The 57,671-nt window shown below is 37.2% G+C and carries 52 protein-coding genes; 31 read left to right on the top strand and 21 right to left on the bottom strand.

Annotation, left to right across the window (positions count from 1 at the left end; translation table 11 throughout):
• Nucleotides 1–114 precede the first annotated feature (114 nt).
• Entirely contained in the window at nt 115–456 is a 342-nt protein-coding gene (gene erpA, locus F8M47_RS11865; protein ID WP_150540288.1) for an iron-sulfur cluster insertion protein ErpA, read from the bottom strand.
• Between the two features lie 222 nt (nt 457–678).
• Here erpA and F8M47_RS11860 point away from each other — a divergent pair, with 222 nt between their 5' ends.
• From F8M47_RS11860 to F8M47_RS11790, 15 genes are all read left to right on the top strand, one after another.
• On the top strand, nt 679–3,549 hold the full coding sequence (locus F8M47_RS11860; protein ID WP_150540287.1) for a CDP-glycerol glycerophosphotransferase family protein: 2,871 nt from the start codon (nt 679–681) through the stop codon (nt 3,547–3,549).
• Nucleotides 3,550–3,612: 63 nt separating this feature from the next.
• Nucleotides 3,613–4,404 carry an ABC transporter permease gene (locus tag F8M47_RS11855; RefSeq protein WP_150540286.1) on the top strand — a complete coding sequence of 264 codons (792 nt, stop codon included), beginning with the start codon at nt 3,613–3,615 and terminating at the stop codon, nt 4,402–4,404.
• Between the two features lie 2 nt (nt 4,405–4,406).
• Nucleotides 4,407–5,138: an ABC transporter ATP-binding protein gene (locus F8M47_RS11850; protein WP_150540285.1), complete on the top strand. Its 732-nt coding sequence runs from the start codon at nt 4,407–4,409 to the stop codon at nt 5,136–5,138.
• A 10-nt stretch (nt 5,139–5,148) separates the two neighbouring features.
• Nucleotides 5,149–6,219 (top strand): glycosyltransferase family 2 protein, encoded by a 1,071-nt coding sequence (locus F8M47_RS11845; RefSeq protein WP_150540284.1) that lies wholly within the window; start codon nt 5,149–5,151, stop codon nt 6,217–6,219.
• A 1-nt stretch (nt 6,220) separates the two neighbouring features.
• Nucleotides 6,221–7,369, top strand: coding sequence for a UDP-galactopyranose mutase (gene glf / locus F8M47_RS11840; protein WP_150540283.1), 1,149 nt, complete (start codon nt 6,221–6,223; stop codon nt 7,367–7,369).
• A gap of 62 nt (nt 7,370–7,431) precedes the next feature.
• A complete protein-coding gene (locus F8M47_RS11835) occupies nt 7,432–8,352 on the top strand; it encodes a glycosyltransferase family 2 protein (RefSeq protein ID WP_150540282.1) in 921 nt (306 codons plus the stop codon).
• 4 nt (nt 8,353–8,356) lie between these two features.
• The gene (locus F8M47_RS11830) at nt 8,357–9,130 is read left to right on the top strand and encodes a DUF4422 domain-containing protein (RefSeq protein ID WP_150540281.1); all 774 of its coding nucleotides are present in this window, start codon (nt 8,357–8,359) and stop codon (nt 9,128–9,130) included.
• A gap of 5 nt (nt 9,131–9,135) precedes the next feature.
• Complete coding sequence (wbaP, locus tag F8M47_RS11825) at nt 9,136–10,554, top strand: undecaprenyl-phosphate galactose phosphotransferase WbaP (protein WP_150540280.1); 1,419 nt, start codon at nt 9,136–9,138, stop codon at nt 10,552–10,554.
• A gap of 80 nt (nt 10,555–10,634) precedes the next feature.
• Nucleotides 10,635–11,708 carry a dTDP-glucose 4,6-dehydratase gene (gene rfbB, locus F8M47_RS11820; protein WP_150540279.1) on the top strand — a complete coding sequence of 358 codons (1,074 nt, stop codon included), beginning with the start codon at nt 10,635–10,637 and terminating at the stop codon, nt 11,706–11,708.
• Nucleotides 11,705–12,577 carry a glucose-1-phosphate thymidylyltransferase RfbA gene (rfbA, locus tag F8M47_RS11815; protein ID WP_150540278.1) on the top strand — a complete coding sequence of 291 codons (873 nt, stop codon included), beginning with the start codon at nt 11,705–11,707 and terminating at the stop codon, nt 12,575–12,577. Before rfbB ends, rfbA begins: the two co-directional genes overlap by 4 nt.
• A gap of 192 nt (nt 12,578–12,769) precedes the next feature.
• Nucleotides 12,770–12,985, top strand: coding sequence for a 30S ribosomal protein S21 (gene rpsU, locus F8M47_RS11810; protein WP_005598703.1), 216 nt, complete (start codon nt 12,770–12,772; stop codon nt 12,983–12,985).
• A gap of 166 nt (nt 12,986–13,151) precedes the next feature.
• Complete coding sequence (gene dnaG, locus F8M47_RS11805; RefSeq protein ID WP_150540277.1) at nt 13,152–14,894, top strand: DNA primase; 1,743 nt, start codon at nt 13,152–13,154, stop codon at nt 14,892–14,894.
• Between the two features lie 104 nt (nt 14,895–14,998).
• A complete protein-coding gene (gene rpoD / locus F8M47_RS11800; protein WP_150540276.1) occupies nt 14,999–16,852 on the top strand; it encodes an RNA polymerase sigma factor RpoD in 1,854 nt (617 codons plus the stop codon).
• Between the two features lie 127 nt (nt 16,853–16,979).
• The gene (locus tag F8M47_RS11795; RefSeq protein ID WP_150540275.1) at nt 16,980–17,303 is read left to right on the top strand and encodes a zinc ribbon domain-containing protein YjdM; all 324 of its coding nucleotides are present in this window, start codon (nt 16,980–16,982) and stop codon (nt 17,301–17,303) included.
• 212 nt (nt 17,304–17,515) lie between these two features.
• Complete coding sequence (locus F8M47_RS11790; protein ID WP_150540274.1) at nt 17,516–18,916, top strand: cytochrome-c peroxidase; 1,401 nt, start codon at nt 17,516–17,518, stop codon at nt 18,914–18,916.
• Between the two features lie 416 nt (nt 18,917–19,332).
• On the opposite strand, the gene yggU is transcribed toward F8M47_RS11790, so the two are convergent.
• The 8 genes from yggU to yceD all read right to left on the bottom strand — a co-directional run bounded on the left by yggU (nt 19,333) and on the right by yceD (nt 24,204).
• Nucleotides 19,333–19,638, bottom strand: a complete 306-nt coding sequence (gene yggU, locus F8M47_RS11785) for a DUF167 family protein YggU (RefSeq protein ID WP_150540273.1) — start codon at nt 19,636–19,638, stop codon at nt 19,333–19,335.
• On the bottom strand, nt 19,638–20,171 hold the full coding sequence (locus F8M47_RS11780; RefSeq protein WP_150540272.1) for a YggT family protein: 534 nt from the start codon (nt 20,169–20,171) through the stop codon (nt 19,638–19,640). The genes yggU and F8M47_RS11780 overlap by 1 nt, the downstream gene beginning before the upstream one ends.
• 117 nt (nt 20,172–20,288) lie before the next feature.
• Entirely contained in the window at nt 20,289–20,630 is a 342-nt protein-coding gene (locus F8M47_RS11775; RefSeq protein WP_150540271.1) for a YggL family protein, read from the bottom strand.
• A 56-nt stretch (nt 20,631–20,686) separates the two neighbouring features.
• On the bottom strand, nt 20,687–21,439 hold the full coding sequence (gene trmB, locus F8M47_RS11770; RefSeq protein WP_150540270.1) for a tRNA (guanosine(46)-N7)-methyltransferase TrmB: 753 nt from the start codon (nt 21,437–21,439) through the stop codon (nt 20,687–20,689).
• Between the two features lie 32 nt (nt 21,440–21,471).
• Nucleotides 21,472–22,422: a beta-ketoacyl-ACP synthase III gene (locus F8M47_RS11765; RefSeq protein WP_150540269.1), complete on the bottom strand. Its 951-nt coding sequence runs from the start codon at nt 22,420–22,422 to the stop codon at nt 21,472–21,474.
• Nucleotides 22,423–22,432: 10 nt separating this feature from the next.
• Nucleotides 22,433–23,467: a phosphate acyltransferase PlsX gene (gene plsX, locus F8M47_RS11760; protein WP_150540268.1), complete on the bottom strand. Its 1,035-nt coding sequence runs from the start codon at nt 23,465–23,467 to the stop codon at nt 22,433–22,435.
• A gap of 24 nt (nt 23,468–23,491) precedes the next feature.
• Nucleotides 23,492–23,662: a 50S ribosomal protein L32 gene (gene rpmF, locus F8M47_RS11755; RefSeq protein ID WP_005598552.1), complete on the bottom strand. Its 171-nt coding sequence runs from the start codon at nt 23,660–23,662 to the stop codon at nt 23,492–23,494.
• 17 nt (nt 23,663–23,679) lie between these two features.
• Nucleotides 23,680–24,204, bottom strand: coding sequence for a 23S rRNA accumulation protein YceD (gene yceD, locus F8M47_RS11750; protein ID WP_150540267.1), 525 nt, complete (start codon nt 24,202–24,204; stop codon nt 23,680–23,682).
• A 227-nt stretch (nt 24,205–24,431) separates the two neighbouring features.
• Between yceD and F8M47_RS11745 the strand changes: the two genes are divergently transcribed.
• From F8M47_RS11745 to F8M47_RS11700, 10 genes are all read left to right on the top strand, one after another.
• Complete coding sequence (locus F8M47_RS11745) at nt 24,432–25,223, top strand: cytochrome C assembly family protein (protein ID WP_150540266.1); 792 nt, start codon at nt 24,432–24,434, stop codon at nt 25,221–25,223.
• Between the two features lie 95 nt (nt 25,224–25,318).
• Complete coding sequence (locus F8M47_RS11740) at nt 25,319–26,596, top strand: HlyC/CorC family transporter (protein WP_150540265.1); 1,278 nt, start codon at nt 25,319–25,321, stop codon at nt 26,594–26,596.
• Nucleotides 26,597–27,133: 537 nt separating this feature from the next.
• Nucleotides 27,134–28,648 (top strand): sodium-dependent transporter, encoded by a 1,515-nt coding sequence (locus tag F8M47_RS11735; protein WP_150540264.1) that lies wholly within the window; start codon nt 27,134–27,136, stop codon nt 28,646–28,648.
• 8 nt (nt 28,649–28,656) lie between these two features.
• The gene (locus F8M47_RS11730) at nt 28,657–28,749 is read left to right on the top strand and encodes a methionine/alanine import family NSS transporter small subunit (RefSeq protein WP_150540263.1); all 93 of its coding nucleotides are present in this window, start codon (nt 28,657–28,659) and stop codon (nt 28,747–28,749) included.
• 285 nt (nt 28,750–29,034) lie between these two features.
• On the top strand, nt 29,035–30,012 hold the full coding sequence (manX, locus tag F8M47_RS11725) for a PTS mannose transporter subunit IIAB (protein WP_150540262.1): 978 nt from the start codon (nt 29,035–29,037) through the stop codon (nt 30,010–30,012).
• A gap of 10 nt (nt 30,013–30,022) precedes the next feature.
• Nucleotides 30,023–30,847, top strand: a complete 825-nt coding sequence (locus F8M47_RS11720; protein ID WP_150540261.1) for a PTS mannose/fructose/sorbose transporter subunit IIC — start codon at nt 30,023–30,025, stop codon at nt 30,845–30,847.
• Nucleotides 30,848–30,860: 13 nt separating this feature from the next.
• Nucleotides 30,861–31,697 (top strand): PTS mannose transporter subunit IID, encoded by an 837-nt coding sequence (locus F8M47_RS11715; protein WP_150540260.1) that lies wholly within the window; start codon nt 30,861–30,863, stop codon nt 31,695–31,697.
• A gap of 126 nt (nt 31,698–31,823) precedes the next feature.
• Nucleotides 31,824–32,282: a DUF986 family protein gene (locus F8M47_RS11710; protein ID WP_150540259.1), complete on the top strand. Its 459-nt coding sequence runs from the start codon at nt 31,824–31,826 to the stop codon at nt 32,280–32,282.
• Nucleotides 32,279–33,484: a mannose-6-phosphate isomerase, class I gene (manA, locus tag F8M47_RS11705; RefSeq protein WP_150540258.1), complete on the top strand. Its 1,206-nt coding sequence runs from the start codon at nt 32,279–32,281 to the stop codon at nt 33,482–33,484. The genes F8M47_RS11710 and manA overlap by 4 nt, the downstream gene beginning before the upstream one ends.
• Nucleotides 33,485–33,537: 53 nt before the next feature.
• Entirely contained in the window at nt 33,538–34,047 is a 510-nt protein-coding gene (locus F8M47_RS11700) for a hypothetical protein (protein ID WP_150540257.1), read from the top strand.
• A gap of 91 nt (nt 34,048–34,138) precedes the next feature.
• Here F8M47_RS11700 and F8M47_RS11695 read toward each other — a convergent pair whose 3' ends face one another.
• The 4 genes from F8M47_RS11695 to F8M47_RS11680 form a co-directional block, all read right to left on the bottom strand.
• Nucleotides 34,139–35,575 (bottom strand): HlyD family type I secretion periplasmic adaptor subunit, encoded by a 1,437-nt coding sequence (locus tag F8M47_RS11695; protein ID WP_150540256.1) that lies wholly within the window; start codon nt 35,573–35,575, stop codon nt 34,139–34,141.
• Between the two features lie 10 nt (nt 35,576–35,585).
• Nucleotides 35,586–37,709, bottom strand: coding sequence for an RTX toxin T1SS ABC transporter permease/ATPase subunit ApxIB (gene apxIB / locus F8M47_RS11690; RefSeq protein ID WP_150540255.1), 2,124 nt, complete (start codon nt 37,707–37,709; stop codon nt 35,586–35,588).
• Nucleotides 37,710–37,782: 73 nt separating this feature from the next.
• Nucleotides 37,783–40,815 (bottom strand): RTX family hemolysin, encoded by a 3,033-nt coding sequence (locus F8M47_RS11685; protein ID WP_150540254.1) that lies wholly within the window; start codon nt 40,813–40,815, stop codon nt 37,783–37,785.
• 1 nt (nt 40,816) lies between these two features.
• Nucleotides 40,817–41,341 (bottom strand): toxin-activating lysine-acyltransferase, encoded by a 525-nt coding sequence (locus tag F8M47_RS11680; protein WP_150540253.1) that lies wholly within the window; start codon nt 41,339–41,341, stop codon nt 40,817–40,819.
• A gap of 568 nt (nt 41,342–41,909) precedes the next feature.
• On the opposite strand from F8M47_RS11680, the gene F8M47_RS11675 reads away from it, so the two are divergent.
• The 4 genes from F8M47_RS11675 to F8M47_RS11660 all read left to right on the top strand — a co-directional run bounded on the left by F8M47_RS11675 (nt 41,910) and on the right by F8M47_RS11660 (nt 46,972).
• Nucleotides 41,910–42,950 carry an ABC transporter substrate-binding protein gene (locus F8M47_RS11675; protein WP_150540252.1) on the top strand — a complete coding sequence of 347 codons (1,041 nt, stop codon included), beginning with the start codon at nt 41,910–41,912 and terminating at the stop codon, nt 42,948–42,950.
• A 103-nt stretch (nt 42,951–43,053) separates the two neighbouring features.
• Entirely contained in the window at nt 43,054–45,117 is a 2,064-nt protein-coding gene (locus F8M47_RS11670; protein ID WP_150540251.1) for an ABC transporter permease, read from the top strand.
• Between the two features lie 50 nt (nt 45,118–45,167).
• Nucleotides 45,168–46,214 (top strand): ferric ABC transporter ATP-binding protein, encoded by a 1,047-nt coding sequence (gene fbpC / locus F8M47_RS11665; protein WP_150540250.1) that lies wholly within the window; start codon nt 45,168–45,170, stop codon nt 46,212–46,214.
• Between the two features lie 272 nt (nt 46,215–46,486).
• Complete coding sequence (locus F8M47_RS11660; RefSeq protein ID WP_150540249.1) at nt 46,487–46,972, top strand: hypothetical protein; 486 nt, start codon at nt 46,487–46,489, stop codon at nt 46,970–46,972.
• A 284-nt stretch (nt 46,973–47,256) separates the two neighbouring features.
• Here the strand turns inward: F8M47_RS11660 and tyrS are convergent, their stop codons facing one another.
• The 6 genes from tyrS to oxyR form a co-directional block, all read right to left on the bottom strand.
• Nucleotides 47,257–48,447: a tyrosine--tRNA ligase gene (gene tyrS, locus F8M47_RS11655; RefSeq protein WP_150540248.1), complete on the bottom strand. Its 1,191-nt coding sequence runs from the start codon at nt 48,445–48,447 to the stop codon at nt 47,257–47,259.
• A 331-nt stretch (nt 48,448–48,778) separates the two neighbouring features.
• Nucleotides 48,779–49,240, bottom strand: coding sequence for a hypothetical protein (locus tag F8M47_RS11650; RefSeq protein WP_150540247.1), 462 nt, complete (start codon nt 49,238–49,240; stop codon nt 48,779–48,781).
• A 117-nt stretch (nt 49,241–49,357) separates the two neighbouring features.
• On the bottom strand, nt 49,358–51,721 hold the full coding sequence (gene rnr / locus F8M47_RS11645; RefSeq protein ID WP_150540246.1) for a ribonuclease R: 2,364 nt from the start codon (nt 51,719–51,721) through the stop codon (nt 49,358–49,360).
• A gap of 63 nt (nt 51,722–51,784) precedes the next feature.
• Nucleotides 51,785–52,300 carry a protein disulfide oxidoreductase gene (locus F8M47_RS11640; RefSeq protein WP_150540245.1) on the bottom strand — a complete coding sequence of 172 codons (516 nt, stop codon included), beginning with the start codon at nt 52,298–52,300 and terminating at the stop codon, nt 51,785–51,787.
• Nucleotides 52,300–52,932: an HTH-type transcriptional repressor FabR gene (gene fabR, locus F8M47_RS11635; protein WP_150540244.1), complete on the bottom strand. Its 633-nt coding sequence runs from the start codon at nt 52,930–52,932 to the stop codon at nt 52,300–52,302. The genes F8M47_RS11640 and fabR overlap by 1 nt, the downstream gene beginning before the upstream one ends.
• A complete protein-coding gene (gene oxyR, locus F8M47_RS11630) occupies nt 52,925–53,818 on the bottom strand; it encodes a DNA-binding transcriptional regulator OxyR (RefSeq protein WP_150540243.1) in 894 nt (297 codons plus the stop codon). The genes fabR and oxyR overlap by 8 nt, the downstream gene beginning before the upstream one ends.
• A 124-nt stretch (nt 53,819–53,942) precedes the next feature.
• On the opposite strand from oxyR, the gene F8M47_RS11625 reads away from it, so the two are divergent.
• Complete coding sequence (locus F8M47_RS11625; RefSeq protein ID WP_150540242.1) at nt 53,943–54,680, top strand: glutathione peroxidase; 738 nt, start codon at nt 53,943–53,945, stop codon at nt 54,678–54,680.
• Between the two features lie 64 nt (nt 54,681–54,744).
• On the opposite strand, the gene fbp is transcribed toward F8M47_RS11625, so the two are convergent.
• Entirely contained in the window at nt 54,745–55,749 is a 1,005-nt protein-coding gene (gene fbp, locus F8M47_RS11620) for a class 1 fructose-bisphosphatase (RefSeq protein WP_150540241.1), read from the bottom strand.
• A 225-nt stretch (nt 55,750–55,974) separates the two neighbouring features.
• On the opposite strand from fbp, the gene mpl reads away from it, so the two are divergent.
• Nucleotides 55,975–57,339 carry a UDP-N-acetylmuramate:L-alanyl-gamma-D-glutamyl-meso-diaminopimelate ligase gene (gene mpl / locus F8M47_RS11615; protein ID WP_150540240.1) on the top strand — a complete coding sequence of 455 codons (1,365 nt, stop codon included), beginning with the start codon at nt 55,975–55,977 and terminating at the stop codon, nt 57,337–57,339.
• A gap of 242 nt (nt 57,340–57,581) precedes the next feature.
• Here mpl and F8M47_RS11610 read toward each other — a convergent pair whose 3' ends face one another.
• Nucleotides 57,582–57,662: an IS3 family transposase gene (locus F8M47_RS11610; protein ID WP_483189294.1), complete on the bottom strand. Its 81-nt coding sequence runs from the start codon at nt 57,660–57,662 to the stop codon at nt 57,582–57,584.
• Nucleotides 57,663–57,671: the final 9 nt, after the last annotated feature.

Here is a 57,671-nt window from a genome sequence, read left to right as displayed (position 1 = left end):
AAATAAAAAGAGCTGAATCTGATAGTTTTCGGATTCAGCTCTTGTTTTAAGTTTTAAGGGGTTTAGATTAGGAAAGAAAATCCCGATCAAGCGGTCATTTTTATCAAAAATTTTTCAAATGCTAAATGACGAGCCACAACCACAGGTCGAACTCGCATTTGGGTTAGTGACCACAAAACGGGAGCCATCTAAACCTTCGGTATAATCGACAGTCCCACCAATTAAGTACTGCAGACTCATTGGATCAACCACTAATCCCACATTTTGATTTTCAATGGTTAAATCACCGTCATTGATTTGATCATCAAAGGTGAAACCATACTGGAAACCACTGCAACCCCCCCCCGTAATATATACACGTAAGCGAAGATTCGGGTTGTCTTCGCCCTCAATTAAACTCTTAACTTTCTTCGCCGCTGCATCGGTAAAGATAAGAGGGACTTGAATATCGTTCATTTTTCTTCTCACACCAAACGCTAATTAAGCTTTCATTATGTACTAAGATTGCGTGTTGGGCAAGGGGTAGGCGAGAAATCTAAGAAGTGTAGATTGAATAGATTTTGTCAAAATAATAGAATTTTAGTATAATTCAAATGGGTATATGGCATTACTTTAATGCAGAGTATATAGTGAATAGAGGTAACCTATTTAAAATAAATTATTATATTGGTCAAAGTCATGAAAAATTTTAAGGGAAAACTGAAAAAAGCACTTAATGACCCTATTTGGGCATTTAAACGTTCTATATCTTTAACAAAAGAATATTATCACTCTCAAAATCTAAAATATAGAAAATATATACCGTTGAAGTATGAGGGAAAATTTAAATATACAGTTGTATCCGCTGTTTATAATGTTGAAAAATATTTAGATGAATATTTTGAAAGTTTAGTTAATCAAACATTAAATTTTGAAAAACATATTTATCTTATTTTAGTAGATGATGGTTCTAGTGATTCGTCTGCTCAAATCATCCAGAAATGGCAAGCAAAATATCCAAATAATATCACTTATTTATATAAAGAAAATGGAGGTATTTCATCGGCTAGAAATTTTGGCATGAAGCATGTTCAAACTGAATGGGTGACATTTATTGATTCCGATGATTTTGTTTCGCCGAATTATTTCCAACGAGTTGATGAAGAATTGTCTAAAGACCATTCTTTGGAAATGGTTGTTGGAAACTTATACTATTATCATGACAAAACTAAGGTGGCTTCTGATACTCATCCTCTTAAGTATCGATTTAAAGATAATGTAACAAAAATTTCTGTTACCGATATGGATAACTATATTAATTTATTTGTTACAGTTACTTTTTTTAAAACACAACACTTAAAAAATTCAGGTATTGAATTTGATTCTAAAATTAAACCACATTTTGAAGATGGTAAATATTTAGCTGATTATCTCTTATATGTATATAAAGGAAAAATTGCATATATCAAAAATGCTATTTTTTATTATCGTAAACGTGGGGACGGTAATTCAACAATTGATACAGCATGGTTGAAGAAAGAGAAATTTTTTGATCTTCTAAAATATGGATATTTAGCACTATTAAATGAGCATAAAGCAAAGCTAGGGTTTATTCCTAAAAATATTCAATGGACTGTTTTAATGGATTTATCTTGGCACATTAAAGAATTATACAATAACCCAGGAAGAATGGACTTAGCAAAGCTAAGCGAAGAAGAAAGAGAACGATATTTTTCTTTAATGAAAGAATGCTTCTCATTTATTGATAGTCAGCATATTAAAGCATTTAATATGATCGGTATATGGGAAATGCATCGCACAGGTATTTTAGGATTAAAAGGAGAAAAACCTGATTCTTATACGGCTTTTATTGAAAATATTGATATTGCTAAAAAGCAAATTCTAGTTTGCTATTTTACTGCGCAAGACATTTTAATCCAATTTAACTTAAATGGCTCTGATACGATTCCACAGTTTGTAAAATCTAAAATGAATACCGTTGGATATATGCCATTTGTTGTAGAAAAGCGTTGCTGGGTTCCTTATAAAGATGAATCTGAGATACTTTCAGTTAATATTGATAATAAATTAGCAAATTTATCGATATGGAATAAACATTATAAGCAAATCTCAATTGGTGATATTCTGAAAAAATTTCATCAACCAAGTAAAAAATATGCTTCTGATGATAGTTGGATTCTTATTGATCGAGATGTTCAAGCCGATGATAATGCGGAGCATTTATATCGTTATATAAAAGATAAACATCCAGAACAAAAATGTTATTTTGCATTAAATAGAAATTCTCATGACTGGGATAGATTATCTAGAGATAACTTTAATTTATTAGAGTTTGGTTCTGATGACTTTGAAAAACATTTAAGAAAAGCATCTAAAATTATTAGTAGTCATTTTGATTCATACATTCAAAATTATTTCCAAGATGAATACGACCATTCTAAGAAGTTTGTATTTTTACAGCATGGTGTAACTAAAGATGACATGTCAAATATATTACTTTATAAAAGAAATATGCTGTGTATGCTTACATCTACATTAGCAGAGTATGAATCTATTATCCGCGAAGGAAGTGGGTATCAAATAGGTAAAAAAGAAACTGTTTTAACAGGATTTCCTAGACATGACTTCTTATTGAAATCAAAGATTCCAGAGCATAAACAAATCCTAATTATGCCAACTTGGCGACATTACATTGTTGGAGAAGCTAAAGAAAATAGTAATACTCGAGAAATAAATCCTCTATTTATGGAGACTGACTATGCCAAATATTGGTCTAGTTTAATAAAAAGTGAGAGATTAGCTGAGTTAAGCCAGAGATATGGTTATAAAATTGTATTTGCTCCTCATAAAAATATTGAACCATATTTGCAACAATTTAATATTCCAGAATATATTAATATTTGGAGTGCAAGTGAATCAAAAATCAGCATTCAGCAATTATTTCAAAATTCTCAATTAATGATTACTGACTATTCTTCAGTTGCTTTTGAAATGGGCTTCTTAGGAAAAATGGTTTTATATTATCATTTTGATCAAGACAAGATTTTTTCAGGGAATCATATTGCTCAAAAAGGATATTTTTCTTATGAACTTGATGGATTTGGCCCTGTAGCAACTACAGAAATGGATTTATTAGATAACCTTGAGCAATTGCTTTTAAATAATGGTAAAGCAACTGAACCTTATTTATCCCGAATGGAGCAGACTTTTCCATTCAGAGATGGAAATAATTGCGAAAGAGTTTGGCAGGCAATTAAAAATCTTGATGTTTATGATGATAGTATTGATCTAGATATTTTAGAACAATATACTAACTTGGCTTACACTAACAAAGCATGGAGTTTATTTAATGAACGTTCCAATAAATTGCTAGAGTTAGGGAACCAAAGACAAAAGCAATTTGTTATTGAAAAAAAATTAAATGCTTTACATGAGCAATTGAAGGATTTAATAAATAATTGTGGTATTAATAAATCTTGCTTAAATTCTATGGATATTAATGAACAGCAAAGAAAATTATTTAGTTTATTAAATGAAGTAGTTGGTTAGGCATCTAGAATAAAAGGACTATTTTCAGTCCTTTTATTTTTAAGTATTTATAAAGTATATATTATGGTTAATGATTTAATAGGAAAGCTACGTAGATTTTATGCGTTTGATGAGTTGTTAAAACAACTTATATTTAGAGATATAAAGTTAAAATACAGAAGAAGTTATTTAGGCTATTTATGGAGTATATTAAATCCATTAATGCTTATGATTGTACAGATTATAGTATTTTCAAATGTATTTAAATTTGATACACCTAATTTCCCTTTATACTTAATTTCAGGTCAAATTATTTTTAACTTTATGGTTGAAGCGACGAATAATGCAGTATGGTCAATTAGAGGAAATGCATCTCTTATAAAGAAAACCTATGTTCCTAAATATATATTTACTATTTCTAAGGTTGGGAGCTCTTTAGTTAATTTAGTATTTTCTTTAGGGGCTTTAATATTAGTTATGGTCGTTACAGATGCTAAATTTTCTTTAAGTTTGTTATTTTTTCCTATTATATTATTGCAATTGTTTATTTTTGTATTAGGAATTAGTTTATTCTTGGCTGCATCTACCGTATTTTTCCGAGATATTCAGTATTTATGGGGAGTGTTTATTTCTATGTGGATGTACTTAACACCTCTATTTTATCCTGTAAATATTATTCCTGAGAAATATCAATCTATTTATAAAGGGGTTAACCCTATGTATTGGTATATTGAGCAATTCAGAGATATTGTGCTATATGCAAAATTTCCTTCCGTGCAAGCTATTGGTTTGGGAACAATTTTTGCTTTATTAGCACTTATTATTGGAGCTTGGTATTTTAATAAAAAACAAGATGAATTTATTTTATATATATAATTATGGAAAAAGATACGGTTATTAAAGTTAAAAATGCAACGGTTCGCTTCAATAAAGCCACGGAAGATTATAATGGCTTAAAAGAGTACTTCATAAAAATGCTTAAAGGTCAGTTGATGTTTCAAGAATTTCTTGCTCTTAAGGACGTCAATTTGGAGGTTAAGAGAGGAGAGTCTTGGGGATTAATTGGAACGAATGGCTCGGGAAAATCAACATTACTTAAACTGATCTGCGGTATTCTTAAACCTTACAAAGGAAGTGTTGAAGTTAAAGGAAATATTGCTCCATTGATTGAATTAGGTGCAGGTTTTGATGGTGAACTAACTGCCCGTGAAAATATTTATTTGAATGGTGCGTTATTAGGGCATAAGAAGGCATTCATGGATCAACATTTTGATGAAATCATTGAGTTCGCTGAATTACAGGATTTCGTAGATGTGCCATTAAAGAACTTTTCTTCAGGAATGTCAGCTCGTTTAGGGTTTGCTGTAGCAACTATTGTTAAACCTGAAATTCTTATTGTTGATGAGGTTTTGGCTGTAGGTGATGCTGCTTTTCAGGAAAAATGTAAGAAAAGAATGGAGCAGATGTTATCTGGAGGTACAACTCTTTTATTTGTGTCTCATTCTATTCATCAAGTTAGAGAACTTTGCCAAAAAGTAATTTGGATTGATAAAGGTGTTGTCAAAGCTAGTGGTAATGCAGATGAAGTCATCCCATTATATGCTAAGTAAGGAAATATAAATGTCAAAACCTATTTTAGTTAGTATTGTTATTGTTGCATACAATGTTGTTGAATATTTGTCCCAAGCAATTGAATCAGTTATTTCACAATGGGACGAATATTGTGAACTAATCATTGTTAATGATGGTGCTACAGATGGGGCTTATTCTTTATTAGAAGAATATAAGGCTAAAATTGCTTCGGATAGATTTGTTGTTATTCACAAAGCAAATGGAGGGGTTTCCGATGCAAGAAATGTGGGAGTGTCATTTGCAAGGGGAGAATATATAGCATTTCTAGATGGAGATGATTTTTTGGTCCCTGAACGTTTGAAATTAATAAAAAATGTATTATTAGAAAATAAGCCTGATTGCTTGGTTGTTAACTTTAATTATTATACTGACCAAAATATAGAATTTAATCCTATTCAGAGCGTATTTCCAGAGAGAAAACTTCTCAAAAATTCATCTGATAGAAGTGATTTTTTAGTATCTGTATATAGAGATGCACAGCTTTATCCTTGGAAATATATACTTAATAAAGATATTTTAATTAAATATCAATATCCTGTTGGAAAAACCTATGAGGATGTTGCATGTTTACCTCTTCAATTGCTAGAGTGTGAGTCTTTATATTATTTGCCATTAGATTTCATACAATATCGTCAACGCTCAGGAAGTATAATGAGAGTGAAAAGTGAGAGAAATATTCTTAGCTTATCATCTTCTTTATTGGGTGTAACAGATGAAATTTTAAAGAAATATAATAATAAAGTTCCAAAATCTTTATCTATTGAACATTCCGTTTTTAATCTGTATATATTTACTTGGGCATGTGGTGATTCATTGTCAAATAAAGATTTGAATATTAGAGAATTATATGATGAATATAAAAATAATTTTAATTACTCTAATTTAGAACCTTTTTCAGTATTAAAAAATGCAATGAATAGAGATAAGAAAAATTGGCGTAAATTTTTTATGTTCTATAATATTCCAGGATCTTTTTATCTTGCACATTACTTACGTCATAATTTTAACAAAACGTATAAGATTTTAAATAAAATTCGTGAATTAGTGTATAAAACATAATATGAAATTTCTCCTAGTTGGCGCTGGCTTTTCGAATGCAGTTATTGCGCGTGAGCTTGCAGAGCAAGGTTATCAAGTAACCGTGATTGATCAGCGTGGCCATGTGGCGGGAAACTGTCACTCGGAGCGTGATGCTGATACCAATGTAATGGTGCACGTTTATGGCCCACATATTTTCCATACCGATAATGAGCGTGTATGGAATTATGTGAATCAGTTTGGTGAATGGATGCCATTTGTTAATCGTGTAAAAACAATTAGCCAAGGTGCGGTTTATTCGTTGCCAATTAACTTGCATACGATTAACCAATTCTTTGGTAAAACTTGTTCACCAAGTGAAGCTAAGGCGTTGATTGAAAGCCAAGCGGATATGTCAATTACCGATCCGCAAACCTTTGAAGAGCAAGCAATGCGTTTTGTAGGGAGTGATTTATATAAAGTATTCTTTTATGGTTACACCAAAAAGCAATGGGGCGTAGAGCCAAAAGAGTTGCCTGCAAGTATTTTAAAACGTTTACCTGTACGTTTTAATTATGACGATAACTACTTTGCGCATAAATTCCAAGGCATGCCGAAAGAGGGTTATAGTGTGATTGTGGAAAATATCCTTAATCATCAGAATATAGCGGTCAAATTAAATACAAAATTTGCAAAAGAGATGACGGCAGAATTTGATCATATTTTTTGGTCTGGGCCGCTTGATGCTTATTTTGATTTTGAACTTGGTCGTTTAGGTTATCGTACATTGGATTTTGAAGCATTTCGTGCTGAAGGAGATTTCCAAGGTAATGCGGTTATCAATTACGGTGATGAAGAAGTGCCATACACGCGCATTTCAGAACATAAACATTTTGCACCTTGGGAAAATCACGAAAAAACGATCTGTTATCGTGAATTTAGTCGTTTATGTGAAGCGGATGATATTCCTTACTATCCGATTCGCCTAGTTAAAGATAAAGCGCTTTTACAACAATACGTTGAAAAAGCAAATAACGAAACGAATGTGACTTTCGTTGGGCGCTTGGGAACATATCGTTATTTAGATATGGATGTGACCATTAAAGAAGCTTTAGACGCAGCGGATGAAATTAAACAAGCATTAGCAAATAGTCAGAATTTGAAGCCATTTTATGTCAATATGGATGTGTAAAATGCTTTAAAAAATAGACCGCTTGTAATAATCATTATAAGCGGTTTTTATTAGAGGTTGGGATGTCAGGAAAAAACATTTGTGCCGTTGTAGTTACCTACAACCGAAAAGAGTTACTGTTGGAGTGTTTACAAGCGCTTCAAAATCAAAGTTATCCGCTTACTCATATTGTTGTGGTAAATAATGCCAGTACAGATGGGACAGTGGATTTTTTGCGTGCTAAAGGTTGGTTAGATAGTGACTCATTTACTTTATTAACCCTTGAGGGAAATCAAGGCGGTGCAGGTGGTTTCTATGCAGGAATTGAGTTTGCTTATCAGCGTAATTTTGATTATATCTGGTTAATGGATGATGATGGGCGACCTGCGGAAAATTGTTTAGCTGAATTAATCCCGTATGCTAATGACAATAATTATATTGGTCCTTTAGTTTTAAATAATAAAAATCCAGCAGAACTTACTTTTACTTTACGTTTACCAAAGAGTAAAACAGTATTAACTAATTTATCTGATGTAGACAATGTAGTAAGAGATAATATTATTCCTGATATTGTTATGCCATTTAATGGTATCTTATTTTCAAAAAAGATGGTGGAAAAAATGGGATTACCTAAATCTGATTATTTTATTTGGGGTGATGATATGGAATATACTTGGCGAGCAAATAAATCAGGGTTCAAAATATTTACTGTAACATCTTCTAAATTTTACCATCCAAAAGAGGTCACTTTAGGTACTCCAATGTTCTTTAACTTATTAAAGTTTAATAATACGGAATCTAAATTAAAGCTATATTGTATGTGTCGCAATAATATCCGTAATCTTCTTGATTATAAAGGGACATTAATTGCCACACTATTTTGTATTAAAGTGTGTTGGTTCTTTTTATTTACCAAGCCGAATATGCAAAAATTAAAAATTGGCATAAGAGGTATTTGGCATGGTTTAACTAAGAATTTTTCTCACCATAGAGAATACTTATAAATATATGAGCAAGCTTAAGATCCTAATTGCTACGCACAAGCAGTATGAATTTCCAACGGAGAGTTATTATGTGCCAATCCATGTTGGAAAAATATTTAATAAACAGCCATTAGCTATCCAAGGTGATGATTCTGGCGATAATATTTCACTGAAAAATGGCTCATTTTGTGAATTAACCGCGTTATATTGGGCTTGGAAAAATAATGCTTTTCCAGATAGTGATTATATTGGGTTAGTGCATTATCGGCGCTATTTTAGTGGTAAGCAGTTGAGTCTTAAAGGTAAGGGGATTGCATCAGAATCTGAATTGCTTACTTACCTACAACAATATGATGTTATTGTTGCTAAGAAAAGAAATTATTATATTGAGACGATTTACGAACATTATAAAAATGCTCACTATGTTAAGGATTTAGATTTAGCAAAACAGATTATTCAGCAAGATTTTCCTGAGTATATCACTGCTTTTGAACAGGTAATTTCAGGAAAGACACTGCATTTATTTAATATGTTTGTGTTAAATAGAAAACTTTTTTCTGAATATTGTGAATGGTTGTTTTCCATATTATTTAAGTTAGAAAAATATATTGATATTACAAACTATGATAATTATCAGAAGCGTGTTTTTGGATTTATTGCAGAGCGCTTATTTAATGTTTGGGTCATTCATCATCATTTGCATATAAAAGAAATTAATGTGGTTTCACTAGAAGGTGAAAACTTATTTAAAAAAGCATTTGGTTTATTAAAAAGAAAATTTTTGAAGAATAGAAGGTAATTAACATGAAGAAGCAGATGTTATGTAAATACATTCTCGCATTTACTGATTTTTTGCTCTTTTCGCTTTCTTTTCTGCTTTCCGTAGAATTGTTACAGCTGTGGACTGGTGATTTAGATAAATACTTTCCTTATGAGCAAATAGAAGATCGAGTAGTTATCCATTTTTTTCTGGCTGTAGTTTGTGTTACTTGGTTGGGCGTCAGACTAAGGCATTATACATACCGTAAACCCTTTTGGTTTGAATTAAAGGAAGTTGTAAGGACATTAGCAATTCTCGCTGTGATTGAATTGGCTACAATTGCTTTTTCTAAACTTTATTTTTCACGCTATTTATGGGTATTAACTTGGTCGATTGCATTGGTATTAGTGCCATTAGGGCGTATTCTTGTTAAGAATTATTTAATCAAAACTAAGCTATATTTAAAAGACACAATTATTATTGGTGGCGGAAAAAATGCGATAGATGCTTATTATGCATTAATGAGTGAGCCTTATTTAGGATTTAAAGTGAAATATTTTATTGCACTTGCCGCAGATCCTGAACTCGAAAAATTAGGCGTTCCAATCATTAATGAAACTCGCCAAAGCTTATGGGCGTTGGTCACTAAAAAATCAGATCAATTTATTATTGCACTTGAAGATAATGAAAATGATCAGCGTGATAATTGGCTCAGATATTTATCTAAGCAATGTTATCGTTCGGTATCGGTTATCCCTACTTTGCGAGGATTGCCATTATATAGTACCGATATGTCATTCTTATTTAGCTATGAAGTGATTTTGTTGAGGGTAAATAATAATTTAGCTAAACTTTCTTCTCGAGTTTTAAAGCGAGTGATGGATATTGTGGGTTCGCTTTTATTAATTATTTTTACTTCACCTATTTTAATTTGGCTTTATTTTACGATTAAAAAAGATGGTGGTAATGCCATTTATGGGCATTTAAGAATTGGTCAAAATGGTAAATCATTTAAATGTTTAAAATTTCGTTCTATGGTGGTGAATTCAGAGCAAGTATTAAATGATTTACTTGCTTGTAATGATACGGCAAAAGCTGAGTGGGAAAAGGATTTTAAACTTAAAAATGACCCTCGTGTGACCAAGATAGGTGCATTTATTCGTCAAACGAGTTTAGATGAATTGCCACAATTATTTAATGTTTTAGTAGGGCAAATGAGCTTAGTGGGGCCTCGTCCTGTTGTCGCAGATGAACTAGCTTACTATAAAGAGAATTTAGATTATTATCTGATGGCAAAACCTGGTATGACGGGCTTATGGCAAGTAAGCGGTCGTAATGATGTTGATTATGCTACTCGAGTTTATTTTGACTCTTGGTATGTTAAAAATTGGTCATTGTGGAACGATATTGCGATTCTTTTTAAAACCATTACGGCAGTGCGTAAGCGCGCTGGTGCATATTAAAACTTAAAGCAGAAAGATTTTCTTTCTGCTTTTTTGTTGCTCATATAGAATAGAATATATCTTTAATCGGCGATGTATTTATGAAAACGATCTTTGTTACGGGCGGTGCAGGCTTTATTGGCTCTGCGGTGATTCGCCATATTATTAATCATACCCAAGATATTGTAGTAAACCTAGATAAGCTGACTTACGCAGGCAATCTTGCTTCATTAGAGAGTGTGAGCGATAGTCCACGTTATCATTTTGAGCAAGTCGATATTTGCGATAGCGGTCGAATTTCACAACTTTTTTGCAAATATCAGCCTGATGCGGTTATGCATTTGGCGGCAGAAAGTCATGTGGATCGTTCGATTGATGGACCTTCTGCATTTATCCAAACCAATGTAGTTGGGACTTATACTTTGTTGGAAGCAGCACGTAATTACTGGGTGAAGTTATCTTTAGATAAGCAACAAAAATTCCGTTTTCATCATATTTCAACCGATGAAGTTTATGGCGATTTAAATGACACTGCAGCATTATTCACAGAACAGACCGCTTATGCACCAAGTAGCCCTTATTCAGCCTCGAAAGCTGCTAGTGATCATTTAGTAAGAGCTTGGTTGCGTACTTATGGTTTACCAACGATCGTCACAAATTGTTCGAATAATTACGGACCTTACCATTTTCCTGAAAAATTAATTCCGTTAATGATTTTAAATGCGCTGGAAGGAAAGCCGTTACCTGTGTATGGCGATGGGTTACAAATTCGAGATTGGCTATTTGTTGAAGATCATGCACGAGCGCTGTATTGCGTGCTATCTGAAGGCAAAGTCGGTGAAACTTATAATATTGGCGGTCATAATGAGAAAAGCAATATTGACGTTGTGCGTGCAATTTGCCAGCTGTTAGAAGAACTCGTGCCAGAAAAGCCAAAAGCGATCGAAAAATATGAAGATTTAATCACTTATGTTACAGATAGGCCTGGACACGATGCCCGTTATGCGATCGATGCAAGCAAAATTGCAGATGAATTAGGCTGGAAACCGATTGAAACATTTGAATCTGGGTTGCGTAAGACGGTGCAATGGTATTTAACTCATCGAGATTGGTGGCAGGCAATTTTAAACGGGAGCTATAACCGACAGCGGTTAGGCTTGCAGGAGAAAGTATGAAAGGGATTATTTTAGCAGGTGGATCAGGAACCCGTTTATACCCGATTACACGAGGGGTCTCAAAGCAATTACTACCAGTTTATAATAAACCGATGATCTATTATCCCTTGTCTGTATTAATGCTGGCTGGGATCAGAGATATTTTGGTAATTACGACCCCAGAGGATAATGAGAGTTTTAAGCGTTTATTAGGTAATGGCTCTGAGTTTGGCATTCACCTTTCTTATGCGATTCAGCCGAGCCCAGATGGCTTAGCACAAGCATTTTTAATTGCCGAAGAATTTATTGGCACCGACAATGTTTGCCTGATTTTAGGCGATAATATTTTTTATGGTCAGGGCTTTACTCCTACATTACGCAAAGTCGCTCAGCGTAAGCACGGTGCAACGATTTTTGGCTATCAAGTCAAAGATCCCGATCGATTTGGTGTGGTGGAATTTGATCAAAATTACAATGTGTTATCAATTGAAGAAAAGCCTGCTTTTCCTAAATCAGATTGGGCTGTAACGGGCTTATATTTTTACGATAATCGGGTGGTGGACTTTGCCAAAAAAGTGCAACCTTCAGCGCGTGGTGAGTTAGAAATTACTTCAATTAATCAAATGTACTTAGCAGAAGGATCATTAAATATTCAATTACTTGGGCGTGGTTTTGCTTGGTTAGATACAGGCACGCATGACAGCTTACATGAAGCGGCCTCTTTTGTGAAAACGATAGAGCACGTGCAAAATTTACAAGTAGCGTGTTTGGAAGAAATAGCTTGGCGCAATCATTGGTTGAGTTCTGAACAAGTTGAAGCGTTAGCAAAACCAATGTCGAAAAATGAATATGGACAATATTTATTAAGATTAATACAAGCGAGCAAGTGATTTTTAAGATCGTTTTCGGATCCTAAATATATTAAAGTTCAAAAAATAGTACATTTTGAGTTACTTTCTAAGTGAAATTACCCTTTACTTTAAGGGTGGGTTGCGGTAAAATGCGCTACCTTTTCTAGTTCTATGTCGCCAAAAATTGATGTGCGACTTTATTTAAACATATATTTCCTGAGGTGATGGCATATGCCAGTAATTAAAGTTCGTGAAAATGAATCATTTGACGTTGCATTACGTCGTTTCAAACGCTCTTGCGAAAAAGCAGGTTTATTAGCAGAAGTTCGCGCTCGTGAATTCTACGAAAAACCAACTACAATTCGTAAACGTGAAAAAGCATCTTTAGCTAAACGTCACGCTAAACGTAATGCACGTGAAAACGCACGCAACACTCGTTTATACTAATTAGCAATTCGCTACTTAGCTTAATTAACTAAAACCGTGAAACCTTTAGGAATCACGGTTTTAGTGTTTCTAGTGAACCCTCAATATCAATAAGCGGTCGAATTTGCATAAGTTTTTGTAAAATTCGACCTAAATTTAACCGCTTGCGACTAAACAAGGAGAATCAATGAAAGGCAGTATCCCTCGTTCATTTATTGATGATCTTGTTGCACGTACCGACATTGTTGAACTTATCAACAGCCGAGTTAAACTCAAAAAAGCTGGACGAGATTATCAAGCTTGTTGTCCATTTCATCATGAAAAAAGTCCTTCATTTACCGTAAGCCAATCTAAACAGTTCTACCATTGTTTTGGTTGCGGTGCTCACGGTAATGCGATCAGCTTTTTGATGGATTACGATAAATTAGAATTTCCTGAAGCGGTTGAAGAACTGGCGGCGATGCAAGGCTTGGAGGTGCCACGAGAGAATGTGATCTCCCGAGATGGCAAACTACAAGCAAGTTATAAAACCAAACGCAATTTATACGAATTGCTTGAAGCGATTAGCCAGTTTTATCAACAAAATTTAACGCACGATATTCCAAGCCAAACTTACCTGCAAAACCGAGGGCTTTCGCCCGAAATTATTGCACGTTTTGAGATCGGTTTTGCACATAATTCGATGGATTCAGTGCTACGCAAATTTGGTACAAATCGTGATGAAGTGCAAAAATTGTTTGATACGGGGATGATTACCCAAAATGATAGCGGTCGAATTTACGATAAATTTCGCAATCGCATCATGTTCCCAATTCGAGATAAGCGTGGGCGAGTGATTGCATTCGGCGGACGAGTCATGGGGGATGAACGCCCTAAATACCTAAATTCACCTGAATCTGCCACTTACCACAAGGGCAACGAATTATATGGCTTATATCAAGCGCTACAACAGAATGAAAATCCAGCCTCATTAGTGGTGGTGGAAGGCTATATGGATGTAGTGGCGTTGGCGCAATTTGGTGTAGATAATGCGGTTGCCTCACTCGGCACAGCCACAACAGGCGAACAAATTCAACAAATGTTTCGTGTGACGGAGCAAGTTATTTGTTGCTACGACGGTGACCGCGCTGGACGAGAAGCTGCATGGCGAGCCTTTGAAAATGCATTGGCTTACTTACATGACGGACGCCAACTGAAATTTATTTTCTTGCCAGACGGAGAAGATCCAGACAGTTTCGTTCGCAAGCAGGGCAAACAAGGTTTTGAGGCATATTTGCAGAATGCGATGTCATTAAGTGATTTCTTATTTGACTCATTGATTGCACAAGTTGATCTTTCGAGCAAAGAAGGTAAATCAAAATTGGCAGCACTGGCAGTGCCATTGATTAACCGCATTCCTGGTGAAATGTTGCGCGTTTATTTGCGTAATATTCTGGGGCAAAAATTAGGTATTTTAGATCCTGCTCAGCTAGAAGCAATGTTGCCAAGTCGCGCGCAATCGGCTCAAAAATCAATGACTCAAACCTTGCAAATTAAGCGAACACCAATGCGGTTGTTAATTGCACTTTTATTGCAACATCCAGAATTGGTTAAATTTGTGCCTGATATTTCGGCTTTAAAAACCCTACAAGAACCTGGCTTTGAGCTATTACTGCAGTTGGTTGATGTTTGCCAACAAAAAGTGGGAATATCGATGGGGGCGTTATTAGAGCATTGGCGTGATCAACCTGATTATCGAACTCTTGAATTGTTAGCCAATTGGGATCATTTAGTTACGCCTGAAAATATTGAAAGCACTTTTATTGAAACGCTTGATTTTCTCTATGCAAAATTAGTTGAAAAACGCATTGAGGCCTTGATCGCTAAAGATCGAACAGTCGGTTTAGATGCTACAGAAAAACAAGAATTAGTGATGTTAATCGCACAATAATTAATGGGTCATTTTTAAGAAATTTTTTGCAAAACTATCAAGAAAATCGCAATTAATGGTATAATCCAACACTATTTTTGCTCGCACACAAGACGGATACAATTATGGAACAACAATTAGAACAGCAATCTCAATTAGAACTTCTGATTGCCCAAGGGCGTGAACAAGGTTATTTAACCATTTCAGAGGTGCACGACCACTTACCAGAAGAGTTGGTTGATGCGGAGCAGATCGAAGATATTATTCAAATGATCAACGATATGGGGATCAAGGTTTTAGAAACTGCTCCAGATACTGATGAGCTCATGCTCGCCGAAAATATCGCTGATGAAGATATCGTGGAAGAAGCGACAAAAGTACTTTCAACCGTAGAATCTGAACTCGGTAGAACGACTGACCCTGTGCGTATGTATATGCGTGAAATGGGGACAGTGGAACTTCTTACCCGTGAAGGCGAAATTGATATCGCAAAACGTATCGAAGAAGGTATCAATGAAGTGCAATGTGCAGTTGCAGAATACCCAGAAGCATTAACAGAATTAATCGGCTTTTATGCACAAGTCGAAGAAGGCACAATGCGCCTTTCTGACTTAGTGACAGCATTTGTTGATCCAAACGCACAAGAAGAAGCGCCCGTGGAAGACTTAGATACTGAGCTTGACGAGGATGAGGAAGATGTTGCAGATGTTGATGATGAGAGTGAAGATGAAGAAAGCGATAGCAATGCAGACAGCGGTGACGATAACTCTATCGACCCTGAATTAGCGCGTGAGAAATTCTATGCGCTACGTGATCAGCATGAAAAAGCGTTACAAGCGATCCAAAAACATGGTCGTGGTCACAAAAAATCAAGAGACCAAATTCAAGCGCTTTCAGATATTTTCCGTGAATTCCGTTTAGTGCCGAAACAATTTGACTTACTTGTTGAATCAATGCAAAAAATGATGAAACAAGTGCGTGCGGAAGAGCGTCAAATTCAACGTTATGCAGTTGAATATGCGCAAATGAAAAAAGCAGATTTCCTAAAATTATTCCAAGGTCATGAAACTTCGGAAGAATGGATCGAAAAAGCGATCAATGCGAAAAAAGGTGCTGCCCCAAAACTCGCAAATTATGTTGAGCAAATTCGTGTCAATATTTTGAATTTACAACGTATGGAGCAAACCACGGGTTTAACCATTGCTCAAATTCGTGAAATTGGTGGACGTATTGCAAACGGTGAATTAAAAGCTCGTCGTGCGAAAAAAGAGATGGTTGAGGCAAACTTACGTTTAGTTATCTCAATTGCAAAAAAATATACCAATCGTGGCTTACAATTCCTTGATTTAATTCAGGAAGGTAATATTGGTTTGATGAAAGCGGTAGATAAATTTGAATATCGTCGTGGTTATAAATTCTCAACTTATGCTACATGGTGGATTCGTCAGGCAATTACGCGTTCAATCGCAGACCAAGCACGCACCATTCGTATTCCTGTACATATGATTGAAACGATCAACAAACTCAATCGTATTTCTCGTCAATGTTTACAAGAAATGGGACGTGAAGCAACGCCAGAAGAGTTAGCAGAGCGTATGGGAATGCCAGAAGATAAAATTCGCAAAGTATTGAAGATCGCTAAAGAGCCAATCTCAATGGAAACACCAATTGGTGATGATGACGATTCACATTTAGGTGATTTTATTCAAGACGAAAGCCTTGAATTACCATTGGATTCAGCAACTGCAGAAAGCTTGCGTATCGCAACTAATGAGGTGTTAGAAGGCTTAACACCTCGTGAAGCGAAGGTTTTACGGATGCGTTTTGGTATTGATATGAATACTGACCATACTCTGGAAGAAGTGGGTAAGCAATTTGATGTAACGCGTGAGCGTATCCGTCAGATTGAAGCAAAAGCGCTACGCAAACTTCGCCATCCAAGTCGTTCAGAAACATTACGCAGTTTCTTAGACGACTAGTAATGAAGTCAGCAATGCCCAATCCCTTTATGGACTGGGCATTTTTTATATGAAGCTATATAGCCTTACTTTTTATAGCATTTCATTATAGAATGACTACTTTTTATAACATTAAGGATTTACTTTTATGACATACCCAGTTTGCCCACAATGCAACAGTGAAAATACTTACCATGATTCAATTCAATTTGTGTGCCCTGATTGCGCCCACGAATGGACTGGTGAAGAAGTTGAAGAGCATGATGAAGATCAGTTAATCGTTAAAGATAGTAACGGTAATTTATTAGCTGATGGTGATGATGTTCTTTTAATCAAAGATTTAAAATTAAAAGGTTCGTCGGAAGTACTGAAAAAAGGTACAAAATTTAAAAATATCCGTTTAGTCAATGGTGACCACAATGTTGATTGTGGCAAAATTATGTTGAAATCGGAATTCTTGAAAAAAGCATAATGATTTAATTTCGCTTGTTTTAAACGCTCACTTCGCTGGGCGTTTTTTATTTTCTATCACAATTAACATTTAGCACTTATCAGGAGACTAGCTTTATCATTGTTTGTCCTATTATTGATATAGGTTTTATAGATTAAAACTATTGATATAACGCAAAAAGTAAAACAGTATTTTTATGAAATAATAAAATCCTCATTTAATGGAGGTTACTAATGAAAAAATATTTACTTTTAGCCCTAGCCACTGCTGGTATTGGCTATTTTTCTCTCGTGGGATATGCGTATTGGTTCGATAAAACACAAGCGCCTAAGTTACTTGCTGAAGCTAATGTACCTGAATCACATCAAGCTGTCGCAGGCGTGATGTTTGCAAATGGCTGCCAATACTGCCACACACCAAATGCAGAATTACCTGCTTATTCAAAATTGCCTATCGCAAGCCAAATGATGGCTACAGATATTGAGAAAGGGACTCGCTTTTTTCGCTTAGATCGTTTGATTGAAGGCATGAAAGACCCAAATAAACTTTCAGAAGCGGATTTAGCTAAATTGGAACAAGTTATCCGTAATGATGAAATGCCTATCGCGAAATATATCCATGTTCACTGGGGCTCTCGTCCTGATGCTGAGCAGAAAAAAGTGATTTTAGATTGGATTAGCGCACAGCGCCAAGCCCACTTCTTACCACAAGTAGCAGGTGCAGATGCAACACGCTTAGTTCAGCCGATTCCAGAACAGCTAGCTACTGATCCGCATAAAGTTGCATTAGGCGAAGGGCTTTATTTTGACGGACGTTTATCAGATGATGGCTCAATTCAGTGCCATACTTGCCACTTATTAACACAAGCTGGCGTTGATAATTTACCTGTATCAGAAGGGATCCATGGCTTAAAAGGCGGTATTAATGCACCAACGGTATTTAACGCAGTATTTAATAAATGGCAATTCTGGGATGGGCGTGCGAAAACTTTAGCGGATCAAGCAGGAGGGCCACCAACAAATCCAGTTGAGATGGGCTCAAAAACATGGGGCGAGATTTTGGCTAAGTTAAGCAAAGACGAAGAGTTTATGAAGCGTTTCCTTGCAGTTTATCCACATTTTGATCAAGCAAATGTCACCGATGCGATTGGCGAATTTGAGAAAACGCTTATCACGCCAAATAGTGCATTCGATCGTTTCTTAAAAGGGGAGCAAACGGCATTAACGGATGTGCAAAAACGTGGCTATGAGCATTTCAAAAACGCCAAATGTGATACTTGTCATACTGGTACAGCAATGGGCGGGCAATCATTTGAATATATGGGCTTATACAGAGATTATTTCAAAGATCGTGGTACGGAATTAACAGAGGCGGATCAAGGTCGTTATGCGGTAACGAAAGATCCAAGTGATATGCACCGTTTCAAAGTACCGACTTTGCGTAACGTTGCGTTAACAGCACCTTATATGCATGATGCAAGTGCGAAAGACTTAAAAGAAGCGGTTCGCCTTATGGGAATTTACCAAAGCAATAAACATTTCTCTGATACGGAGTTAAATGAAATTGTAGCGTTTTTAGAATCACTTACAGGCGAATATAAAGGTAAATTGCTCACCAATGATAAAGTGAAATAATTTCACTGATACAAGCGGTCAACTTCTGCTAAAATTTTGCAAATTGCAAAAGATTTTGGGAATTTGACCGCTTGCATATCTTTAAGCAATAGTAAGATCTATCTCTCTCTTATTTACTTTCCATAAATAATATATCGCAACAAAAAATGAGATAAATGCTGACTCAATATAACATTTTATTTCAGGAGGAAATATTTCACTTCCTGATAAATAATTCAGCATGGAACCAATAATATAAAATATTGTGTTACACAAACTAAAACGTAGAAAAAACAAATGACAATAATTCCGATAAGTCTATGTTGTTTAATATAGAGCGTAAAGTATATTTACATTGAGTATTTGGTTTTATTTATTGGCATGATTTTAATCGAAATATGATCTGCCCTCAAAAGTTGGAGAGATTATCAGGCAGATCATACGTATTTATCTAGTAGAGTTTCTATTTCTTTTGGTATTACTTTTGGCTTTGGAACAAACAATTGTTTATGTCGTTGGAGTTCACCTTTTTCTAATTGGATACTGCTTTTGGGTACTTTGAATAATTTGCTCAAATACTTTAGTAAATGTGCATTGGCAGCCCCGTCTACTGGCGGGGCAGTAATCGCAATTTTGAGTTCATTATCGTGTAAACCAACAATTTGATCTCGGCTCGCTTTGGGTTGTAAAAGAATCCGCAGGCGGATGCCACACGGATTTTCAACAGATTCGACTGCTTTCATTAAGCAATTGCCCACAGTACGCCAAATACACTATAGAAAAGGTTATTTAGCAGAATTAAGCCGAAACCTAATACCATTACAGAGAAATCGAGCATACCTGTACGAGGTAATAATTTACGGATAAAGCCTAATACTGGTTCAGTGATTTGTGCCACCATATAATCTAATGGATGATCGCCTCGGGTTACCCAACTCATTAAGGCGCGAATCAAGGTGGTGAAAAATAGAATCTGACCGAATGTTTTAATCACACCAAGTAGTCCCGCCAACACCGCCATGGCAGCGGGTACACCTAAAATAAACTTTTCGAAAGCTAATAAAAGCAATGCGATTAATAGTGCCGCAAAATTAATATTTTTGACAGTTGGAATCACTTTGCTGACGGGATTCACTAACGGTGAAGTTAAGCGCAATAGTGATTGCGACAATGGCATATAAGGATCCACTCGGCAAAATTGCAACCAAGTGCGTAAAACTAATACGAAGCTTAGAAAGCCGATAACAATTGAAAGAACAGGGGCTAAAAATTCCATCTATCTTCCTCTTCTAAAAATATTTGCTATAAATTATTCGGGCGGGATAAACCCGCCCCAATGCTAACAAGCGGTCGACTTTTGCAAGTTTTTCGCAAAATTTAGCCGTTTGTTCGATTAGTTTTGAATTGGGTAGTCCCACCAAATATCGAATAATTCGCTCACTTCAACTTGAGTTAATCCATTGCTTTCTAACCAAGTTTTTACTAATTGTTGGTGAGATTCATCACATTTGCCTAATTTTTCTAAGCAAACTAAACCTTCCCAATGTAAGTAACCACTACCTTCATAAGCTAAGCCGTTAGGTTTGATCACTTCAGCAATGAAACGATCTACGGTTAAATCAATTTGATCAATACCTGTGTTTTCCGCAAATTGGAATTTTACTAAAAAACCTAACTCTTGGAATTCTGCTAGGTGCATTTTTTTACGTTGACGTGCGTTACGTTGAATAGCCATTATATTTCTCCTTATTTAAATTGAGAATGGATAGTTAAAATCAATCATTAAACAGTTTAGGACTGCTTAATAAAGTATAAGTCCCACACACCGTGTCCGAGACGTTGACCTCGTTCTTCAAACTTGGTTAAAGGACGAAAATTAGGGCGTGGAATAAAATCATTGGTCGCTGATGTGTTATGTAATTCACTATCGAATTGACGTAACACTTCTAACATATGCTCTGCATAATTTTCCCAGTCGGTAGCAAAATGAATAAAAGCATCATTGTCTAATTTTGTTAACACACGGCGAATAAATTCGGGTTGTACAATACGACGTTTGTGATGTTTTGCTTTTTGCCATGGATCTGGGAAGTAAAGCTGTAAACCGCCAAGTGACTGATCAGCGATGGCATCACGCAAGATTTCTGTTGCATCATGGCAAATTACGCGTAAATTTTTCACGCCTTTTTCTAAGGCGTAAGCGATACAAGCGCCAACACCTGGCGTGTGAACTTCAATACCAATATAGTTACGATTTGGGTTTTGTTCCGCCATTTCTACTAGCGAGCGCCCCATGCCAAAACCAATTTCTAAGATAACTGGATTGGCATTACCAAAAATCTGTTCAAAATTAAACGGTGTATTTTGGTAGTCTAAACCGAGATTTGCCCAGTTATTGTTCATCATATCACGTTGATAATCGCTTAAACGCCCTGTGCGCAATACAAAGCTACGCACTTTGCGTAGGTAACGTCCGTCTTCAGTAAATTCAGCTTGTTCTACTGTTTTTCGTTTTTTATCTGCAAAAGTTTGTTTTTCTGACATTTGTAAAATTCTATCTTTTTCTGACCGCTTGTTTAGAAACGAACTAGTGCTGAGCCCCAAGTCCAACCGCCGCCGAATGCTTCAAGAAGTAGCAATTGACCACGCTGAATACGTCCGTCACGCACGGCTTCATCCAATGCTACAGGTACAGTTGCAGCACTATTGTTACCATATTTTTCCACAGTGAGAACCACTTGCGACATATCCATTTCTAATTTTTTCGCTGTCGCAGCAATAATACGAATATTAGCTTGATGTGGCACTAACCAATCTAAATCTGATTTTTGTAAGTTGTTTGCTTCAAGTGTTTCTTCCACCACACTAGAAAGCTGACCTACTGCCAATTTGAAGGTGGCATTACCTTGCATTTGAATAAAGCCAGATTTTTCATCACCACGTTGCTGAGCAGGCAGAGCTAACATATATTCGCTATCAGAAGACGAATGTAAGTGGGTTGAAATAATACCTTGTTGTTCGCTTGCTTCGAGAATTACAGCACCAGCGCCATCACCAAATAGCACCACCGTACTACGATCGGTTTCATCTAAAGCACGAGAATTGAGATCGGCGCCGATCACTAACGCTTTTTTTACTTTTCCTGTACGCACAAATTGATCAGCAACACTTAATGCATATACAAAGCCTGTGCAAGCAGCTGCAACATCAAAAGCAATCGCATCTTGAATATTTAATAAGCCTTGAATTTGGCAAGCAGCACTTGGGTAAGCATGAGAGTTAGTTGTTGTACCCACGATAATCAGATCAATTTCATTATGATCGATTTTCGCCATTGCTAATGCGTTTTTAGCCGCTTGTGCGCCCATGCTGGCAACGGTTTCGTCTACTGCTGCAATACGACGTTCTTTCATACCAGAGCGAGTGAAAATCCACTCATCTGTGGTATCTACCATTTTTTCTAAATCAGCATTAGTACGAATTTGAGCAGGTAAATAACTACCTGTTGCTAAAATTTTGCTGTACATATTTTATTCTCTATAAATTTTGATATAATTTGTTTAAACCTTGCGAAATTTTATCAGGAATTTGCCTTTGGATCTGCCCAATTGCATGATTAATTGCATAAAAATATGCATTCGTGCTTGCTCCACCATGGCTTTTTACCACGACAGAGGATAATCCTAGTAGCGTTGCACCGTTATGTCGATCGGGATTGATTTGTTGTAGTTTCCGATACGAACGATAAAAAATTGCACGCAATATATAGCGCTTCAGATTTTGGCAAAGATAAGATCCTTCGGAAGATTGTTTCAATAATGAAAGAATATTTTTGGCGGCACCTTCTACCGCTTTGAGGGCAATATTGCCTGTAAAGCCATCACAAACAATCACATCCGCCATATGATTCATTAACTTATCGCTTTCTAAAAAGCCAATATAATTTAAATCATGCCGTTGTTGTAAATGTTTAGCTGTGTCTCGAATTGTTTGCGAGCCTTTGTTACTTTCTATGCCAATATTCAGCAATGCTAAACGTGGATAAACTAAATCTAGCATTACTTCTGCAAAAATATTGCCCATTTCAGCGAATTGAATCAGTAAATCACTATTTGCTTCTACATTCGCCCCTAAATCTAGCATAACGCTTGATTGACCATTCATACTTGGAATGAGAGTAGCAAGTGCTGGACGTTCAATATTGGGGAGTGGTTCAATTAGTATTTTTGCAAGTCCCATTAATGCTGCAGTATTACCCCCGCTGATACATCCTTGCGTTTCGCCATTGGCAACCGCTTCTAACGCTAAACGTAGAGAGCTTCCTTTGCTTTGGCGCAATGCTTGCATAAAAGGCAGATTAGCATCAATAGCATAAGGTGTATGTACAAATCGAATACGTTTTAGCTGATCGTTAGGAAGTGCATTCAGAAAAGGATTGGCTTGGCGTTGATCGCCAAATAGTATAAAAGATAGCATCGGATTTTTTGCCAATGCTAGAGATAATGCTGGGATAGTAACACGGGGACCAAAGTCCCCGCCCATCACATCTAACGCAAGGGTTAGACGATTCAACTGATACCTCGAAACTAACCGAGATTATTTGTTGATTACTTTACGACCACGGTAGTAACCGTCAGCAGTTACATGGTGACGTAAGTGAGTTTCACCAGTTGTTTTATCTACTGAAACTGCTGCTGTTGTTAATGCATCGTGTGAACGACGCATATCACGACGTGAACGAGATTTCTTATTTTGTTGAACAGCCATTGGCTATACTCCTAGATCTAGTTTTTCTTTAAATTAGCTAATACTGCGAACGGGTTAGGTTTCTTCGCCAATTCTTCAGGCAATTCGCCAAACACCTGTTCACTCACGGACACTTCACAGTGTTCTTCACTATGCATCGGGACTAGAGGCAATTCGATGATAAATTCATCTTCAACCATATCTAGTAAATTTACTTCACCAAACTCGTTTACTTCGATAGGTTCATAAATTTCGGGCAAATTGTCCGCCTGATCCATATTAGACACTGGACTGAAACAAAATGAACAGTCGAGTGTTTGTGTAAACGGGTTACCACATCGTTGGCAATCAAATTCCACCTCAACTTTAGCTGTGCCTTTAATGACAGTAAGACGCTGTGGATCGATATATAACGAGAGAGTAACTTGTGCATCACTTAGCACGTTGCTCACAGATTCACCCAAACGGCTAAGGAGACTACTAGAAATGTAGCCTTCGTAATCCATTCGACGCTGTGCGTCTTTATATGGGTCAATGGTGAGGGGTAGTTTTACCTTTTGCATAGGGTGTGCATATTACAGATAGAAAGCAAAATAGTCAAAGAGAAAATCGGATATTTTCTAAAATATCTCGGTCGAGAAAACGAATCTGTTGCTAGGGTTTGATATGAGGTAAATTATCTTAATTTTTTAGAGGTAATTTGACCACTAACCATAGCCAAAAATGCCTAAAACTGGTACTTTAGCACTTAGCTGAAAATTATTCTTATTTTACGTTAAACAGGATGACGATGTTATTTGCTATTTTAGCGATCTTCGCTTATTTGGCTGCTTTATTATGGGTAGTACCAACTGTAGTCAATTTAGAAAACCAGACCACGAGCCAAAAACCGAATGTTAAAGCAGTGTTTTGGCTTGGGTTACTTGCCGTGTTATTTCATGGAATTAGCTTATCTCAAGAGTTTATTTTGCGAGGCATCGGGCAAAATTTCTCACTCGCTAATGTGAATGCGATGATGAGTTTATTGCTGTCTGCTTTTGCGACATTGGCTTTACCTCGCTGGAAAACCGTTTGGTTTCCATTGATGATAGTTTATACCTTTGGGATTTGTAGTGTTGCGGTAACGGTGTTTGCCAGTGGTAATTTTGTGAAAGATCTCACCCAAAATACAGGGCTGATTTTCCACCTTGGCATTGCACTCTTTTCGTATGCGCTCTTTTTCTTAGCGATGATTTATGCGTTTCAGCTGAAATGGCTGGATAATCGCCTAAAAAATAAGAAAACGGTATTTTGTGCGGTATTACCACCATTGATGTCGGTTGAACGTCATTTCTTTACATTAACTGTTGCGGCACAAGCATTGCTTACGATAGCGTTGGTAACGGGAATGATTTATTTGCATAATTTTTTTGCGCCAGAGCAAATTCATAAAGCGATTTTTTCTTTTATTGCGTGGTTGGTTTATACCGTTCAATTACTCGGGCAATGGAAATTCCGTTGGCGAGGAAATCGGGTGCTAATTTATTCGGTTTTAGGTATAATCTTGCTCACAATTGGCTATTTTGGTAGCCACGTGATTTAGTTATCACTGCTGGAAGCGGGCGAATTTTCGCATTGTTTTGCAGATGTTTATGAAAATTCAACCGCTTAATTATTCACTTATATAGGATCTTAATTTTGGACAGTATCCCCCTGAGTACCCTTTTTATTTCACTTGCTATTCTCCTTATTCTTTCCGCTGTTTTCTCTAGTTCTGAAACGGGTTTAATGTCTCTTAACCGCTATAAAATGAAACACCTTGCCGAAAATGGACATAAGGGCGCTCGTTTAGCGGAAAATTTATTAGCTAAAACTGATGTTTTACTTAGCCTTATTTTAATTTGTAACAATTTAGTAAATATTGCAGCTTCTGCGATTGCAACCATGATTGGTATGCGCATTGCTGGCGATGCGGGAGTGGCTGCTGCAACAGGTATTTTAACCTTCTTGATGTTAGTTTTCGCTGAGATTTTGCCAAAGACAATTGCGGCGATTTACCCTGAAAAAGTTGGTTTTGTCGCAAGTTATTATTTAACACCGCTAAAAAAAGTGATGATGCCAATCGTCTTTTTTATGAATGTTGTGATCAATGTATTGATGAAATTGCTACGAGTTAAAAAAGATGAAAACACAGGTTTAAGTGCAGAAGAGCTTCGGGGGGTGGTACTTGAGGCTGGCAAATTTATTCCAACTGAGCACCAAGAGATGCTGATTTCTATTTTGGATATGGAAAAGGTTACTGTTGAAGATATTATGGTGCCTCGTAACGATATTGGCGGCATTGATATTGATGACGACTGGAAATCTATTATGCGCCAGCTAAATCATGCAGCGCACGCTCGAGTGGTGCTGTACAAAGGCAATATGGATAAAAATGTGCTAGGGATGTTACGTGTTCGAGAGGCGTTCCGTTTATTGTTAGAAAAAGATGAACCAAGTAAGGAAACGCTTATTCGTGCGGTAGATGAAGTGTATTTCATTCCAGAAGGCACGCCATTAACTACTCAATTAATGAATTTTAAAAGCAATAAAGAACGTATTGGTTTAGTTGTTGATGAATACGGTGATATTAAAGGTTTAGTTACTTTAGAAGATATTTTAGAAGAGATTGTTGGCGAGTTTACAACGTCAACTGCACCAAGCTTAGATGAAGAAGTGAAGCAACAATCGGACGGCTCGGTAATTATTGAAGGCTCTGCAAATCTACGTGATCTCAATAAATTATTTGGCTGGAATTTACCTGTTGATGAAGTACGTACGTTCAACGGTTTAATTTTGGAACATTTAGAAAAAATCCCAGATGAAGATACTCAATTCGAATTAAATGATTTGCGCGTCACCATTCTTGAAGTGGCAGATAATATGGTAAAACAGGCTAAAGTTGAACCCATTGCCAGTGAGCAACTTACTGACTAAACCACAAGCGGTCATATTTGCAAAATTTTTTGAAATTATGTAGCAAATGCACAAAAGTGCGAATTTGTTTCAATGAAGTAGGCGCAGACATGCCTACCCGTAAACACACAAAAATTTGTGCAGGCGAATATCGTTCGTCTCTACAAAAAATGTCTGTGTAGCAGCTACATAATACCGAAATTTTTAGCAAATATGACCGCTTATTTTTATAGTAATGATTCATTTTTCTAGTTTTTGGCTAGGTTGTTTTTTAATCTAATAAAATTCGAACAAATCTGCTATAAATTTATCTCAGAGTTTACATAATTCTCTATTTGTGATTGATTGTTAGTTTAATAGTCTAAAATCTATCGTTAAAAGTAGTTTTTTTCACTATTAAAATAGTGATAAAGGCCTCCAAATTTTATTTTATCCTCTTTACTTCTTGTTTATTCTTCGGCATATTTCACGCCCTTGCGATCAATTCGCAATCAATTTTCTTTTTATTTTTAAATAAAAACCTAGTGTGTTTAAAATTTAATATTTGAGGTATATCTCGTGTCTTCTAGCAACGCAACTTCGGCAAAACGTGCCACTTTTTCTGGTCGTAATGCCTTTATTATCGCAGCCATCGGCTCTGCTGTTGGCTTAGGAAACATTTGGCGTTTTCCTTATACCACTTACGAAAATGGCGGTGGTGCATTTATTATTCCTTATATCGTCGCACTTTTAACAGCGGGGATTCCTTTACTCTTTTTAGATTTTGCGATTGGTCACCGTCATCGTGGTGCAGCGCCATTATCATTCCGCCGCTTAAATAAAAACTTTGAAGTATTCGGCTGGTGGCAAGTTTTAGTAAACGTGATTATCGGTATTTACTATGCGGTGGTACTTGGTTGGGCTGCTGTGTATACCTATTTCTCTTTGACGAAAGCTTGGGGTAATAAGCCTGTTGATTTCTTTGTTGGCGAATTTTTAAAAATGGGTGATATTGCTAATGGTATCAGTTTTGATTTCGTTGGTATGGTGGTAGGCCCACTTATCATTGTTTGGATCATCGCTTTAATCGTATTGGCGTTAGGTGTTGAAAAAGGTATCGCTAAAACATCAGGCATTTTAATGCCAGTATTGGTAACAATGTTTATTATTTTAGTGGTGTCATCGTTATTCTTACCTGGTGCGGCAAAAGGTTTAGATGCACTCTTTACCCCAGACTGGACGAAATTAGCAGATCCAAGTGTATGGATTGCTGCTTATGGACAAATTTTCTTCTCGCTCTCAATCTGCTTCGGTATTATGATTACTTATTCATCATACTTGAAAAAAGATGCCGATTTAACAGGCACTGGAATGGTAGTTGGTTTTGCAAACTCAAGCTTTGAAGTGTTAGCAGGTATCGGTGTATTTGCGGCGTTAGGCTTTATGGCAACTGCTGCAGGTCAGGAAGTCAGTGAAGTTGCAAAAGGTGGTATCGGTTTAGCATTCTTCGCATTCCCAACTATTATTAATGAAGCACCAATGGGGACTGTGCTAGGGGTATTATTCTTCGGTTCATTAACGTTTGCCGCATTAACTTCATTTATTTCGGTGATTGAAGTAATTATCTCTGCGGTACAAGACAAATTAAAATTAGGCCGTGTAGTTTCAACGTTCATCGTTGGTTTACCAATGATGTTAGTATCTGTGGTGTTATTTGGTACCACAACAGGCTTACCGATGCTAGATGTGATGGATAAATTCGTTAATAACTTCGGTATTGTTGCGGTGGCATTTGCATCATTAGTCGCGATTGTAGCAAAAGGCAAATTAAGCACGCTTGGCCACCATATCAATAAAACTTCATCAATTAAAGTGGGTACATTCTGGCGTTTGGCTGTAGTGGTAACAACAGGTGTTTTAGCATTCATGTTATTCAGCGAAGCAATTAAAGTATTCAATGAAGGTTATGAAGGCTATCCAAGCTGGTTTGTGAATATTTTTGGTTGGGGAATGGCTGCCACACTCGTTGTAGTTGCGCTCATTCTCTCTCGCTTAAAATGGCACAATGAAACAGAATTTAACCCAGAAGAATAGGAAATAGTATGAGTACTTCAGCAATTATTATGATGAGTATCGCACTTGTTATTATTTGGGGCGGATTAGCTTTTGCAGTTAAGCGCTTACCAAAAGAGTAACAGTTGCAAAATTAAACAAAAAATCGACCGCTTGTTAGCTTAACAAGCGGTCTTTTTTTATAGTGAAATTTCAAAAATCAGGCGATTTGTGGAAATTAATTTCATTAATAAATTAATTAATTTAAATCAATATGAATAATAATTAATCAGCTGAACAATATTAATGAGAGCTAGATCACAAATCTAATAAATGTCATTTGTGTTATGTAAAGAACTATCTACAATTTACTCCGATTTTCACTCTATTTGAAAAAAATTTCAGAAGAATCCATTAAGGAGTAAATAATGAGCATTGCTATTATCATAGCGACCCACGGTGTTGCAGCAGAGCAGCTTCTCAAAACTACGGAGATGCTGATCGGTGAGCAGTCAGACGTTGCCTATATCGACTTCGTGCCTGGCGAAAATGCAGAAACCATTATGGGTAAATATCAAGCGTTAGTGGAAGGCGAATTATCACATTGTGATCAAGTGCTTTTCCTCGTTGATATGTGGGGCGGTAGTCCGTTTAATGCGGCAAATCGCTTCCAAGAAGGTAAAACCAATATGGACGTCGTAACAGGCGTGAATATTCCAATGTTGGTCAATGCGTGTATGGCACGTGATGATGTTGAATCGTTACAAGAGCTGGTTGAAGTTGCGTTAGAGGCAGGTTCAACAGGTGTGCGTTCATTAAATCATCAGCCAGCAGTAGCAGAAGTACCAGCACCAGTGGCTCAAGCTCAAGCACAGCCTGCACCGCAAGCTGAAATTGTGGATGATGGTCGCCGTATGACGATTGCGCTTGCGCGTATTGATGACCGTTTAATTCATGGTCAGGTTGCAACGGTGTGGACCAAAGAAAGTAAAGTCCAACGCATTATCGTAGTAAATGATGATGTAGCGAAAGACAAAGTTCGCTCGACTATGCTGAAAAGTGTTGCGCCATTAGGGGTAACTGCACACGTGGTTGATGTAGCGAAAATGATTCGTGTATATAACAACCCAGAATACGCAGATGACCGTGTAATGCTGTTATTTACTAACCCGAGTGATGTTTTGACCCTAATTGAAGGTGGTGTGCCATTAACAACGATTAACGTAGGTGGTATTTCTCACAAAGAGGGTAAACAAATGGTTAGCCATGCAGTTGCGGTAGATCAAAAAGATATTGAGGCATTTAAAGCGATTGATGCGAAAGGCGTTGAGCTAGAAGTGCGTAAAGTATCGAGCGATAGCCGTCAAGCGATGATGGACTTATTGAAAAAACACAACTTAATCTAGGGAAATTATTATGGAACTCTCAGCATTACAAATTCTTTTAGTGTTCCTTGCTGCTTGTATTTCAGGTGCGGGTTCAATTCTTGATGAATGGCAAACACAACGTCCTATTATTGCGTGTACTTTAGTAGGTTTAGCGTTATCTGTAGGTGCGCCAGATTCAGCAGAAGTGATTAAAACAGCGATTATTATCGGTGGTACACTTGAATTAATGGCGTTAGGCTGGATGAATATTGGTGCGGCAGTTGCACCAGATGCAGCGTTAGCGTCAGTAGTGTCGACTATCCTTGTTATTGTAGGTGGTCAAGAAATTGCAACAGGTATTGCAGTTGCGATTCCACTTGCAGCAGCAGGTCAGGTATTAACTTATGTTGTGCGTGCGGTAACAGTTGGTTTCCAACACGCAGCAGATAAATCAATTGAAGACGGTAGCCTTGCACGTTTAGACTGGTTACATCGTGGTGCGTTAATGCTTCAAGTTATGCGTATTGCAATCCCTGCACTTATCGTTGCATTAACTGCGGGTACAGATTCAGTACAAACTATGTTAAATGCAATTCCACAAGTGGTTACTACAGGTCTTAAAATTGCAGGTGGCTTTATTGCAGTAGTAGGTTATGCGATGGTTATCAATATGATGCGCGCTGGTCACTTAATGCCATTCTTCTATGCGGGCTTTGTGATTGCAGGCTTTACTGATTTTAACCTTGTTGCACTGGGTGCATTAGGTGCAATCATGGCATTGCTTTACATCCAATTACATCCTAAATACAACAAAAGCCAACAAGTTGTAGTTGCTCAAGCAGCAGACAATGGCTTAGACAACCGCTTAGACTAAGAAGGAATTAACTATGACTACTGAAATCAAAAAAGTAACAAAAAGTGATTTGAATGCGGTTGTTCGTCGTTCAAACTTATTCCAAGGTTCATGGAACTTCGAGCGTATGCAAGGCTTAGGCTTTGCCTACTCAATGGTACCTGTAATCAAACGTTTATACCCAGACCAAAACTCGCAAGAGCGTAAAGATGCAATTAAACGTCACTTAGAATTCTTTAATACTCAACCGTTCGTAGCAGCGCCAGTACTTGGTGTAACTATTGCGATGGAAGAAGAACGTGCAAACGGTAAAGAAATTGATAATGCAGCGATTAACGGTATCAAAGTGGGTTTAATGGGGCCGCTTGCTGGTGTGGGTGACCCAATTTTCTGGGGGACAGTACGTCCAGTATTTGCAGCACTAGGTGCAGGTATTGCATTAAATGGCTCAATTCTTGGTCCAATTTTATTCTTCGTATTATTCAACCTTGTTCGTTTAGCGACACGTTACTACGGTGTAACTTACGGTTATAAAAAAGGTTTAGATGTAGTACAAGATATGAGTGGTGGTTTACTACAAAAATTAACAGAAGGTGCATCAATCTTAGGTCTATTTATTATGGGCGCATTGGTGCAAAAATGGACGAGTATCAACGTTCCGCTTGTAGTTTCAACCATTCAAATGCAAGATGGTACAGAGCAAACAACAACGGTACAGCAAATCCTTGATAGCTTAATGCCAGGTTTATTACCGTTACTATTAACATTTGCTTGTATGTGGTTATTACGTAACCGTGTAAACGCACTTTGGATTATCGTAGGTTTCTTTGCTATCGGTATCTTAGGGGCAGCAACAGGCGCTTTAGCGTAATCTTATTGCCATAGCCGAATAGTTGGTTTGGTATTCTCTAGCAAGCGGTAAAATTTGTGGATTTTTTTGCAAAAATTCAATAAATTTTGACCGCTTGTTTTTTTATGATTTTATTGGTAAATATTCATGACAAATCTTATTTTGCTTATCGGAATTATTGGTATATTGGCGTTTGCCATTTATGATCAAGTCATTATGCCGAAACTTAAAGGTGAAACTAAACTGACCGTAGTATTACAGCCGCAAGTTAAAGGCGATGCATGGATTTTGATTGGATTAATTAGCTTATCTATTATTTATGGCGTACAAAATGGCATAGAAGCATTAACCATTTATTTATTAGTATTTTCGATTATACTTTGTGTTTATATCACTTTTTTACGCTCGCCACGTTTATTGTTAAAAGAGCAGGGATTCTTTTTTGCGAATGTATTTTTTGAGTATACGAATATTCATCAGATCAATTTGGCAGAATCGCAAATTATTGTGATTGATTTAAAAAGTGGGCGCCGTTTATTAGTGCGTATTCAAGCGCCTGAAGATGTCGAGAAAGTTGTAAACTTCTTTGGAGGATACAAAAAATGATTTTTAAATTAAAAGGCAAATTTCAACATTATGATTGGGGAGGTTCAACTTTTATTCCTAATTTATTAAAACTAGAAAATATTGAGCCGAAGCCTTATGCAGAATATTGGCTTGGCACGCACCCCTCGGCACCTTCCGATATTCTGTTTGAACAAAAATGGTTAGCTTTGGATCAGGTGATCCAAACCGCTCCTGAATTATTAGGTGAGAAAATCCGTAGCCAATTTGGCGATAATCTTCCTTATCTATTGAAAATTTTAGATATAAAACAACCGCTTTCTATTCAAATCCATCCAACCAAAGCTGAAGCTGAACATGGCTTTGCGCTAGAAAATCAGCAAGGCATTCCACTTAATGCTCCAAATCGTGTTTATAAAGATCGTAATCATAAACCAGAAATGATGATCGCACTGTCGGACTTTTGGGGATTGCACGGCTTTAAACCCATTGTTGAAATTAAAGCAAGTTTGGAGCAGCATGAGTCACTCAAACCGCTTGCAAGAGCACTAGACGAAAAAGGATTGCCATTGGTATATGCTGATATTATGCAAGCCGATAAACAACAAATTGCCGAATGGTTATTACCAATTATTGAAGAAAAATTTGAGGACTATCAGGCGGGCAAACTTAAACCAGATCATCCAGATTATTGGATTTGCTATATTTCAGATGTGATGAATTCGCCGTTACATCATTTAGACGGCGGAATTATTTGTTTTTATTTCTTTAATATTGTGTATTTGAAAAAAGGTGAAGGCTTATATCAAGGCGCAGGCTTACCACACGCTTATTTGCGCGGGCAAAATATTGAGCTGATGGCAAATTCAGATAATGTGATTCGTGGTGGATTGACGCCTAAACATATTGATATTCCTGCTTTGCTACACTCAATTGATTACCGTCCTGTGACACCAAGAATTATTCCTGCTTACCAAGAAGGTGATGGTTTTATTCATCTTTATGCTACGCCTGAAGCTAAAGATTTTGCTTTACAGCATTTGGAATTTAAGCCATTTGATGAGGAAAATTTCACGGCAGATTGTGCGAGCATTTTATTAGTAATGAAAGGCAGTTTATATATTGATTTAGGGCGAGAATCAATTCATTTGCAACAAGGTGAATCTGTCTTTATTGCTGCAGGAAGTCAAGTAGATTTAATCGCAGAATTGGATGGTTACGCTGTGATTGCAACCTTGCCATAAATCTGCCAATATATATTGAAATTAATAATGATGTTTAATTATTGAGGTAACTTATGAAATTCTCAACATTATTTACGACTACAATGCTGTTATTGGTAATGAATGCTTATGCACAAGGTAACCAAATTCACCCAACAGTGGAACATAAAGCCGTTATCAAAAATGCACCGCTTTCAGTGAAAGAAGCAAATCAAAAGCGTTTTAATGATAGCGTTGCACTACGTTTCTTTGGCTATGAACTTACTCAAGACCCACAAGGTCAGCCGATGCTGAGTTTTAAATATACGATTGAGAATAAAGCTAAACGTAATATTCGTATTGTGCAATGGGCAGTGAATTATATTTATGATGGGCAAATTATCCTAACCCAAGACACACCCGTGACTTTTAAGGATAATTTAAAGCGCAGAACAACGGCTGAATTAGTGTTCTCTGTGCCACTGTCTGAGCTATCTCCTGAAGCACAAGCGGTATTTAAAAATCCACAAGTGCAATTAAACGCACAATTTGAAGCACGCCAAATCGTGTTTTCAAATGGCTCAAAAATTATTGTTGCTAAGTAAATCAATCACATTTTACATAAAATAAGCGGTCGAATTTCCCAAAAGTTTTGCAAAAATTTGATGAAATTCGACCGCTTGTTTATTGTGTGAATTAGCGTTCTCTTAAGCTTTCAGAAACCGATTCTTCAAGTGGACTTAATAAGTAACTAATTACACTGCGTTCGCCTGTTTTGATTTCGGCGGTTACACTCATCCCTGATCCAAGTGCAATTTCTTTACCATCGTTGCCCGCAAGGGTTTTCTTATCAAGAGAGATAATGGTGTTAAACACCAAACCAAGCTGAGGATGCTCAATCGCTTCTAGCGTGATATGTTTCACTTTACCCGTTAAATAGCCGTAGCGAGTATAAGGGAAAGTTTCTACTTTTATTACAGCCTCTTGTCCTACTTCAATAAAACCAATGTCCTTATTCTGAATTAAAGCAGTTACTTCAAGCACATCGTCTTCTGGCGCAATGACCATTAACGTTTCCGCAGTAGTCACCACGCCACCAACAGTATGCGTTTTTAATTGCTGTACTGTGCCAGATACAGGTGCTCGAATAACAGACGCCACTTGGCGCTGTTCATTCTTTTGTAGCTCAAGTTTAAGTTGCTTTTCCGTTTCAACATTTTGTTTGAGTCTTTCAAGCACATCTGATTTGAACAATTGCGTAATTAATTGAGCGTCTTCTTTAGCTTGGCGCAAGTCACTTTCTACCTCATTTAAACGAGATTGGTAAACAGCAAGCTCATTGACTGCTTCGATATAACGGTTTTCCTGTGCTAACACATCGTGTCTGGCTGCCGCTTTGCTGTTGAACAGTTTTTTCAGATCCTTCCATTTTTCCTGCTCTATACGGGTAATGCCTTCATATTTACGAATATTAGCGAGCACAGTTTGTTTTTCCGCTTCTCGGCGTTGTAATACCAATTCCTTTTGGTATTTTTGTTTTTGCCATGTTTGGAATTGTTCCGTGATGAGGTGACGAATCCGTGTCTTATCCTCTTCTGATGCATGATTAAAATCATGATGGGTTAATTCCACTAATGGCAGGTGATTCGTTTCAATCGCATCGAGTAACGTTTCATAACGATAACGCTCCAACTTTGCCAGTGATAACGAACTTTGGGTCTTTTGTAAGTCAGCATCAGCGCCAAGCGCAGTAAGATGTAACAATAATTCCCCTTTTTGTACAAATTGTCCATCTTGTACAAAAATTTCTTTTACCAGTGCATTTTCAATTGGCTTGATTTCTTTACTGCGTCCGCTAAAGGCCAGTTTTCCTGAAGCGGAAGCAACAATTTCTACATGGCTGACAATTGAAATCACTAAAGCTAAAAATAAGAACAGCATAATTAAGTAAGCAACCAATCTTGGCTTTTTTGAAACGGGGGTTTCAATTAATTCCAAGTGTGCAGGCAAGAACTCACTTTCATCACGTTCTCGGTCTGGTGTATCAAGTTGATGACGAATTTTCCATACTTCCGACCAAACTGCTTTGTAGCGTTGGAAAAATTCATCTAAACCCATTAACCATGTTTTCATGTTGCTCTCCCTATTCCGACTGCAATTGATGTAAATAGTGGTATAAACCAGTTGGATCAGCGAGAAGTTCTTTATGTTTACCTTGTTCTACAATCTGTCCTTTTTCCATCACAATAATGCGATCGGCATTTTTAACCGTTGATAGACGGTGGGCGATGATAATCACGGTTCGTCCTTTACAAATTTGATGCATATTACGCATAATAATATGCTCTGATTCATAGTCTAATGCACTAGTTGCTTCATCAAAAATTAAGATTTTCGGGTTGTTTACTAATGCTCGAGCGATCGCGATGCGTTGGCGTTGCCCGCCCGATAAACCCGCACCTTGTTCACCGACAATCGTATTGTAGCCTTCACGCAATTCTGAAATAAATTCATGTGCACCAGCCAGTTTTGCCGCTTGTACAATCTTTTCCATTGGCATTCCAGGATCTGCCAGCGCAATATTGTCTCGAATGCTACGGTTTAACAGCACGTTATCTTGTAACACCACTCCAACTTGGCGGCGTAACCAATTTGGATCTGCAAGTGCTAAATCATGTCCATCAATGAGTACTTGCCCGTTTTCAGGAATATAGAAGCGTTGGATCAATTTGGTTAAAGTACTTTTACCCGAGCCAGAACGACCAACAATACCGATAACCTCCCCTTGCTGAATGGATAAATTCACGTCATTTAAAATGACTGGCGCATCAGGTTTATAACGGAAACGAATATTGCGGAAATTGATCTCACCTTTAATTTCGGGTAAGGCCAATTTTCCTTGATAGCTTTCTGTTGGCGAGTTTAAAACATCACCTAAGCGAGTAACCGAAATCCCTACTTGCTGGAAATCTTGCCATAGTTGAGCCAAACGAATCACAGGCGCAATAACCTGACCAGATAACATATTAAAAGCAATTAATTGCCCAATACTTAGATCGCCTGAAATCACGAGATGGGCGCCTAACCAAAGGGTAATTACCATTACCGCTTTCTGGATAAACTGTACGCCTTGTTGCCCAATAGTGGCTAAGGTTGTCACCCTAAAACCAGCCGAAACATAACTAGCAAGTTGCTTATCCCAGGTATTGGTCATTTGTGGCGTAACCGCAAGCGCTTTAATGGTATTAATTGCCGTGACTGATTCCACTAAAAATGATTGGTTATCTGCACCACGGGCAAATTTTTCATCCAAACGACGACGTAAAATGGGACTAATAAAAATTGACCAGCCCATATAAAATGGTAGTGAGCCTAAAATCACAAGGGTTAATTTAGGGCTGTAATACCACATCACCGCAAAAAAGATAAAGGAGAACATTAAATCCAAAACCGAAGTTAGTGCCTGCCCCGTCAAAAAGTTGCGGATTTGATCAAGTTCTCGCACTCTAGCAACGGTGTCGCCCACACGGCGATTTTCAAAATAAGAAATCGGTAATGCTAATAAATGTCTAAACAGCCTTGCACCTAATTCCACATCAATACGGCTGGTACTGTGTGCAAAAATATAGGTTCGTAAGCCATTGAGTACAATTTCAAATAGCACAACAATTGTCAGCGCTACGGTAATTACATTTAAAGTAGAAAAACCTCGGTGTACCAAGACTTTATCCATTACCACTTGGAAGAAAAGCGGTGTAATTAATGCAAAAATTTGCAAAAAAATTGAAACAATTAATGTTTCAATAAAAATCTTACGGTACTTAATTACAGCTGGGATAAACCAAGTAAAGTCAAATTTTGCTAGTTTGCCTACTATTGAGGCACGAGATGCAACTAAAATAAGTTTGCCTTGATATAAGCTTTCAAATTCTGCCTGTTCTAATACACGAGGATTACGTGTTTCTAAATCAAAAATTAAATATTTTTTTGCTTGGCTATCAATTTTAGTCAAAATAAAATGCTGTCCATCTTCTCGCCAAATCAAAGCAGGTAATGCGATAAATGCTAGCCGATCAATTGATTTTTTTACTTGTCGTGCTTTTAGTTCTAAAGATTTTGCAGCTAATAACCAAGAAGTAAGATCTAATCCATTCCCTTCTATATCAAATTTATGTTTTATCTCTTCAGTATTAATAGCAATATTGTGATATTGAGCTAATATTGCTAAAGCATATAATCCATAATCTTTTTTTTCATTATAATTCATTTATTTACTCCGCAAATAAAATAGCAATCCTATTAAAATGAAAATAAATAGGATTGCTACCAAGTAATATCAACTATGCTCTTGCAAGTGTATTTATTAATATATCATTCAAATTATTTGATGATAATGAATTACTATTTGAACTTACTGAGCCAGTAATATTGAAACTACCTGCAGAAGAAATAATTTTATTTACCTCTGAACTTAATTTATTTAAGTTGGTTGCATCTAAAGATGAAGAGTCTCGTAAACTTACTGAAGTATGTGGACTTCTAATATACTTTTCAATATTCTCTGAGGTTAATTTTCTACCATCTTTGTCAAAGATTTCCTCAACTTTATAATGCCCCTTATCTGATTTAAACCAATCTTTAAATGTAATTAAATCATAGTCACTAGCTCGATCATAACTTCTTAAAACAAGGTTATCATTGCTTTTCTCAGCAAATAGACGATCAAAAGATAAATCAGCTAAATATAATTTATCTACATCTCTAGAGTTACCTATCTCAGAAATTGTATGTTTCCCTGATTTAGATGAATATAGGTAGAAGTCACTACCGTCACCTCCTGCAAGGTAATCGTCGCCTTCACCTCCTTCAAGGTAATCAGCACCTGAGCCTCCATAAAGTTTGTCATTACCTTTACCACCTCGAAGAACATTAAATCCATATCCTTTTACTTGTAACTCATCATCACCATCGCCACCACTTAGATAGTTATTACCTTCATCACCAAATAATTTATCATTACCTGTTCCTCCATATAGCTGATCGTTTCCTGCACCACCACGAAGTTCATCATTACCATCGTCGCCATATAAACGATCATCACCATCATTGCCATTGAGGATATCATTGCCACTAGCTCCATGGAAAATATCAGCAAAATTACTTCCAATAAAGGTATCACTATTATTGCTACCAATAATTTCTTCTACTGAATGTAATGTATCATTAGCTTCTAATGTTCTATTAGCACTCGGGGCAAATTCAAAGTCACGATATTGGATTTTTTCAGTACGTTTACCAACAGATACTTCTTGTTCTTTAACCACCTCGCGAAGTAATTTTTCATTAGTGTGTAATTTGCGATGAACAGTATAATTTCCCGCTTTAGTTGATTTGGAACCATCTATTGTTAATAGACCAGTATCTGTCTTATCGTAATATACAACATCATGCCCCTCTCCAGCGTTTACTTCTGATGAGCCTGCAGCTAAAAAGATTTTATCGTTACCTTTACCTAGGTTGGATTGTATTTTTATTTCGGTATATTGAATTTGAGTATTTCCTTCAGTGGTGCCAGATTGAACATGTTGAATTAAATTTGAATAGTCATAAGTAGCACCATGTTCTAGCACACCTTTCACAACCCACTGTTTTTTGCCTTTTACAAGTAATTCTGTGACATATTGATATTTACCAGATTGCTTACGTTCTCTAATTTCTTCGCCAGCAGTTAAGGTTGGAGTTACAAATTTTAATAATGTTGAAGCCTTACTATTTGTTGCAAGATCAATTTCACCTTTCAATGGGTCAAATACTTGATTGGTAAATTCATTTGGTGCTTTCTCTAATCTTTTACCTTCTTCAAAGTAATCTACATAAGCTTTACCACTTTTTGTATTTGCAGCGTTTCTAGTAATACCAGCTAATTCGCCTATTTTTTCATCCCAACGTTGTTGCGTAATTAATATAGCTCGCTCTGCTTCATATGTTTTATTAAATTCGGATAATAATTTAAATGAATCTTCTAAAAATGCAGCGTGGCGTGCGTCATAACCATTTTCAAAATAGTTCTTCTTATGTTTTTCTTCCCACGCTTTTATTTCATTTGCTAGTTTAGACGCTACATGTTCAAACATAGCTTGCTTAGAAGCTTCTAAAATACCTGTAATTGCACCAGTAATTAATGTTACTAATGCGCCAACAGGTGCTCCAACTACTGAACCTGCAGCAGCGGCATTAACACCAGCAGAAACAGCATTTAATGCAGTAGTAATAGTCGTAAGTGTTGCATCAATGGCTCCACTTTGCTTATGGAATGAAGCTAATAAACTATCCCCTTCATATCCTAATTTTTTAAAACGCTCACCAAAAGTTTCAATTTCTTTAGCATTTTTAAATTTATCCGCAACAGCTAGGAAAGATAAAGGACTAATAGCCAATGAAACAGCAGAAGCAATTAAGCCAGCTGTTGCTGCTGTAGTTGATAAGCCTGCTGCAACACGCTGTGCAATTACATATTGTGATACAACTTTCCCTACATTACCTAAAACTTTGGTGGTTAATTCAACACCAGCAGCTGCTTTTGTTCCTGCATGTGCATCTTTATTTGCTAAAATTAGAGAAGCTGATACTGCTCCTAAAATACCAGATACAGCATCTAATCCATTACCTAATTTGCCAACATCTGGAATATTTTGTAATTTATTACCTAATCCATTCAAATACTTAGTATTTTTTAATGCTTCACCAATGTGCTTAATGTTATCTGAGAACGAATCGATATTACCAGCAACACTTGATGCTGTATCTACAAGTTGATTAACTAAATCAATACTTGCCTTAGCCAAATCAGTTTGGCTAACATCTTCGCCATTTTTCTGTTTTTTAATCAAATCATCTAATTCGATGCCTGATAAGGTAATACCTAAAATGTTTTGCAGCGAAGATAAAACACCTTGTGCTTTACCTAAATTACCACCAATATTTTCAGCACTTTCAAGATGCTTGCTTAATTTTTGATGTTTTTGAATTAATTTATCTACTTGTGGAGCAGATAAAAATATTCCTCTTTCGGTAAAACCTAAGAGTTTCTCAGTTGTTCCAAAAATTTCTTTGGTTAATGCAGTATTATCTCGTTCTTCATTTTGAACTTGGATACCTAATTCATCTGCGGCTTTTACTAAATCATTAAGCCCAGAACCAATTTCTTGGTTATAATCCTTGGGTACAGAGAGAAAAATTTGATGCCCTTTGTTTGATAAATATTTTGCACCTGTAGATATTTGATGACCTACTTTCTTAGCAGCATTTGTTGTTGCTGTACGGGCAGTTTGTGCTTTAGCTTTTAATGATGCTAAAGATGGACTATTTGCCATTTTATATATCTCCTTTTTCGATATGTGAAAATCTAAAATCGGGTTTGGTTTTAAGTTCATTCATTAATTCATAATGATATTGCTGAAAAATTTTACTTGCTAATTTCTTATCTATGTTGCCTCCATGAAACTCTGAAATTTTTCCTACTCGGGTCATTGGATCTACTCGAATAGCCCTAAATAGCTCATTAGGGAAGTTCTCTCGCATATGTTTGTATAATGCATCACTGTCTCCAAATGGAGCTATCCAATCTATAAACCATCGACGTTCTCCCGAATTCCAATCTTCCGAGATTAACGAAGCCACATCGTCAAGATATTTAACTTCATTTTCTAAACTTAAATTTGCCCAACTACAAAAGGCTACGGGGAAACCATCTTTTTTTAACAGTACATATTGTTTATTTTCTATTGCAGGTAAAACATTGATTGCCAATAACGCTAAAGACCAATTTTTATGTAAAGGTGAATTAGCCCATAGCCATGCAATTTCGCCCAAAAGTTTGAATTTATCGGTGTTATCCATCTTCCCTCCTAAACATAACTTTTCGTTATAAGTAGTAGCATTTTAGCTAAAAAAATTACTTACAAAAATTACAAAATATTTAACGTTTATTGATTGTAATGTATATTGATACATGGTTAGTCTATAAAAATATAGTTAACAATATATTTTTTTATTGTTAAAGTTGTTCTTAAACAATGAGTTATAAAAACAAAATGGAATATGAAAATATGCATTTTTCTGGAAAATGTCGCATTTACTTTACTGGTCTGATCTTTGACTTGTTTTTTTAGCAAACGTTTGCTGTTGCTGACAAAATGTTTAATAACTTTTCATATCGAATATTGGAGAATTTTAAGTGTATGCAAATAAGGCGAAAAGTGCTCAAAAATCGTAACTGAATACCAAGTCGAAAATAAGAGCTGTGTAATTTTTGGTCTGTGCCGAATTCAACTCATCAATCTTACATTTTGTGAACTGCCTCACGGTATTTTTTGCCCATTTATTGTAAATTAGTGTTGAAAAGAAAATGTGGTTGGTGCTATTTCAGCACATTTTGTTGATTTACACTCAAGATGAGGTTTTGATTATGAAATTTAGAAAACTTTCTGTTGCTATTTCAACGGCATTACTTGGTGCTGGCTTGATGTTTAGTTCTGCAACACAGGCAAAAGGGCGTTTAGTCATTTATTGTAGTGCAACGAATGTAATGTGTGAGAATGCTGCAAAAACATTCGAACAAAAATACGATGTAAAAACATCTTTTATTCGTAATGGCTCAGGTAGCACTTTTGCGAAAATTGAGGCGGAAAAAAATAATCCACAGGCAGATGTTTGGTATGGTGGCACGTTAGATCCTCAATCACAAGCGGGCGAATTAGGTTTATTGGAAGCATATCGCTCACCAAATATTGATCAAATTATGCCGAAATTCCAAGACCCTGCGAAAGTAAAAGGTAACTTAAGTTCTGCAGTCTATATTGGGATCTTAGGTTTTGCGGTGAATACAGAGCGTTTGAAAAAATTAGGTATCGAGAAAATCCCACAATGTTGGCATGATTTAACCGATCCTAAACTGAAAGGCGAAATTCAAATTGCTGACCCACAAAGTTCTGGCACGGCTTATACTGCAATTGCAACCTTTGCACAACTTTGGGGCGAAGACAAAGCCTTTGATTATTTTAAACAGTTACATCCAAATATTTCACAATACACCAAATCGGGTATCACACCAGCGCGTAATGCCGCACGAGGCGAAACCACAGTCGGGATTGGTTTCTTACATGATTATGCGTTAGAAAAAGAGCAAGGGGCGCCGCTTGAAATGGTGGTGCCATGTGAAGGCACTGGCTACGAGCTTGGTGGAGTAAGTATCTTAAAAGGCGCTAGAAATTTAGATAATGCTAAATTATTCGTCGATTTTGCGCTTTCAAAAGAAGGGCAAGAAACCGCATGGAAAAAAGGTCAAGCATTACAAACATTAACCAATACTACTGCGGAACAATCACCATTAGCGTTTGATCTTACTAAGCTCAAGCTGATCGATTATGATTTTGAGAAATACGGCGCAAGTGATGAACGTAAACGCTTAATCAATAAATGGGTTAATGAAGTAAAATTAGCGAAATAATCGCCTTTATCTAAGCGGTCGTTTTTCGTAAAAATTTTGCAAAAAATCTGCGAAAAACGACCGCTTGCTTTTCGATATTTTTTATTAGTTGTTGTGAGGCTATATGGATTCTCTTACAAATAAAAGATCGCTGTTTGAATCTAGCCACTTTTGGATTCTGCTCGCGCTGATTGCATTTTTGTTGCTTCCTTCTAAAGCATTAGATTATGGCTTATTAGAAAGTACAGCAGATGAGTTTTTGCAAGCCATGGGTTGGTCTTCCGTTAATCTTACTATTCTGTGGTTTTTACCTTTAGTCGGTTTTTGGTTATTACCGTTCTTTAAGCTTTCGAGTGAAACACAAGTAAAAGCTGAGCTTATTTTAGTTGCCTTTATCTTCTTATTTACTTTTATTTCGGCAATGATTTATAAAGTGAGTATGGGATATTCAGTAATGGTACTAATTGTCAGTCTTACTGCACTGGCGACTTTTGCTTTTGCTAAGTTAAAAATGATGCAAGGCGATAAATTTATTATTGCCGCACTACTTAGCATTATTTTGTTGATTTTCTTCTTTATTGTTTATCCGACGGTCGCAATTTTTATTTCGATGTTTTACGACGGTGAAACCTTTGCACCTGAACAAGTAGTGAGTATTTTAGGACAAGGTTATATCGTTCGTATAATTAGCAATTCGCTTTTCTTATCTGGCTTTGTGGGGATTGTTTCAACCATTTTTGGTTTGGCATTTGCGCTTTATACCACTCGAATTGCTCGCCGTACGGCATTTATCGGCAAAATTTTCTCAATTTTACCGATTGTAACTCCGCCTTTTGTGGTTGGGCTTGGGGTAACCTTAATGCTCGGTCGTTCAGGCTATGTGACCGAATTTTTAGATAGCTATTTCGGTTTTAAAGATCATAATTGGCTGTATGGTTTTAACGGGATTGCAATTGCGCAGATTCTCGCCTTTGCGCCAATTTCATTTATGATTTTAGACGGCGCGTTAAAATCAATTCACCCGTCGATTGAAGAAGCGTCTTATACGTTACGGGCAAATCGTTATCAAACTTTCTATAATATTATTTTCCCATTATTACGTCCCGCATTAGCAAATTCATTTTTAATTGTCTTTATTCAATCACTCGCAGACTTCAGTAATCCGTTGGTTTTAGGAGGAAGTTTTGATGTGATTGCTACCCAAATTTATTTTTATATTGCAGGTTCGCAATTGGATTATGCTTCGGCAAGTACATTGGGTTCAATGTTACTAATTTTCTCATTGCTGATTTTTATTATTCAATATATATGGATCGGTAACCGTTCTTATGTCACGGTGTCGGGTAAATCTTACCGTGGCGATGTACAAGATTTACCAAGCGGTTTGAAATATACCATTATTGCGATGCTTGGTTTTTGGGTAATATTTAACTTCGCGCTATACGGCAGTATTTTCTATGGTAGTTTCACGGTGAACTGGGGCGTAGATTACACCTTAACACTGAATAACTATGCAATGTTATTTGGGCAAGGTTTAAGTGACGGCGCTTGGCCATCACTGATTAATACCATGATTTATGCGGGCATTGCCGCACCGCTGACTGCATTATTTGGCTTATTGATTGCTTATATTGTGGTGCGTAAGGATTTCCAAGGCAAGAAAACATTAGAATTTTTAACCATGCTCTGTTTTGCGGTACCAGGTACCGTTGCTGGTGTGTCTTATATTCTCGCCTTTAATGATGCACCAATGTATATTACAGGCACAGGTATTATCATTATTATTTCAATGGTAATGCGGGATTTACCCATCGGTATGCGGGCTGCGATTGCTGGGCTTGGGCAGCTTGATAAATCATTGGATGAAGCTTCACTTTCATTAAAAGGTAGCTCATTAAAAACCATTTGGTTTATTGTGTTCCCATTGCTTAAACCTGCATTACTCTCAGCATTAGTAACCAGCTTTGTACGAGCAATGACCACGGTAAGCGCAATTGTATTCCTTGTAACAGCTGATACTCGAGTGGCAACTGCTTATATTTTAAATCGAGTCGAAGATGGCGAATATGGTGTAGCAATTGCCTATGGGTCAATTCTTATTGTGGTGATGATGGCGATTATTTTATTCTTTGACTGGGTTGTCGGAGATACACGCATCGCTAAATCCAAAGCGAAAAAAGCAGATTAATTAGTAAACGAGTGCTATAACTGTCGCTCGTAAATAAAAAGGCAAAGAATATGAATAACGATTTTTTAGTTTTGAAAAATATTACCAAATCTTTTGGTAAAGCAACGGTGATTGATAACTTAGATTTAGTGATTAAACAAGGCACGATGGTTACGCTACTTGGGCCTTCAGGCTGTGGCAAAACGACGGTGCTACGTTTAGTGGCGGGGCTTGAAAGCCCTACAAGCGGTCAAATTTTTATTGATGGTGAAGATGTCACTAAATCTTCAATTCAAAACCGAGATATTTGTATTGTGTTCCAATCTTATGCATTGTTTCCGCATATGTCGATTGGTGATAATGTCGGCTATGGCTTGCGTATGCAAGGCATTAACAATGAAGAGCGTAAGCAGCGTGTCAAAGAGGCATTAGAACTGGTTGATTTAGCTGGTTTTGAAGATCGCTTTGTTGATCAAATTTCTGGTGGGCAACAACAGCGTGTTGCATTGGCTCGAGCATTGGTGTTGAAACCAAAAGTATTGTTATTTGATGAGCCACTCAGTAACTTAGATGCGAATTTACGTCGTTCTATGCGTGAAAAAATTCGTGAACTTCAACAGCGCTTGGGTATTACTTCTCTGTATGTTACCCACGATCAAACAGAAGCATTTGCAGTTTCTGATGAAGTTATCGTGATGAATAAAGGCAAAATCATGCAAAAAGCACCTGCGAAAGATCTCTATTTACGCCCGAATTCTTTATTTCTTGCAAACTTTATGGGTGAGTCGACGATTTTTGAAGGTGAGTTACAGCAAGGTATTGTTTCAGTTGGAGATTATCATTTCCCCGTAAATAATATAGCAGATTCCAATTTATCAGATGGAGCGTGTTTGATCGGCGTTCGCCCAGAAGCGATTAGGCTGACTGATACAGGTGAGGTCTGTCAACGTTGTCAAATTAAAAGCGCAGTTTATATGGGCAATCATTGGGAAATCGTAGCGGATTGGAATGGTAAAGATGTGTTGATAAACAGCAATCCAGATCAATTTGATCCACAGTTAAAACAAGCTTTTATTCACTTTACAGAGCAGGGGATTTTCTTACTAAATAGAGAATAGCACCCACTTTAAATAAGATCAGCAAGCGGTCAAAATTTTCGAAATGATGTAGGGTGGGACTAATGCCCGCCCGTAAACACACTAAATTTTAGCAAATATGACCGCTTATTTTCTGTACGAGTCACTTGGCGATAAGTAGTTTATATATCACATATTTCGGTCATTTCTGTTTAAAATAATTAAATTTTGCCATAAAAGTTATTTTTAGTTTACATAATGTCGCATTATTGATGTAAAATTGTGTTAAGATAACGTTTTTTACAGAGGAGGCTATGTTAAAACAAATCGTACTATCAGCGCTTGGGCTTATAAACAGTTATTCTCATCAGTTTAATGAATGGCTATTTCATGCAAAACATAAGCATGAAGAGTGTGTCATTTTAGCTGATGTAATAAATAGTGAAATTTATTTGCAAAAATATGGGTTGCATAACTTTTATCAACAAATGAAGTATCAACAGCAATTAATTCATTATGTAAGGCTAAAGGAGGATAATACTTTAAAAAGTAAATTTATCGCTTATGAGCGAGATATTTTATTACCAGATGAGTTTGAATATTATGTTCTTAACATATCGAAAAATTTAAAAGAGAGCTTGTTTTTTACTGAATTAAGCTCTACCCAATTAGATTTAACTGTTCTGGATACAATTTTTACTTATAAACTGGATGAGATATTTAGATTTATTGAAGAAAAAGGTGATAAGCTGAAGGTGATTTTTATCGATGATCACGTTGCATATATTTGTATCACTTGATATACAATAATTTTTTATTCATTATTTACCTAGTCGATATAACGAATTTTTACTGATATCAAATGCTTGTTATGTTCAATAAAATAATAAAGAAGGACATTTTATTTGAAGCATAGATACTTAGGGCTTTAGGTTTAACTTGAAAGCTATTATAAAGTGAAAATAGTGTAATACTTATTTTCAGCTTATTAATTTCATAGCTGTATGCTAATTTTGGGTATTTTTTATTAATTAGGAATAAGTAAAAAAGGAAGCTAAAAGCTTCCTTTTTTATATTTAGCGGTTTATTTTACCGTTACACGCGCAAATTTACGTTTACCTACTTGATAAACAAAAGTGCCTTGTTGAGCATTTTGACGAACGTCTTCGACTTTTTCACCATCAATTTTTACCCCACCTTGCTGCGCAGAGCGAATCGCTTCAGAAGTTGAAGCTACCAGTCCCGCTTCTTTTAATAAAGTTGCTAAACCAATTTCGCCTTCGAAAGTAAATTCTGGCATTTCATCAGGGATTGCGCCTTTTTGGAAGCGGTTGATAAATTCTTGTTCTGCAGCATCTGCTGACGCTTGGTCATGGAAGCGTGCAATTAATTCTTTCGCCAGCAAGATTTTTACATCGCGTGGGTTTTTGCCTGCTGCAACATCCGCTTTTAATTGGGCAATTTCTTCTAATGGTCGGAATGAAAGTAAATTATACCAATCCCACATTAATTCATCAGAAATCGACATCACTTTACCGAACATATCGCTTGGTGCATCTGTTACACCAATATAGTTACCAAGTGATTTTGACATTTTTTTCTCGCCGTCTAAACCAACAAGCAGTGGTAAAGTCATTGCAACTTGCGGTTTTTGACCCGCTGATTTTTGTAGCTCACGACCCACTAATAAGTTAAAGGTTTGGTCTGTGCCGCCTAGTTCAACGTCTGCTTTTAATTCAACAGAGTCATGGCCTTGTAATAAAGGATAAATAAATTCGTGAATCGCAATAGGTTGGTTATTGCTAAAACGTTTTTTGAAATCATCACGTTCAAGCATACGTGCAACGGTGTAATTCGAAGCAAGGCGAATCATACCTTCTGTACCTAATTGGCCTAACCAGTCTGAATTAAATACAATTTTAGTTTTTTGTGGATCAAGAATCTTGAAAATTTGCTCTTTATAAGTTTCCGCATTGCGTAATACATCTTCGCGGCTTAACGGTGGGCGAGTTGTATTTTTTCCTGATGGATCGCCAACCATACCTGTAAAGTCGCCAATTAAGAAATAAACGTCATGACCAAAATTTTGGAATTGGCGAAGCTTATTTAAAACAACCGTATGACCTAAATGAATATCTGGCGCCGTTGGGTCCGCACCTAATTTGATACGTAATGGGCGATTTTCTTTTAACTTTGCAATTAAATCTTCTTCAGAATAGATGTTTTCAACGCCACGTTTTAGTTCAGCTAACGTTGTTTCAATAGATTGAGCCATTGCTTGATTCCTTATATCTTATTTAAATGTCAAATAAATCTATTATAGCGAGATACGTTGCAGTTGATAAGGCTTAATCCGCAATAGACGAAAAAAAACGCCTCATTTTGTGGGGGAATGAGGCGTAAAGAGTTGGAGTGATTACCTATTATTTTTGAAGTGATTTAATGATAATGATTCTCATCTTGTTAAGCAAGCAGCTTTACAATTTCTTACAAATGAGAATCTTTATTATTTAGAGTGGGGTTAAGCATAGGATCTTTCCTGTATTTCTTCAAGCTTAAAAATAACTAAGTTATAGCTAAAAGTTACAAGCGGTCGAATTTATACTTTAACTTTCACGACAATTTAGCCATGGCACACGCACACCGTTGATATTTTTGTAGTAAACCGATCCTTGCTCACGAGCAATAAGGTCAATATGACTGCCTTGAATCGGATGATAAGAGCGATAAGTTACTTCAAAACGAGACCCTCGGGCATTCAGTGGTTTATTTTCAAGGTGATCAAATGGCTGAATTTGTCCACCATCTAACTGAAAGTAAAAGCCAAAATTACCTGGCATTCGGCTTTCTCTTGAAAGTGGGAAGTAGCTTGCTAAGTAAGAGTGTGAGCCTGTTTCAAAGTTACTACATAGATAATGATAACGTTTGTAATGTGTTGGATTGGAAAGCTCTGCTTGGCTGATATTGTCTTTTAAATATCCTACTTTAGCCTTTTTAGCAGGTTGTGAGGTACAAGCAAATAGTGCTGTTAATGTTGAAACTAAACAAATAAGTTTTAGGCGATTCATATAAATAGGTTCCGAGAAATAGCCTAGGGTGAACTAAGCTAACATAATTTAAATTTAGTAAGCGGTCGAATTTGCAGAAAATTTCACAAATTTAACCGCTTGTTGATAAGTTAACGATTACTTTTTACGTTTTGAAGCAGTAGATTTTTTGGTTTTTTTTGCGGTTTTTCGTGTTGCCTTTTCTTTTTTAGTTTTGGCTTTGCTTGCTTTAATCGTTTTTGGTTCTTTGAAAACAGGTTTATCGCCTGCTTTTTTCGCTTTTTGTTTGGCGGTTTTTCCGACCGCAATACCTTTGCGGAGATTATCAATTAAAGCAAAATCTATTTTCTTATCATCTAAGTTTACATTGATCACTTTAACTTTCACAGGATCACCTAAACGATAAATCACACCGCTGCCACCAACAAGGCGCTGGCGATCGGCATCATAATGATAGTAATCATTATCGAGCGTAGAAATATGTACTAAACCATCAATCAGTAGATCATTGATTTTTACAAATAAGCCGAAGCCCGTTACGCTCGAAATCACGCCTTCAAATGTTTCACCAAGGTGATCTTGCATAAATTCACATTTGAGCCAATCAGCCACTTCACGAGTGGCTTCATCAGCACGGCGTTCGGTGGCCGAGCATTTATCGCCAAATTGGTCAATATCGTCTAATTTGTAGTGATAGCCACCACCGTTCGTATAATTGCGGGTATTGCCTTTTTCTTTTTCAACCAAATACTTAATTGCACGATGCAATAATAAATCAGGGTAGCGACGAATCGGCGAGGTAAAGTGCGCATATTCGCTTAATGCTAAGCCAAAGTGCCCTACATTATCTGCCGCATACACTGCTTGTTTGAGCGAGCGGAGTAGCATGGTCTGAATTAATTCACGATCAGGACGTTCCGCCAGCTGCTCAATCAGTGCTGCATAATCTTTGGGTTTGGGGTCGAGACCCACATCCCAAGTGAGTCCACATTCTCGAATAAATGATTTGAAACTGGTTAATTTTTCTTCACTTGGTTTATCGTGAATACGGAATATCGCAGGTTCATTCGCGTTTTCTACAAAGCGAGCGGAAGCAATATTTGCCAGAATCATACATTCTTCGATAATTTTGTGTGCATCGTTACGAATCAGTGGTTCAATACGTTCAATACGCCCTTGTGGATTGAAAATAAATTGGTTTTCAACCGTTTCAAATTCGATTGCACCACGTTTTTGGCGGGCTTTGAGCAACACTTGGAACATTTCATTTAGCGTTTCTAAATGTGGAACAAGTGGTGCATAGCGCTCGCGTAGCGCTTCATCTCCTTCTAAAATCTTCCATACTTTGGTGTAGGTTAAGCGCGCGTGCGAGTTCATCACCGCTTCATAAAATTGATAGCTTGTTAATTCGCCTTTATTTGAAACAGTCATTTCTGCCACAAGGCATAATCTGTCTACTTGTGGATTCAATGAACATAAACCATTTGAAAGTATTTCAGGCAACATTGGAATTACACGATTTGGAAAATAAACCGAATTACCACGGTTAGCTGCTTCTAAATCTAGAGCCGTTTTTGGGCGAACATAGTAACTCACATCGGCAATTGCCACCCATAAACGCCAACCGTTGTTTTCTTTTTTGGCAAAAACGGCATCGTCAAAATCTCTTGCGCTTTCACCGTCAATGGTGACCAACGGCAAATCACGCAGATCTACACGCCCAGCTTTTGCCTCTTCTGGTACTTCTTCACTAAAGTGGCGAATTTGTTTTTCGACCGCTTCACTCCAAACGTGTGGAATATCATGATTGCGTAGCGCAATTTCAATTTCCATACCTGGTGCAAGGTTGTCGCCTAAAATTTCAGTAATAAAACCGATAGGGCGATTGAAGCTTGCTTTGCGTTCTTGTAATTCCACTACAACTACTTGCCCCATACGCGCGCCCATACGCTGATCGTCAGGAATTAAAATATCTTGGGTGAGGCGACTATCGTCAGGTACTACAAAGCCAATGCCACTTTCAAGGAAGAAACGACCGACAATTTGTTTTTTACGAGCCTCTAATACACGCACAATACGCACTTCACGACGACCTCTGCGATCAGTGCCGTTTGGCTGTGCTAGTACAAAGTCACCATGCATCACACGTGTCATTTGATTGTTGGGAATAAACCAATCATCGCCTTTTTCGCTGCCTTCTACTTGTAAAAAACCATAGCCATCGCGATGCCCGATCACAGTGCCTTTCAACAAATCCATTTTTTCTGGTAACGCATAGCGTTTACGTTTAGTAAAGATAAGCTGCCCGTCATTTTCCATCGCGCGTAGGCGACGGCGCACGCCCTCAATGCGTTCTTCGTCGTAAATATGAAAGGCTTCGAGCAATTCTTCACGGCTCATTGGCGCATCAAATTCTCGAATAGTATTTAAAATGAATTCTCGACTTGGTACGGGGTTTTCGTACTTTTCGAGCTCTTGTTGGTAATTTGGATCTACTATCATAAGCTTCTCGATATGCTAAAGCGGTCTGATTTGTAGAAAAATTTGCAAATCAGACCGCTTGAATTAGGTTAAGGAACTCAGCCAGAGGCGGATTTTTAGCCCCCAATAGCTGGTCAGCCCTGTTGTGTGCTGTACAATCTCACCGTCCTTGACAATTAACATTGTCGGTGTTGCTTGAATGCCCCAGCTTTTAGATATTCTGCCATCAGGATCATTGATAACAGGAAATGCATAATTTGCTTGTTGTAAATAATCGGCTACTTGTTGTGGATCACCTGATTGGAGGGCGACGCTTAATACAGGTACGCCGTCATCAGCTAATTGCTGAATTGCAGATGAACTCAGTTTGCAATAAGTACACCAGCTTCCCCAGAAGTAAAGTAGCATAGGTTTTTGGTGACTTATCTGTGCAATCACTTTTGGCTGTTGCTGTAAATCGTACCAAACCTGTTGAGCAAATGCATTGGGTGCGCTGGGTTTGCGATACCAATCAATTATGGTACTTAGCACGATAAACAAGACGCCGTAGCCAAACAGATTTTTAGCAAAGCGAAAGAGCAGGCTACTTTGGTTTGACATTATTGATGCCCCTTATCGTGACTATAAGTATAAGACGCAGCGCCTCGAGTGAGCATGCGCAATTGCATAATGACACGCTTTTTCAGTTTTTCACGTTCTTGGGCATTCATATCAAGTGCATAACCGCCAGCAGTAAACACTATCGTCATTAACCCTTCTGCTTGGATATGAGCTATTTCACGGCTACTATTCGCATCTTTGCTCATAATGTAATCAGTTAATTCCGCAATAAAATGCTGAATTTCTCGGGAGGCTGCAGTACGAAACGCTTGAGATGTACCAGAACTTTCGCGCAATAACAAACGGAATACATTTGGTCTATCAGCAATAAATTCGAAGAAGGTTTCAGTGGAAAGAGCTACCACACTGCCACCGTTTGCAATACGTTTACGCGCTTGGCGCATTAATTGGCGAAGCAGTAAACCAGATTCATCCACCATCGCCAGCCCTAATTCATCCATATCTTTAAAATGGCGATAGAACGATGTGGGAGCAATACCTGCTTCTCTGGCTACTTCCCGTAAACTTAAATTCGAAAAACTTTTTTCAGCACTTAATTGATTAAATGCAGCATCAACTAAAGCTCGACGAGTTTTTTCTTTTTGCTGGGCTCGAATACCAACGTTACTCATACATTTTCTCTTGTTTCATAATATTTGAAACTTCTTTCGCCAAGCGCTCATAACGAACCCGTAATGGCGAACCTGGGCGATAAATTAAACCGACAGAACGATAAGGTTTTGGATCGTTAAAGGTAAGATAATTTACGCCTTCACATTGTTTAGTGGCTAATTGTGGAATTAATGATATTCCTGCATTGGCTGCAACCATGTTGCGTAATGTTTCAAGATTGGTTGCTTTAAAGTGTGAACTTTCTTTGGCGCCAACAGATAAACAGTAATCTAATGTTTGGGTGCGTAAGCAGTGACCGCCGTCTAAAAACAACAATTCTTTATCTTTTAATGCATTAATATCTAAACTTTTTTGTTTTGCCCATTCATGTTGTTGTGAAACCGCTAACAGCATTTGTTCATTGAAAATAGGAACTTCGATAAATGGTTCGCTTTCTTTTACAAACGCCAAAATACCGCAGTCTAATTGACCAGACTCAAGTTGATCCACTAATTGTGCCGTTTGTAACTCGTAGATATATAGCTCTAATTCAGGGAAAGCAGATTTTAATGCTGGCAACACTAATGGCAAAAGGTATGGGCCAAGTGTTGGAATAATTCCAACGTGAAGTGGACCAGACATTTCTTTACCTTGATTGCTTGCCATTTCTTTTAGTACTTTAACTTCACGCAATACGGATTTCGCTTGTTCAACAAGGGTTAAACCTGCTTGGGTAAATAACACTTTACGGCTGGTGCGCTCAAGTAAAACTGTACCCAACTCGTCTTCTAATTTGCGAATTTGACCGCTTAGCGTTGGTTGGCTCACATTGCAGGCATCTGCTGCACGGCGGAAATGCTTATAATCTGCTAATGCAATTAAATATTCTAAATCTCTAATATTCACAGGATCTCCTAATTAGATCGAAGAATGACCATTTTCCCTATTAATCAAATAGGCTGAATTATGGCATATTTAGGTGTAGAATGCGTACGGTTTTTGAAAACATTATGTAAAACAGGAGAATTTTATGTCATTTAAAGATATGACTGGGCAAAAAGTGCCTAACGTAACTTTCCCAACTCGTAAAGGTGGCGAATGGGTTAATGTAACTACAGCAGATTTATTTGATAACAAAACCGTTGTAGTTTTCTCTCTACCGGGTGCGTTCACCCCAACTTGTTCATCAACTCACTTACCACGTTACAATGAATTAGCAGGCGAGTTCAAAAAATTAGGCGTTGATTCAATCATCTGTATCTCAGTAAACGATACTTTCGTAATGAACGCTTGGGCGAAAGACCAAGATGCTGAAAACGTAATCTTATTAGCAGACGGTAACGGCGAATTCACCGAAGGTATGGGTCGTTTAGTAGATAAAGCTAATTTAGGTTTCGGCAAACGTTCATGGCGTTACTCTATGCTTGTGAAAAACGGCGAAATTGTAAAAATGTTTGATGAGCCAGAAAAAGATGGCGACCCGTTTGAAGTTTCTGATGCAGAAACTATGATCAAATTCTTAAATCCAGAGTGGAAGGATCAAGATCCAATCGTGGTATTTAGCAAAACAGATTGCCCATTCTGCGCAAAAGCGAAAGCATTATTAACATCAAAAGGCTTACGTTTTGAAGAAATCGTGTTAGACAACGATTCACAACGTGGCAAAGTGGTACGTGCGGTTGCAGGTAGCCAAACTGTTCCACAAATCTTTATCGGCGGTAAATTAATCGGCGGTAGCGATGCATTAGAAGCGCATTTTGCAAAATAATCGGCGAATTTGACCGCTTAATATAAAGAAAACCGAACGTTTTAAAGCGTTCGGTTTTTTGTTTTTATTCGGTAAATTCTTGCATAAATTTGACCGCTTGTTGCACCATTGAATTTGAGCCGACAAAGAACGGCACGCGTTGGTGAAGCGCTGCTGGCTTAATATCTAAAATCGGATTAAATCCGTCGGTTGCCATACCGCCAGCTTGCTCTGCTAAAAATGCCATTGGATTTCCTTCATACAGCAAACGCAATTTACCTTTTGGATACACGGTCGAGGTTGGATAAATATAAATTCCGCCTTTTAATAAATTGCGGTGGAAGTCTGACACCAGTGAGCCGATATAGCGTGATGAATACGGACGTTTGGTCGCTTCATCGCTTTCTTGGCAATATTTGATAAATTTCTTCACGCCCATTGGGAAGGTAACGTATTGCCCTTCGTTGATAGAGTAATATTTGCCTTCAAATGGCATTTTCATATCTGGGTGCGACAAAATAAATAAACCGAGTGAAGGATCGTAAGTAAAGCCGTTTACGCCATTACCTGTGGTATAAACCAGCATGGTTGATGAACCATAGGTAACATAGCCAGACGCAACTTGTTTACGTCCTTCTTGTAAGAAATCTTCAATAGTTACGGGCGTTCCGATTGGCGAAACACGTTTATAAATTGAGAAAATTGTCCCCACCGAAACATTCACATCAATATTTGATGAGCCGTCGAGCGGATCTGTCATTAAAATATATTTAGCATTTCTGCCTCTTTCGTTGTCAAATGCTACGAAATTATCGTCTTCTTCTGAAGCAAAACCAGCCACATCTTCACGGGCAATTAAGGCTTTTTTCATGGTTTCATTAGCGAACACATCTAATTTCATTTGTGCTTCACCTTGAATGTTTTCCGAGCCCGCTACACCTAAAATATCTTGGCTTAAACCCGCTCGGTTAATTTCACGATGAATGATTTTAGCTGCAAGACGAATAGACGATAAGATACCGCTTAGTTCACCTTTGGCTTCGGGATACTCTGCTTGTTTTTCAATAATAAATTCGCCGAGTGTCTTCATAATTTCTCCTTTGGGTATGCTAAAATAGTTAGGGTCTGTTGATCATTGTTTCTTATCCGAGTGAGAGGCTATTTTTACCAAGACAAGGCAAACTTTATGAAGTTAAGCCATCTTAACGAATAAGACCCTATCAGTATTATTATAGAAAGAAATTAAATCCTCCTCTAACGGGGTATAACAAGTTTGTGACATTGATCACAAAAATTTTACATTGAAGGCTAATTTATGACGCAAAAACACATTCATATTCTTGGGATCTGCGGGACTTTTATGGGCGGCGTTGCGATGATCGCGCGTGAGTTAGGCTATAAAGTAACAGGTTCTGATACCAATGTTTATCCGCCAATGAGTACATTTTTAGAAAATCATGGTATTGAAATTATTCCGAATTACGATGTCGCACAGCTACAACCTGCGCCTGATTTGGTGGTGATTGGGAATGCGATGAGCCGTGGTAATCCTTGTGTGGAATATGTGTTGGATAACCAACTGAATTACACATCAGGCCCACAGTGGTTACACGATCACTTATTAAAAGATCGTTGGGTGCTAGCGGTTTCAGGTACGCATGGTAAAACCACAACAACGGGTATGTTGGCGTGGATTTTAGATCAAAACCAGATCGATACAGGCTTTTTAATTGGCGGGGTAGCGGGCAATTTTGGTATTTCAGCCCGTGCAGGCTCAAGCAAATTCTTTGTGATTGAAGCGGATGAATATGATTCAGCATTTTTTGATAAACGTTCTAAATTTGTACATTACACGCCCAAAACGTTAATTATTAATAATATCGAATTTGATCATGCCGATATTTTTGATGACTTAAAAGCGATTCAGCGCCAGTTCCACCATCTAGTGCGCACTATGCCAAGCAGCGGTTGTATTCTTTCAGCGACAGCGGATGAAAATGTACAAAACACTTTGAAAATGGGCAGTTATAGCGAATTGCAATTTATCGCTGAAGATAAACAATGGTTTGCAAAACCAATTTCTGCCGATTGCTCACATTTTGAAGTCTTCCATCATGGTGAAAAAGTGGGTGAAGTGAAATGGAATATTATTGGCGCACACAATATGCATAATGCATTAATGGCGGTAGCTGCTGCTCATCATGCTGGGGTATCTATTCAAGGTGCATGCGACGCATTAGGCTCATTTATTAATGCAAATCGTCGCTTGGAAGTAAAAGGCGAAGTGAATGGCATTACGGTATACGATGATTTTGCTCACCACCCAACTGCGATTGCTGCAACCATTGATGCGTTGCGTGGCAAAGTAGGTAAAGCAGAGCGTATTTTGGCGGTGCTTGAGCCTCGTTCTAATACCATGAAAATGGGGGTACATAAAGAGGAAATTGCACCAAGTTTAGCTGATGCGGATGCGGTATTTGTTTATCAGCCAGATATGATTCCATGGTCAGTTTCGGCGATCACTGATGCGTTAAGCCAGCCTGCAGCTTGGTCTACTGATCTTGGTGAATTGGTGGCAAAAATTGTGCAAGAAGCAAAACCAACCGATCATATTTTGGTGATGAGCAATGGCGCATTTGGTGGTATTCATCAAAAGCTACTAGCCGCATTAGAGGCATAGAACTTTAACCACAGAACATATGGAATAAACGGCAATTTTCCGTATGTTTTGTGGTTTTTTATTTGAACAAGCGGTCGTAAACTTCTACATTTTTACGACTGCTTGCTGTTACTAAGATGTCGCAATAAATTTTAGACGTAAGTTATCAATTCGCTCAAAAATAGACATATCAATTTCCTTTTCTATTAAAAACAAATGACCGCTATTTGATCTGCCCCCCAAAAGTTGGACAGGTTAGTACACTATAAATATTGAGCTCTGTATTGTGCAGGGCTCAATCCTTTTAAATCCATTTTAATACGCTTTTGGTTGTAATACATCACATATTCTTC

The organism is Actinobacillus vicugnae (assembly GCF_901687125.1).
Lineage (GTDB): Bacteria > Pseudomonadota > Gammaproteobacteria > Enterobacterales > Pasteurellaceae > Actinobacillus > Actinobacillus vicugnae.
This window is presented reverse-complemented; position numbering and strand designations above follow the sequence as displayed.

Excerpts from the sequence above, each read along its gene's own strand:
- F8M47_RS11790 (WP_150540274.1), top strand. The coding sequence starts at position 17,516 with ATGAAAAAATATTTACTTTTAGCCCTAGCCACTGCTGGTATTGGCTAT.
- F8M47_RS11625 (WP_150540242.1), top strand. The coding sequence starts at position 53,943 with ATGTCATTTAAAGATATGACTGGGCAAAAAGTGCCTAACGTAACTTTC.
- yceD (WP_150540267.1), bottom strand. The coding sequence starts at position 24,204 with ATGCAAAAGGTAAAACTACCCCTCACCATTGACCCATATAAAGACGCA.
- apxIB (WP_150540255.1), bottom strand. The coding sequence starts at position 37,709 with ATGAATTATAATGAAAAAAAAGATTATGGATTATATGCTTTAGCAATA.
- trmB (WP_150540270.1), bottom strand. The coding sequence starts at position 21,439 with ATGTCAGAAAAACAAACTTTTGCAGATAAAAAACGAAAAACAGTAGAA.
- F8M47_RS11835 (WP_150540282.1), top strand. The coding sequence starts at position 7,432 with ATGTCAGGAAAAAACATTTGTGCCGTTGTAGTTACCTACAACCGAAAA.
- rpoD (WP_150540276.1), top strand. The coding sequence starts at position 14,999 with ATGGAACAACAATTAGAACAGCAATCTCAATTAGAACTTCTGATTGCC.
- F8M47_RS11855 (WP_150540286.1), top strand. The coding sequence starts at position 3,613 with ATGGTTAATGATTTAATAGGAAAGCTACGTAGATTTTATGCGTTTGAT.
- rfbB (WP_150540279.1), top strand. The coding sequence starts at position 10,635 with ATGAAAACGATCTTTGTTACGGGCGGTGCAGGCTTTATTGGCTCTGCG.
- F8M47_RS11680 (WP_150540253.1), bottom strand. The coding sequence starts at position 41,341 with ATGGATAACACCGATAAATTCAAACTTTTGGGCGAAATTGCATGGCTA.
- F8M47_RS11720 (WP_150540261.1), top strand. The coding sequence starts at position 30,023 with ATGGAACTCTCAGCATTACAAATTCTTTTAGTGTTCCTTGCTGCTTGT.
- F8M47_RS11850 (WP_150540285.1), top strand. The coding sequence starts at position 4,407 with ATGGAAAAAGATACGGTTATTAAAGTTAAAAATGCAACGGTTCGCTTC.
- F8M47_RS11860 (WP_150540287.1), top strand. The coding sequence starts at position 679 with ATGAAAAATTTTAAGGGAAAACTGAAAAAAGCACTTAATGACCCTATT.
- F8M47_RS11795 (WP_150540275.1), top strand. The coding sequence starts at position 16,980 with ATGACATACCCAGTTTGCCCACAATGCAACAGTGAAAATACTTACCAT.
- F8M47_RS11695 (WP_150540256.1), bottom strand. The coding sequence starts at position 35,575 with ATGAAAACATGGTTAATGGGTTTAGATGAATTTTTCCAACGCTACAAA.
- yggU (WP_150540273.1), bottom strand. The coding sequence starts at position 19,638 with ATGAAAGCAGTCGAATCTGTTGAAAATCCGTGTGGCATCCGCCTGCGG.
- F8M47_RS11775 (WP_150540271.1), bottom strand. The coding sequence starts at position 20,630 with ATGGCTATTCAACGTAACGCACGTCAACGTAAAAAAATGCACCTAGCA.
- rpmF (WP_005598552.1), bottom strand. The coding sequence starts at position 23,662 with ATGGCTGTTCAACAAAATAAGAAATCTCGTTCACGTCGTGATATGCGT.
- F8M47_RS11650 (WP_150540247.1), bottom strand. The coding sequence starts at position 49,240 with ATGAATCGCCTAAAACTTATTTGTTTAGTTTCAACATTAACAGCACTA.
- F8M47_RS11660 (WP_150540249.1), top strand. The coding sequence starts at position 46,487 with ATGTTAAAACAAATCGTACTATCAGCGCTTGGGCTTATAAACAGTTAT.
- F8M47_RS11845 (WP_150540284.1), top strand. The coding sequence starts at position 5,149 with ATGTCAAAACCTATTTTAGTTAGTATTGTTATTGTTGCATACAATGTT.
- F8M47_RS11780 (WP_150540272.1), bottom strand. The coding sequence starts at position 20,171 with ATGGAATTTTTAGCCCCTGTTCTTTCAATTGTTATCGGCTTTCTAAGC.
- F8M47_RS11765 (WP_150540269.1), bottom strand. The coding sequence starts at position 22,422 with ATGTACAGCAAAATTTTAGCAACAGGTAGTTATTTACCTGCTCAAATT.
- manX (WP_150540262.1), top strand. The coding sequence starts at position 29,035 with ATGAGCATTGCTATTATCATAGCGACCCACGGTGTTGCAGCAGAGCAG.
- fabR (WP_150540244.1), bottom strand. The coding sequence starts at position 52,932 with ATGAGTAACGTTGGTATTCGAGCCCAGCAAAAAGAAAAAACTCGTCGA.
- mpl (WP_150540240.1), top strand. The coding sequence starts at position 55,975 with ATGACGCAAAAACACATTCATATTCTTGGGATCTGCGGGACTTTTATG.
- F8M47_RS11640 (WP_150540245.1), bottom strand. The coding sequence starts at position 52,300 with ATGTCAAACCAAAGTAGCCTGCTCTTTCGCTTTGCTAAAAATCTGTTT.
- F8M47_RS11675 (WP_150540252.1), top strand. The coding sequence starts at position 41,910 with ATGAAATTTAGAAAACTTTCTGTTGCTATTTCAACGGCATTACTTGGT.
- glf (WP_150540283.1), top strand. The coding sequence starts at position 6,221 with ATGAAATTTCTCCTAGTTGGCGCTGGCTTTTCGAATGCAGTTATTGCG.
- wbaP (WP_150540280.1), top strand. The coding sequence starts at position 9,136 with ATGAAGAAGCAGATGTTATGTAAATACATTCTCGCATTTACTGATTTT.
- fbp (WP_150540241.1), bottom strand. The coding sequence starts at position 55,749 with ATGAAGACACTCGGCGAATTTATTATTGAAAAACAAGCAGAGTATCCC.
- F8M47_RS11700 (WP_150540257.1), top strand. The coding sequence starts at position 33,538 with ATGAAATTCTCAACATTATTTACGACTACAATGCTGTTATTGGTAATG.
- F8M47_RS11715 (WP_150540260.1), top strand. The coding sequence starts at position 30,861 with ATGACTACTGAAATCAAAAAAGTAACAAAAAGTGATTTGAATGCGGTT.
- rpsU (WP_005598703.1), top strand. The coding sequence starts at position 12,770 with ATGCCAGTAATTAAAGTTCGTGAAAATGAATCATTTGACGTTGCATTA.
- rnr (WP_150540246.1), bottom strand. The coding sequence starts at position 51,721 with ATGATAGTAGATCCAAATTACCAACAAGAGCTCGAAAAGTACGAAAAC.
- dnaG (WP_150540277.1), top strand. The coding sequence starts at position 13,152 with ATGAAAGGCAGTATCCCTCGTTCATTTATTGATGATCTTGTTGCACGT.
- F8M47_RS11830 (WP_150540281.1), top strand. The coding sequence starts at position 8,357 with ATGAGCAAGCTTAAGATCCTAATTGCTACGCACAAGCAGTATGAATTT.
- F8M47_RS11685 (WP_150540254.1), bottom strand. The coding sequence starts at position 40,815 with ATGGCAAATAGTCCATCTTTAGCATCATTAAAAGCTAAAGCACAAACT.
- rfbA (WP_150540278.1), top strand. The coding sequence starts at position 11,705 with ATGAAAGGGATTATTTTAGCAGGTGGATCAGGAACCCGTTTATACCCG.
- tyrS (WP_150540248.1), bottom strand. The coding sequence starts at position 48,447 with ATGGCTCAATCTATTGAAACAACGTTAGCTGAACTAAAACGTGGCGTT.
- manA (WP_150540258.1), top strand. The coding sequence starts at position 32,279 with ATGATTTTTAAATTAAAAGGCAAATTTCAACATTATGATTGGGGAGGT.
- F8M47_RS11745 (WP_150540266.1), top strand. The coding sequence starts at position 24,432 with ATGTTATTTGCTATTTTAGCGATCTTCGCTTATTTGGCTGCTTTATTA.
- F8M47_RS11730 (WP_150540263.1), top strand. The coding sequence starts at position 28,657 with ATGAGTACTTCAGCAATTATTATGATGAGTATCGCACTTGTTATTATT.
- F8M47_RS11710 (WP_150540259.1), top strand. The coding sequence starts at position 31,824 with ATGACAAATCTTATTTTGCTTATCGGAATTATTGGTATATTGGCGTTT.
- F8M47_RS11670 (WP_150540251.1), top strand. The coding sequence starts at position 43,054 with ATGGATTCTCTTACAAATAAAAGATCGCTGTTTGAATCTAGCCACTTT.
- erpA (WP_150540288.1), bottom strand. The coding sequence starts at position 456 with ATGAACGATATTCAAGTCCCTCTTATCTTTACCGATGCAGCGGCGAAG.
- fbpC (WP_150540250.1), top strand. The coding sequence starts at position 45,168 with ATGAATAACGATTTTTTAGTTTTGAAAAATATTACCAAATCTTTTGGT.